Source organism: Lacticaseibacillus suibinensis (assembly GCF_003946175.1).
Classification (GTDB): domain Bacteria; phylum Bacillota; class Bacilli; order Lactobacillales; family Lactobacillaceae; genus Lacticaseibacillus; species Lacticaseibacillus suibinensis.
On record NZ_RHOK01000013.1, the window covers coordinates 1 to 57671 of the forward strand.

The following is a 57671-nucleotide window of genomic DNA, read 5'->3' on the forward strand; positions in this document are numbered from 1 at the left end:
AGCACCGGTATCACCGGTGAGGTCTTGGATCATGTCGTCAACATCGATGTCGCCATCGCCGTCGGCGTCAGTACCGCCATTATCCTTCCAAGCTTCGAATGCTGATTGACCAGCTGCGCCGGTATCACCCTTCGCACCTGTGTCACCCTTAAGATTTTGGATCATGTCGTCAACGTCGATGTCACCATCGTCGTCGGCATCAGTACCGCCATTATCCTTCCAAGCTTCGAATGCCGATTGACCAGCTGCGCCAGTATCACCCTTCGCACCTGTGTCACCCTTAAGATTTTGGATCATGTCGTCAACATCGATGTCGCCATCGCCGTCGGCGTCAGTACCGCCATTATCCTTCCAAGCTTCGAATGCTGATTGACCAGCTGCGCCGGTATCACCCTTCGCACCTGTGTCACCCTTCGCACCTGTGTCACCCTTAAGATTTTGGATCATGTCGTCAACATCGATGTCGCCATCGCCGTCGGCGTCAGTACCGCCATTATCCTTCCAAGCTTCGAATGCTGACTGTCCAGCTGCGCCGGTATCACCCTTCGCACCTGTGTCACCCTTAGCACCGGTATCACCGGTGAGGTCTTGGATCATGTCGTCAACATCGATGTTGCCATCGCCGTCGGCGTCAGTACCGCCATTATCCTTCCAAGCTTCGAATGCTGATTGACCAGCTGCGCCGGTATCACCCTTCGCACCTGTGTCACCAACAGCACCCGTTGCACCAGTATCACCCTTGGCCCCTTTAGGCAAAGTTATCTTCTCACCATTAGAAAGATTCAGAACGATATTGCCGTCAGCATCAGTGGCGTAGTCCGTTATGCCAACACCATTTTGGCCATCCTTACCATCGTTAATGGTGTAGTCTTGACCGTCAATAGTCAGCGTATAACCTGTGACTTTACCGTCTTTGGTAATCGGCTCAACGGCAATCATTGAGTCAGCACCGTGGTGAACCGTAATTTCCTTACCATCTGAGAATTCGATCACCGTATTGCCATCACCATCAAGTCGCTGGCCTGTAATTGTAAGTGGTGTGGCAGCATCCCCAGATGCACCTTTGTCACCAACAGGACCTTTATCACCTTGTGGACCTTTTTCGCCGACCGCGCCAGTTGCACCAGCCTCACCGGTTGCGCCTTTGTCACCAGCTTTGGGTTTAGCAACGTACATGACCCAGATATCTTGACCGGTCGTATTAAAGGCAGCATCAGCTTTGCTGTCATCAGGTAGGAAGTTAATTTGGCCGCCGTTCATATCGGCCGTTGCGTAATAGTACAGGACACTGGTATCAAGAGTACCGCCAGCATCCGGTAGGTTCAATCCTTCACCGCTCAACTGATCAGGAATGTCATAATCGTTCGAGTAATCATAGCCTTCTTCACCAGAAACATTCTCAGGCGCTCTTAGTTCTACACCATTAACATCCTGGTAAACATAATGAACCACCCCGGTGCCGGTTTCGGGCGCAACTACTGTGTAGGTTGCAGTAATTGTGGCAGAATCATCCTGAGCGCTATCAGAACTTGAGAACAATGTGGCGGATTGATTAGCTGAAATGCCCTCAGTACCTATCGCGCTCCCGTCAATAACGGTCGGATTAACTGTATAGCCAGATATTACTTCCGGCGTAACGGTCTTAAACGCTGTGTCCTGAGTCCAAGCACCATATTCAACCACGGTATCTGACGGATCGTTTTCATCCGTGGTGTAAGTGCGACTGAAGGTCAGTTCTTGCTTATCAAGTTGCTGAGTTTCACCATCCTTGATCGCATCAACAATGATGGTCAATGTCTTGTGCGTTTCATCGTAGTGCTTAGCAGTTGGATCGTCTGGTGCTGGATGAACAACTAACTTCGGATCCTTGGTATAGGTAACCGTAACGTTCGCTGTCTGGTCCGCATCGCCGTCTGCGGCCTGCATCAAGGCTACCAGAGCATCAACGTTTGAACCATCATCCGTCGACGTTTTGCTCGCGACAATCTGCTTGTCGGCAGTATAGCCATCATAAGTGGTTGGGGTGTATTCGCTATACGTGTTCGCGACTGTCCAATCGCCGTAAGCCGTCGCTTCATTGCTGTCGCTGTTATCGTCTTTTTGATATTCGCGGGTCAAAGTGACAGTCTGAGTGTTCTGAATCGTCTTATTGCCGTCTTTGACCTCGGTGACCGTGACAGTCAAGGTTTTGTGGGTGGCGTCGTAATGCGGGTCTGTGGTTGCTGTCGGCGGCTGGTGCCACTGCAAGTTCGGTGTATCCGCAGTGTAGTTAACATTACGAGTCACGACAAAAGCGGTAAACCCATTCTTACCAACAAAACCACCACCGACGCCACTCACGTTGCCTACTGTTTTAGCCACCCCTTGCAAATCCGGGGATTTGATATCCTGGTTTGTTGTATCATCAATAACAGCCTTTGCCCCAGCAACGACCGGCACGTATTGTGGAGCGTTTGTGATGCCACTCAGCAAAATGGTATCGTCACTACCGGGGGTCCCTGACGGATTGGTTGTCCAAGGCGTGTAGTGAATGGTGCCACTATCATCGATGGTCGCAGTGCGGTAAATCGAAGTACCTTCAATCTCTTTATCCGTTGGTAAACCAGAAACGTCACCAGTGTAGTGAATATGCGTGCCAACTGTGGCAATCAGATAACGAGAAGTGACCCCAATCGGATCACCATCATTTTGGTTTCCTGGCTCAGTCGGCGTATAAATGTGTGGCCCATTTGCTTTGTACACAATTTTGAGACTCTGTGTATCGCCTGTTTGGATGATATAGCTGCTGGCAGTCGGGTCAGTCTCGACGGTGTAGCCATCAACGGTTTTATTCAACCCAGCAAAATCAAGCGTATCACCCGTCACGCCTGTGTAGTCAACACTGCTTTGCCCATCGGTGTTCTGAAGACTAGAGCCTGCTTCATCAACGAAGGATACTGTTACTTTCCATTCTTTGGCGAAAGTAATCTTAACAACGGGCATCCCCTCGGCAAACTTCAATGGGGCAATTGTGCCATCACCGGCAAGTTGATAACCAGTGACCGTCTTGTTAATACCAGCAGCGGTCCAGTCCACATCGGTATCGGGTTGGCCGCTTAACGTGTAGACAGACTTACCATCCGTGTTCGTCACGGCTTTGCCATCAGTATCAACCAAGTTGACCGTCAAAGTCACATCAGGAATCTTTTCGAAGACGATTTTAACTAGGTTACTATCGCTATCGGTTACCGTATAGGCAGTAGATGTGCCATCGTTTTTCAGGCGGTAGCCAGGTAGCTCTTTATTGATATTGGCCTTGGCAAAATCGGCTGAGGTGAGGACGTCTCCCACGGCGGCATCAATCTGGTAGGTGGTGGTGTAACCATCAAGGCTGATGACCGTACCATTGTCATCAACAAGTTCGACCAGAACCCCGGCCTTCTTCTTGTACGCAATATCAACAGTCGTATTGTCCGCCACAATCGTCGTTGCGGTAGTGGTACCATCAGTCACCAATTCATACCCGGCGATATCCTTATCGATACCAAGCTTGGAGAAGTCAACAGCTTCCCCGATTGGGCCCGTGTACGAATAGGTGTTCTTCTTGCTACCCGCTTCAACCAACTTGCCATTTTGATCAACCAAATTAACAGTGACCGTGCCCGTAGGAATCTTGTCGTAAACCACATCGAAAACTTGATCATCCGAGGAGGTTACTGTGTAATACTGCGTTTTTGATTTGGAAGCCTCCTGCATCGTATAACCTGGCACATTAAAGTTCCAGTACTTTGCGGGAGCGATGGCAGATCCGGCAGTGTACCCTGTACTGGTACCAAAAGTTGATTTACCCTCAGTATTTTTGACGGGGTTACCGTCTGGATCAACCAAATTAAAGGTCACATTGTGCTTCTTCTGAGTATAAGAGATATCGACAGACTGCGGAGAATCCCCATACGTCAGTGCTGCACTTGTGCCGTCATCAGTAAGCGTCCAATCGTCAACAGTCTTATCAATTTGACTAAAATCAACAGAAGCACCAAGAGTACCGGTCAGAGTGACTGATTTCTTAACTTGTTTGGTTGGATCCGATGCGCTAATAAAATTAACCGTAATCGGAGCGCCTTGCGTTTTCTTCCCTTGATAAGTGATGGTGAGTTCGGAAATACCATGATCTTTGAACTCATTCGGGGAATCAAGTCCTAGGTCAGCCAATGATGTGGTCAAGTCCGCAAAGTTAGTCGCCTTGGCAAACGTGCTCTGAAGTACGGATTGCGTGGTCGAATCTAGATTGGTCGTGGTTTTTGCTGGACTGAATTCATAGTTAGCTGGCGCGCTCAGTGGGGTAAAGTCGATATTCCCATCTAGCGGTAAATCAATGCTTTGGGCGGAATCGGGAATTTCGTTGCCGTCATCATCCAGGTACTTGTAATTAACGGTGAACGTTTCTGCAACCGGCGCAGTATCACCGGTATCACCGGTATCGCCCGTGCTTCCTGTACTCCCCGTGTCGCCTGGATTAAGTACTACGCCATCATCGTTTGAAATCTGAATATCCTTCAACAAAGTGGGATTTGGTGACAGTGGCTGAACATAAATCCCCACATAACCACCGGATTCACCGAATAGCTGCTCCACAATGTCAGCCGGAAAGGTGTATTTAAAGCCACCGGCACCAGCCACGGTCGTGCTTGAGAACCAGCCCAGCAGCGGGACACCACCGGTCTCAGAACGATCACCAAAATCGAGCTGTACTGGATCCGACTCAGCGCCAGTAGTCGTGTTAACTAAGGTCACGCGTTCCAGATAGACCTCTTTTGGTAGGCCGTCCACGGTGACGGAAACAGGCTGATCAACAGCAATATGCCCACTGCCGTCATCAATCCCAGAGACAGTAATCGTTGCATGGACTTCCGTGCCACGAATGTTGACATATGCGTCTGAAGGCCTTGTTTCGCTAATTGTATCTCCGGCTGCCGCCCTCGTAACCTGAAGGCCAGAAGTACTTAGAATGCTGGGACCAATAATTGAGCCACCACCAATAACAGTACCGGCAAACATGGTGAATGCAAAACGCCAAAATTTTCCGGCCTTATACATTTTATAATCTTTTACGACTGGGTCATACGGTTTAAGTAGCGGACCCGATTTTGGTCTTGATTTCATCGTACTCCTCCTTATATCATGCCAAAGCATTGTACCCATATAAGATTAGCAGGGTTAACAACCCTACGTTGAGACGAGTATAGCATTCGTAAAAGCAACGTAAAAGTCAATTAACAAAAAGTTTTTTTGTTTTTTTGGGATTGGGTTTCGTGAAAATCATTGATATGACAAATTTCTATGTACACAAGAGCTAAGGTTGGAATAATTTAAAAATTTGTAGGAACAAAATATTTGTTGAAATATGATAGACCATGTTAACGATTGGTTAAGTCTCAGCACAGGAATACTAACCTAGTCAGCAGACGGCCTTGGTGATGGTTCTGGAGTGAAAACCACCCGTAAAACGGGTGGTTTTCACTGGGGCTATAACCCCCCGCTACTAGCTGCATCTCAAGGCGCTGGCCTCATTCACCGCGTTCAAGGCCTACTGCGATTGCCGCTTTAACTGCCTCTGGAAGAGGCTCGTGTCCCAATCTGACTACTTTGTTAGCTGCTTGATTGCTTCTAAACGGTTCCTCATATTCACAGACGCTCACCTTATCGATTGCGATATCGCTCTGCTCTTGACTCGAATGTGCTTGGCAACGGCGTCGCCGGTAAGCCCCACCATACTGACACAGTAACCTTCTGCCCAAAAGTGGCGATTGCCAAACTTAGATTTCAGATTCGCGTGTTTATCAAACATCGCCAGCACACTCTTACCTTTGAAATAGCCCATGTATGCGAACACGCTAAGCTTCGGCGGCATCTACCGGTTATTTTGGCCAATCCATTCAGAATATGGTTTAGGGAGTTTAAACATTCTTATCGGTCACTGCTCGTGCTGTTGGCTAAGTTGCCAGTAGCACCTGATCTCAGAAATTATTTGTTCATTATTTAACTATAATCCGTTCGTAAGCGCTTTCTTTTGTGCTATACTTTGTGTGAACATTTTAACAAAGTCTGAAGGAGGAACCATCAATGGACAACCAGACCCAACTTGTTACTGCCATGCAAACCCTCGCTGAGGCCCTCGAACATCGCGTCCCAGCGGCTGCAACAACTAAGCTCATCAGCGAAACCGCAACCAGCCTCGCCCAATGCAATGGGGTGGCTTTTACCGGCACCTTCCAGCAATTTCTCAATCGAGTGCCGGTCACGAAATTCTCGGATGGTTTATCCTTCACCCCTGAAGAACACCGCCTCTGGCAACAAGTGGAAGCACACAAGCAGCTCGGCAATAATCTTTGGGCCGCCCGCGTTTAGCGCACACAAAATCAGGCATGACCATCGTGGTCATGCCTGATTTTTATCTAGGGGCCACCATGGTGAGCTGAATGCGCTCGCGTTGCAGATCCACCGATTCAATCCACACCTCGACGACATCCCCCACTGCAACCACTGTTTTGGGATCACTGACAAAATGGCTCGCCATTTTGGACACATGCACCAGACCATCGTGCTTGACCCCAATGTCCACAAAGGCCCCGAAGTCCACCACGTTGCGAACGGTCCCTTGCAGCTGCATCCCTGGCTTCAAATCTTCTATCGTGAGCACATCCTGCCGTAGCAGCGGCGCGGCTAGGCTGTCTCGCAAATCACGTCCCGGATGCTGCAGGCTGCTGATGATGTCTTCAATGGTTTCGGCGCCCACGCCAGCGGCCAAAAATGGCGCGGGGTCGACTTCAAGGACTTGTGCCACTTCATCAGTCCCCACTGCTTTGGACGTCAGGCCAGCGACTTTCAGTAATTGCTTGGCCACCGGATAACTTTCCGGATGGATATCGGTATTGTCCAACGGCTGTTTACCCCCGATGATTCGCAGGAACCCCACCGCCTGCTCATAGGCTTTCGGGCCGAGGCGCGGCACCTTCCTAAGTTCCGTACGACTTTCATAGCGGCCATGTTCATCGCGGTAAGCCACAATGTTTTGAGCGATGGTTTGTGATAACCCCGAAATCCGCGCCAACAGCTGATAGCTAGCGGTATTGAGATTAACGCCCACCCGATTGACGGCCCGCTCGACCACGGCATCGACCTCATTGGCCAACGCCTTGGCCGGCAAATCATGTTGGTACTGACCGACGCCGACTGAGGCGGGATCGATTTTTACCAGCTCCGCCAAGGGGTCTTGCAGGCGGCGGGCAATGCTGATGGCGCTACGTTGCTCCACGTGCAGGTCGGGGAATTCATCCCGGGCTTCCTGGCTGGCTGAATATACCGACGCCCCGGCTTCATTGACGATAACATAATAAATTGGCCATGCCACCTGTTTGATCGTTTCCGCGACAAAAGCCTCTGACTCGCGGCTGGCGGTACCATTCCCAATCGCAATCATGGTCACATGGTACTGTTCAAGCAGCGCCACGAACTCACCGGCAGCCGCCCCCCGCTTAGCTTCAGGTGCGGGCTTGTGAGGATAAATCACTGCTTTCGCAAGGAATTTACCATTTTCATCCACAACGGCGAGCTTACAGCCGGTGCGGTACGCCGGATCAAAACCCAGCACCACCTTGCCGCGAATTGGGGCCTGCATCAACAGGTTGTACAGATTTTGGCCAAAGACCTTGATGGACCGTTCCTCGGCGACCACTGTCAGTTCCCCGCGGGATTCGCGCTCAATGGCCGGGCCGATGAAGCGCTTATAGGCATCTTGGTAGGCGGATTCAATGGCCGCCGTGGCCTCGGTGACAGGCTGTTCGCCAAGCAATTTGAAGTGCAAATAGTGCATGATGGCTTCAGTATCCACTTGCACTTTCACCGTCAAGATTTTCTCTTTTTCACCGCGGTTAAGCGCTAAGGTGCGAGTCGCGGTCATTTTGGTGATGCTTTCGCTGAAGTCGTAGTACTGCCGGTATACGCCTTTCTCATCGAGGGCGGCGGCTTTGGGTTTCAGCGCCGCCGTGATGTTACCAGTGCGCGTGGTGTAACCGCGGATCCAACTGCGCAAATCAGCGCGGTCACTGAAGGTTTCCGCCAAGATTTCATGCGCGCCAGCTAAAGCTTCGGCCGCTGTTGGCACTTCGGCAGTGACGTACTTTTCGGCCGCAGTGGTGATACTGGTGTGCGGAAATTGCAACACCCAATCGGCCAGCGGCTGCAGGCCTTGGACTTTGGCGATGGCGGCTTTGGTTTGGCGCTTTTGCTTGTAAGGCAAATAAAGGTCTTCCACCTCTTGCAGTTTGGTGGCGGCATTGATTTTTTGCGCCAAGGCCGAGGTCAGTTGCCCCTGCTCCGTGATGCTTTTGATTACTGCAGCTTTGCGGTCCTGCAGCGCCGTGACTTGCTGATAGGCGGTTTCAATGGCCTGAATTTGCACTTCATCAAGGCTTCCGGTCATTTCCTTGCGGTACCGCGCGATGAATGGGACGGTGTTGCCATCCTGCATCAAGGTCAGCACGGTACTGATTTGATGCACACTAATATCGGTTAGACTTTGATGCACGAGTTGTATGGTTTGAGCTTCCAAGCGCTTTCTCCTGCTTTCTTCATTTGGTGATGATAGGTCTTATTTTAATCGAGATGCGGCCGCTTGGCCAACTTGCCACCAAATCAGTCGGCATGGCCCAGGCTCGATACTAGGCTTAATCTGTAATCCCTAAAATCAGTTTGATTTCTTCAGTACTCAAACCGGCCGTTTGCTCGACGCCGCCAAGGACTTGATCGACGAGGTCGCGCTTTTTAGCCTGAAGTTTGATGATCTGCTCCTCAATCGTGCCTTTGGTGATTAGCCGGTACACATCCACCGCGTGCTTTTGGCCAATGCGGTGGGCGCGGCCGGTGGCTTGATCCTCAACCGCAGGATTCCACCAGAGGTCGACCAGAATCACCACGCTGGCGCCGATCAGATTTAGGCCTGTGCCCCCCGCTTTCAACGAAATCAGAAACAGGGACTTCTCACCGGCGTTGAACGCATCGACCATTTGCAGACGGTCCTTCGGCTTAGTGTCGCCGGCCAGCCGGAAATAGTCTTGGTGCTGGGCATCTAGGCGTTGCTGAATTTGGGCCAACATCTGAGTGAACTGGGAGAAAACCAGCACCTGTTTGCCGCCATCAAGGGCCTCATGAATCAAATCATCAAGCTGATCGAGTTTGCCCGAGCCGCCGCGATAATCGTCCAGGTACAGCGCGGGCGTATCACAAATTTGTCGCAGCCGGGTTAAACCGGCGAGAATGGCAAGCTTGTTTTTGACCAAGCCACTGGGAGACAGGCCTTTGACCTTCACCTGCATTTGCTGAAGCTGGGCCAGGTACACGGTCTTTTGAGCCTTCGTCATTTCGTTATGCAAGTTGAACTCGCTTTTGGCCGGGAGGTCCTTCAACACCTTGGCTTTTTCACGCCGCAGGATAAAGGGACTAACGCGCAACGCGATTTCTGCCGGAGTCAGCTGATTAAAGGCGCGCCTGCTTGGCAGCAGACCAGGCATTACCAAGGCGAAAATGGCCCAGAGCTCTTCCGGTCGGTTTTCGATCGGCGTTCCAGACAGCGCAAAGGTATTCTTAGGTTGCAACTGCCGCAGTGCTTGGTTGGTTTTGGCACTGCTGTTTTTGACGTTCTGGGCCTCATCCAGCACCAGATACCCTAAATCTAGCGCCGCATAGGTTTCTGCGTCACGCAAGGCACTGCTATAACTGGTGATCAAAAGATCCGCCCCCGCCGCAATCACAGCCTCCCGCTCGGCCTTGCTGCCGTCCACCACGACGGCTTGCAAGGCTGGAGTGAACTTCTCACACTCGGCGCGCCAGTTATACAGCAACGACGCCGGTGCCACCACCAAATCAGGCTGGCCTGGTTGATGGCGGGCCGCCAAGAACGTCAACAGCTGCAGGGTTTTGCCGAGGCCCATTTCATCGGCCAAAATTCCGCCGAAGCCGTGCGCATCCAGCATTTCTAACCACTGCACCCCTGCCACTTGGTAAGGCCGCAGGTGAACATTGACCGAGGCCGGCACGTTCACAGGATACTGTTCTGGCTGCCTCAAATCAGCGGCAATCTGGTTAAATTGCGCATCAAAAGTGGCTTGATCACCCAGACTGGCTTGCACCACCAAGGCCTGGGCGGCAGAGACCTGCATTTGGCCGTACTTCAAGGTGCCATGGCGCAGTTGTGTTAACGCCTTCGAGAGATGGCGCAGTTGCTCGTCCACCATGACAATGCCACCATCACCGCGCTGCACGTATGGTTTGGTGCCATCCAGTTGAGCCAGCACCTGGTCAATCGCCGCTGGGGCAATGCCGTCAAAGCTAAATGCGACTGTTAACAGGCCGCCGGCTTCGCTGACTGCCACCTGCGGATTCAGGTCAGCGCCGGTTTGCTGTAACGCCGATAGTGCCGGGTCAATGGTTACCACGCCGTTTTGCTTGAGGTTCGGCAATTCGGCAGTAAAAAAGTGATACAGCGTCTCGCCATCACTAAAGTTCTGATGCCACGCCCCATTGGCCGGCCAAAAACCAAGGTTGCGCAGATAATCTTGGGCCTGGGCTTCTTGGGTCGGATTACGTTCAATGCCACCCACTGGCGCATTTTCGGCAAGCAGTTGGTCGCCATACGCATACTGCAAGGTCAGATCAAGCTGCTGATCATGCCGCGTCAGGTTGAAGTGCGCCACCATTTGCGGAACCTTAATCGTATCGGCTTGAACTTGGCCCACTTGCCCGAAAAAGTGCATGAATTCCTGGAGGGCGGCCATTTCATCAGCGCGAAAATGCAACAACGGCCCCTTGCCAGTGTGCTGGTCAATCGCCCAACTCAACTGGTTGAGAAGCTGATCCAGGTTCCCGGTTTGCGCTGGGGTGAGCTGAAAGGCATGATTAGCCGCCATAATCAGGCGTTCTGCCGGTATTAGAATACTGAAGGGCTGGTTGACCGCAACCGCAAAACCCGTTCGATCACGCGTAACCTTCAGCTTGAGGGGACTTTGGCTAACATCGTATGGCGCAACGTTGAACGACCGATAAACCTCACCGTCATCAAAGGGTTCAAAACGAAACGCTGCGAGTTGATTAAACACCGGCGTCAGCGCCGTCACCTGGCCGACATTCAGCATGGCCAATTTGCGCGGGGCATTCGTTGAATAATACAAATGGTCAGTTTCCACTGGTGCCGTCACACTCAAGGCATCCAACACGGCTTGTTCTGGTGCGTCAAATGCAGTGTGACTTAAACTTAACTGCGCCTTCCCGCCAGTTTGAAAGGTGGCTTCTTCATTGTAGGCGCGCAAAAAGCCCTGCATATCGCCCACCACATACCACCGACCGCTGGCCTCCCCAACGCGCAAGGTCACGAAAAACCGCGGCTCGTCCAAATACGCTTCGCGGCGGTACTGGCCGATGAACAAGGTCACTTCGAGTTTCAGCGGTCCAGACCCAGCGGCGTTCAACCCATGAAAATATTGCACCGGCGGTAGCGCCAAATGTGCCACCAATTGGGCCCCACTGGAGGCCGGGGCCTGGTGGTGTGACCGCATGGCGACGCTAGTCGGGGCATCCGCTTGCTTCATGGTCAGAATCACGGCGGCAATGTGTTTACAGTAATCATGGTCAAAAAAGTACGGGCAGTCACACCAATCATCGGCCTCATCCGCCGCCACCACCACGTTGTAGGCTTCGGTGCCATACACCGTCGCCTGTACGAACCCGACGCTTTCATCCACCTGGTTGATTTCAACCTGACCGGCCCTCACCATTTTCCGTCCCCGGGTCCACATGACACTGGGCATTCGCCGTTCCAAATTCATCTTTTCACCTCAAGGTCTAACCACTAACAGTAAGTCTACCCTAGTCCCTTTGCCGCAAAAACACCAGGCGGTCAGCACTGGACAAGGTCGGCGCATACCGATAATGCGGGTCGTCAAACTGCTGCAACGCTTCAACTGTCTGCACCTGATGCTCGGCGGCAAAGCGCACCATCGCCCCGCGCGCCTGCTTTGCCAACGTCGCGCGCGTTTTGACCTGACCGGCGGCCAAATGACCAAAGACGATGTCAATCATCTGATCTTGGGGTTTCAGGTATGGGGTAATGGCTTTGGCATATTCTTGCGAGGCCAGATTAATCACCGGGCCTTGCCAGTTCAAGGCCTGATACAAACGCTGGCCCCAGAACTGATAGAGGTTTGGAGCCGCACCGACTGCAAACCGACTGCCCATTTCCAAGCGGTACGGCACTATCGCATCAAACGGCCGCAGCACCCCGTAAAACCCTGAAAGAATGCGCAAGTTCGCCGCCAAGTAATCGAGGCCCGGGGCCGTCAGCAGATCCGGCGCCATGCTTTGATACTGCAAACCGACATAGCTCATCACCGCCGGCGTAACTTGCTGGCGCAAATCCAGCTGCTGCAGCCAGGCATAGTTGGCTTGCGCTAGACGGTCACTACACTGCCATATCGCCTTAGCTTCCGCATATGAAAGCTGGCGCATGGCGGCCAGCAGTTGCTTGGTTTGCGGCAGAAACTGCGGCCAGGCCGTCGAAGCAAAGTCATCTGGGGCGACTTGCATTTTTTTGGTAGGTGAAATGATGAATTGCATGAAAACTATCCTTTCTTCAGGGCAAGGCGACGCGTGCATCGGCGGCGCACTGTGGTACACTGAAAGCGCATTCCTAAACTAGCCTTAAAGGAGCTGACTATGAATAATTACTTAGCCGCCAGCGAGCGGTATGACACCATGCAGTACCGCCGCGTGGGCAACAGTGGTTTGAAACTATCCGCTTTGTCGCTGGGCCTCTGGCACAATTTTGGTAGCGTCGATCCCTTAGCCAACCAGCGCCAGCTTTTGCGCCATGCCTTTGACCTAGGCATCACCTGTTTTGATTTGGCCAATAACTACGGCCCAGAACCGGGCAGCGCGGAAACGAATTTCGGTCGGTTGTATCAAGCCGATTTTAAGCCTTACCGCGATGAGCTGATCATCACCTCCAAGGCCGGCTACACCATGTGGCCTGGCCCGTATGGGGATTGGGGCTCACGCAAATATATCATCGCCAGCTGCGACCAAAGCTTGCGCCGCACTCAGCTCGATTACTTCGATATTTTCTATTCCCACCGTTTCGATCCGGAAACGCCGCTTGAGGAAACGGCCTTGGCGCTGGATCAATTGGTCAAAAGCGGCAAGGCGTTGTACATTGGCCTTTCCAACTACGGCCCTGAAGCCACTGCCAAGATGACGACCATTTTCAAGGATTTGAAAACCCCATACATCATTAATCAAGACCGCTACAACCTGTTCAGTCAAGAAAAGGCCAAGGCGCTGTTCCCGACTTTGGCCGAAACCCATAAAGGCGCGGTGGTCTTCAGCCCGCTGGCGCAAGGCATGCTGACAGGCCGCTACCTCAATGGCATTCCCGCCGACTCGCGCGCAGCGCGCAAGGACAGTCCTTTCCTGAACGTCGAAAAAGTGGAAGCGCAGCTCGCCCAGATCAAGGCCCTCAACGGCATCGCCGAAAAACGCGGCCAAACGCTCGCTGAAATGGCGCTAGCTTGGGACTTGCGGCAACCCGTTGTGGCGTCGGTCATCATCGGCGCGAGCCGCATTAGTCAATTGGATGATAACGTCAAGGCGTTGGACAATCTCACCTTCACCGCCGACGAAGAAGCCGCCATTGATCAAGTCCTAGCCTAAACTTTAAACCGTCGCTACTGCGGCGGTTTTTGATTCCACTAGGCGAAGGCCGCGAAAATCGGTAAAATGAAGCTTAAGGACCACATTCTCTAGATTGAAGCAGGTGAGGCTATGAAGCTCATTTTAGCTATTTTACTCCTCCTCTACGCAGGTGCAACGCTGACCGCCGTATTCGTCAATGGCCGGCAAGTATTAGCCAAGCACACCTTGACGATTGGCGGCGCCGCGAGTCTGCTCTTGGGGCTATGGTGGCCGATCTTTGTGCCGCTGGGCCTCCTTGCGCTTTTGGTCGCAGCCGTAATGAATGGCTTACGCATGTACGGCGAAATTCATTTTTCGCATTTGGCGGTGCGGCTAGGCTACTCGCTGGTGGTGATGCTGCTTTGGTGGTACGTCTGGGGTTAACTGGAATCAAAAGACGCGGCTGGGCCGCGTCTTTTGTTTTGAACGATTAATTCATTCTTTGCTTCAACGCGGTAATAAACGCTGCGGCATCCCCAGTGAAAGTGTAATCCGACTGGGCGAAAATTGGCGCCTGCGCATCGCGATTAACCGATACCACCAGTTTGGCTTGCGTCATCCCCACAATGAACTGCGTCGCGCCGGACACCCCAAGATTGAGGAGAAAATCAGGCGCAATGGTCGTGCCGCTTTGGCCAATTTGTTGCTCCACGGTGAAGTCAGGCAAATCTGTCAGCGGCCGTGACACCCCAACGCTGGCGCCAAGGCGGCTGGCAATTTCACGCGCATTGGCGATATCAGCCGGCGTCGCTGCCCCGCGGCCCAGGGCCAGCACTTTGTTAGCACTGGCGATGCCCGTAGCGTGCGACACCCGCACAGTTTCATCAACCACTCGCCCCTGGGGGCCGGTGGTTTGGGCCACCTCAACTGGCGTGATTGCTGGCATGGCTCCGGCTACTTTTTCGGCGGCAAACGTGTTTGGCCGCACTGACGCCATTTGCGGGCGCCGGTCTGGGCAGGTGATTTCACACATCACATTGTCGCCATAAGAAGGTTTCACTTGCACTAATAAATCGTCTTCATAGAAAAAGTCCAAGCAGTCGGCGGTCAGACCCGTTTGCAGCGCTGCCTGCACCCGCGGCGCAATCGAGCGGCCCAGTGGCGTGGCGCCAAACAGTACCGCGTTAGGCTGATACTCTCTTGCCAGCGTGGTTAAAGCCCCTGCCATCACCTCATCACTGGCCTGAGCATAAGCGACATTTTGACCCAACAAGATTTCATCGGGGCCATACTCACTGATGGCTTGCTCAAACTGCTGGTCCGGCGCTTCCAGTAAAACCACCACCACCTTTTTGCCCTTCGCGATGGCTTTGGCCTTCGTGATCAGCTGAAAAGTGACGGGATTAATCCGGGCGGGTTCACGCTCGGCCACGATCCAAATTGCTTCTGTCATGTTCTTGCCTCCCTTAAATCAGGCCATGCTGCTGCATGATCACCAGCAACTGATCAACGGCTGCCGCTGGTTCGCTTGGCAACGCCGTTTGCGCACGGGTCTTGGCTTCAGGGGCGTACACCTTGCGCACCACCGTTGGCGAGCCTTTTTGGCCGAGCTTTTCGGGATCCAAATCCAAGTCCGTGTCCCGCCAAATCGTGACCTGCTTTTCAAAACTCTGCTGAATGTGCAGCGGCGTTTCGTAGCGCGGCGTATTGGCCTCTGCCCGCACCGTGATCACCGCTGGTAAGGGCAGTTCAACGGTTTGGGTCAGACTATCAAGATCGCGCACCACGGTCAGTTGGTTGCCGTTAGCGGTCAGCTGGGTGGCATAGGTCGCCTGAGGCTGGTTCAAGTTAACGGCCATGATCGGCCCAACCTGACCGGTGTCGGCATCCACCGCCTGCCGGCCGAGCAGCGTCAAGTCGACATTGCCGATTTGGCGGACCGCCTGCGCCAACACATAACCCGTCGACAAGGTGTCGGCCCCAGCGAAGGCGCGGCTGCTCAACAGATAGGCACTGTCGGCCCCCATCGCCAAGCCATCGCGTAAAATTTCAGCAGTGGAATCCGGACCCATGCTGAGTAGCGCCACTTCGCCGCCCACGGCATCGCGCAAGCGTAGCGCGGCCTCAATGGCGTTTTTGTCGAAGGGGTTGATCCGCCCACTCATACCACCACGCATCAAGTTGTGGGTGACAGGATCAAATTTAACATTATTGCTTTCTGGCACTTGCTTGATACAAACTACTATTTTCATCAGCGCGCCTCCCTACTTGGCCAGTTCTGCCGCCGCGATTGCAGCGCGCATCTTTTCGACGGTGCCTTCAGCGATTTCCAGCGCCCGGGCATCAGCAATTAGATGCGCCAGCGGATAGTCCCGGCTGTAGCCATAACCGCCGAAGACTTGCAAAGCGTCATCACACGCTGCGACCGCCGTGCGCGAACCGTAGGCTTTAGCCATCGTCGCTTCTTCGCTATAAGGCTGACCCGCCGCATGCAAGGCGGCGGCGTTCTGATACAGCAGGCGCGTGGTTTCGCGACCCATCGCAATATCCGCCAGCTTGCGTTGAATACTACCAAGCTCGCCGATTGGAGTGCTACCGGCTTTGCGCTCTTTGGCATAGCTGGTGGCTAGCCCGAGGGCGTGATCCATGATGCCCGTGAGCACTGCCCCCATCAAAATACGGGCATCGTCATGGGCTGAATCGCCAATTTCGCCGCCTTGGCCCACCTTGCCCAGGAGGTAATCGTCGCTGACCCGCACGTCATTCATGAAGATTTCACCCACTGGCGTGCCGCGCAGTCCAATGAAGTTTTCCCGCTTTCCAAAGGCAAAGCCTGGCATATCCTGGTCCACCACGAACACTGACAATTCTTGCGGACCGGTTTTGGCCAAGACACAGTACACTTCAGCTAAGCCGCCGTTGGTGATCATAATCTTGTTGCCGTTAAGGACCCAATCGCTGCCTTGCCGCACCGCCGTGGTCCGAATGCTCATGGGGTTGGAGCCACCGGTCGGTTCAGTCATGCCGAAGCCAAAAATCCGCTGGCCGGCCGTTGGGAAATACTTGGCCTGAAGCGCTGGGGTCCCGTACTTCAGCATTTGATAAACCGTTTTGTAGTGACCTTCGAGCGTCGCTGCCATGCTGGCATTGCCTTCTGCCACGCGGCGCACCACTTCAGCGGTCACTTCCGGACCAAAACCGGCCCCACCGAATTCATGCGGGAGCATCACACTCAAAAAACCGGTCGCCACGACTTGCTCGAACAAGCCGTCGGGATAACGGCCGGCATGATCGATTTGCAAGTCCAACGGGGCGATTTCGTTGGCGGTAAATTCACTTGTCATCCGCAGCAACATTTGCTCCTGCGGGGTCCATTGTTTTGCCATCGCTGACTTCACCTTCTTTTATTTGATAAATCGCTTACAAGAACTATTGTACACCTCTGCACATGGCTTGCCTATCCTGTTATATTTATTTCTTATAAACTGTATTAATATCCGTGGCCGATAAAACTGCTTAATCCTGAATTTTTCGCCATTCTTCGCGGAGAATGCCATATTTCACCGAATCGTAATATTGTCCCTGCCAAAAGCAAACCTGCCGAATCCGGCCTTCTTCTTTCATCCCCACGGCGGCGCCGAGCCGCAGCATCCGCTCATTGCCTGACCAAGTGGTAAAACCCAGATGCGGTAAGTCTGTGATGGCAAACAAGTGGGTCAGCCATAGCCGCAGTGCTTGGCGGCCAAGGTGCTGGCCCCATAATCCTTCCCGGTAGATGACTAGCCCCACTTCGAGCCACCGCTTCAAATCACCGTCTTCATAATAAGCAGAAATGGCTCCGACCAGCTCACCATCGCTGACGATTACTTGCCTTAGAGGATTGGCCACCCACCGCCTCGCCGCTAAAAATTCCGCTAAAGTCGGCGCGACATCATGGAAATATGGTCCGTTCCATTTGGTCCATTCCGCGTTTGGGTTACTGTAAGCCAGTTGCCACAGTGTCGTTTGTTCGTCTGCCCGCAACGGGCGGATTGTGACGGTCATGTCATCCCCTCCTTGAATTTAGTGTACCGGAAAGCGCCACAAAAACAATGGCGCTGCCGAGAAGGCAACGCCATTGCGCCAGAAACCTAAATTAAGCAAGACTGTCGCCGCTTAGTGTTCACGCCGGCGCAAGCCTAAGCTGCTTAGCCCAGCCAGCAGCGCCCCCAAGCCCACCAAAGCAGGATTAATGGCCTCACCGGTTTTTGGTAAGGCGCGCTGGCCATGGCGCTGGCCATTATGGTGAGCACTGACGGTTGGTTTCCCAGGTTGATTCTTGGCCGTCACGATTGAAGGCTTGCCAGTCTCAGTGCTTGGTTTTGGCATTGGTTCCCCACTAGGTTGACTCTCGTCACTAGGCGTTGCGGTCGCCTTAACTTCAAGTTTAGACAACCCTAGTTCGGCCAAAACCCCAGCCTTGGCTGCCGGCGCCAGGGTCAGGCGAATGCCAGCAACTTCATCAAAGTTAATGGCCAGGCGGGTAATCAGCTGCTTGCCATCGGTCGTGCCGATGGTCTGCCAAGTGTCACCAACTTTAACGGCGACGGTGCCAGGTACTTGCCCAACCACCACAAACGAGTGCATACCAGTCAGTGGCGTGGTGAAGTTCTGCTCGATGACGCCACCTTGCGTTGGATCAGTCAGTTGCGGCGTGAAAGTCGTTTCGGTCGTGCCGTCAAAGACATTTTGCACAGCCTGGCCGGTGGCACTTTCGACATTGTCTAGGGCCAGGCCGGTGCCACTATAGGCAGAGAATTCACGAATCTGAAGCCAGCTATCGGTCGGTGCATCGGCGACAACGAACAGATACTGTGCTTCGACTGGGCGGCTCAGGTCTAACTGATACAAGCCGGTCGCGGTGACATGGCCGATCACCACTTTGTCACTACCATCTGCTTTCGTACCAGCATAAACGATGGCCGAGGTGAATAGGTCACCAGAGGTTGCCGCGTCTGACGTCCCTTGATGCAAAATCACGCGCTGAACCGACTCGACCTGTCCCAGATTTAAGGTTAAGGTGTCGCCTTTCGCCACATTGCGGGAACTCCAGAACTTGGTGCTTGCGTCGCCATCAGTCATGTTTGCCGCACTGTTACCTTCATACTGCGAAATGTTGGTGCTGGCTGTGCCAGTCAATTGGGTGGCCTCACTCTTAATCGGCGTGAGTTGTAACCATTGGTCAAGCGCCTGGTAGGCGGCACTCAATGCCACCTTGAATTGACCATCGCCCACGGTTGGGGTAATGACTGGATTCGGCTTGCCAGTGCGGCTGTTCGGTACCGCCTTAGCTTGCGCTGCCGTGACTTCAGCAGCCATGGTTTGATAACTTACGCCAATTTTTGCCTCAGAAGCCTCGGCCTTTTGCGTTTCATCCATGATGGTGATACCAGCCAATGTCGCTTTTGCCCAATGTGAGGCGGCATTGATCCAAGGCAAAGCATCGTCATAAAAGCCTGATACTGCAATTGTTTTCAGCGTCGTTGGCGCGTTGACGAGCAGTTCCAGATGTTGCTGCAAGGCTGCCAGGGCTTTTTGATAAGCCGGCGTCCCGAACTTGGTATTTTGATAGTCAGCGAATAACCCCGCCAGGATTGGGGCCTGTACCCGCTGGTCTGCCGGCGCATAGTTCCAATCTTGATTCAAATCAACGAAAGCTTGCAGCGCCGCGAGCTTCGCCGGGTCAGTACCAGCGATTTCCTTCAGCACATGATACAGGGACTGCTGAGGGTCATACTGGCCAGCATTCCACATGTAATCCGAAAAGCTGCCAATGCCAATCCAAGAGGCATACGGTTCAATCATCGGGTTAGCGGTAAAGCCGTCAGTCACCTGATACAAATCGTCCGCCCGGCCGCTCACAGGATTCAGATACAACCGGTCTTGGTTCGAGTCGTTGACAGGGAAATTATCCCAAATGAACATGTGCTCAGTGTTATAAGTTCCCTTCGCCTTGGTGATCGAGTCGGCACTCAAGGTCCCAGAAAAGACGCCTTCGCCGGTCCACTGCATGCGAATGTTCGAATCCAGTGATTGGCCTTGTGCTTCCTTGAACGGGTCACGCGCCGAGCCATTGTAGTTGGTTGGCACTAGCCACAAGTCAGGCAATTGGTTGACCTGGATATACTCACGCTCTAACCGGTTCAGGTAATATGACTGCGCATCAGCTAACGTCGACCATTGATTATACGGGTAGTTCGGCGTGGCATGGGCCGGAAACTTGGCTTGGTCTGCCGGTGTCACACTCAGCGGAATATCATCCAGCGCAATGTAGAACTGAGTCACCCCAATGCTGCGCAGCTGATTGAACTTGGCCACCGTCGCTTCATAATCGGCCTGACTGGAATAGGTGATGTCATTGCCTGGTGACAACGTATAAACAAAGCTGACGTGGTTGCGGTTGGCTTCATCCACTAATGACTTGATCGTTGCCAGCGCATCATCAGGATACAAGTCGCGCCAGTTCTTCCGCAGATAGTTATCGTCTTTGGGTGAGTAAATGTAAGTGTTCATGCGGTGTTCACCCATGAAGGCAAACAACTCTTTGCGGGCCTGATCGGACCATGGCTGGCCATAAAAGCCTTCGATGACCCCACGAATACTCATTTGCGGTGACTCATACACATCAACGTGACTCAGATCTTGCTTGGCCTGGGTCCGGTTAATCAGGTCATTCAAAGCGTAAAAGAGACCTGTTGCGTCTGTCCCTTGCACCGCCAGCACCGTTTGCTTGCCGATCGTACCGGCTTTAAGCAAGTAACCATTCGCATTCAGGGTGGTCACTGCCGCGCCATGCAGGTCAGCCACGGCCTTCGTGGTGGTGATATCGGTGGCTAAGCCATAATGAATCTGATCAAAACTGACCCCGGCTTTGGCCAATGCGGCAGTTGCTTGATCCGTCAAAGCCTTAGTGGCGGCGTCAACTGTCTCATCAGTGGTTACTGTGACACTGGTCTTGGCCGCTGGTGCGGCTGGCGCCTGTGCCATCGCCCGCTTAGTCGCAGCTGCGGGTGCCGTGGCCACTTCGGCTGTTTGTTCAGTCGCAGCAGGCTGCTTGGCCTGCGTTTCGGCGACGGTGTCATTTGCTGGCGCCGGGGCCTCTGCCGGTGTGACGGCAGGCGCCTGCGCGTCTGTTGCGGCCGGGACAGTCTCGGTCTCGCTAGCAGGCGCGACCTCAGTGTCAACCTCGGCACCAGATGCCGGCTTGTCCGCTGCAGCGACCGCTGTGGTGGCCGTGTCTGTTGCGGCCTGCACAGTTTGGCTGCTGATGCCCCCACCAGCAATGACCAAACCCCAAACCGTAATGCCGGCAACGACCCAGGCCTTGCCAGACTTATACATCTTAAAGTGCTTCTTCTCCATCTTTATCTCCTCCAATGTTGAAACCCATACCGGGTCTGTCAGATGGTCGGCGCATGTGCACCACAAGGAATATAACACCGATTTCGCTAAAAATGTAAGCGCTTTGCTTATTTCTTCGTTTGATTATCACGGTACTTTAATCGCATTTGAGGCGAGTCGCTTCACTTTCTTTTCCTGACCTGGGTTTATATAATGCAGGTGTTCTAGTCTAATTCTAATTTGGAGGCGATTATGATGACCAGTTATCCCCGCCGCGAGCCGGCGACTGACGCTCTATTAACCCCTGAAAATGCCGCTTTATTGGTGATTGATTATCAACCGACCCAGGTGGCTTCGATTCAATCGATGCCGCATCCCCAGTTAATCCGCAGCGTCAGCATGACTATCCAACTGGCGCAGCTGTATCACGTACCGATCATTCTCAGTACCGTTAACGTCAAATCTGGGCGCAATCAAGACACGCTGAAGGTATTGCGTGACCTCATGCCGGCGCAACCAAGTTATGACCGTACCAGTATCAATGCATGGGAGGATCAAGCCTTCCATGAAGCCGTGGCGAGAACGGGGCACAAAAAGCTGGTGATGTGCGCCTTATGGACCGAAGCCTGTTTAACGTTCCCGGCGCTGGATGCCTTGCGCGAAGGCTACCAGGTGTATCCTGTCGTCGATGCGGTCGGTGGGACGTCAACTTTGGCCCACGAAACCGCCTTGCGCCGCATTGAACAAGCCGGCGCCAACTTGATCACCAACGCCCAGCTCGCTTGCGAATGGCAGCGGGATTGGAACCGGACCGAGTTTGTCCCGGGCTTTGTTGACTTACTGACCGCCAATGACGACTTCTTTATCAACGTCTGAAATGTGTTCTACTGAACAAATGCAATGAGCGCTTGACTTTCTTTTCGGTTGCCTTAAACTAGCAGAATATTATGCCGAAAGGATCGATTGAATGCGCCCCATTATTGCTTTTACTGCTGACACGTTAACTGAACCGATGACCGCTGTGAATGACCAATTCGCCGATATGGCCCCGCGCCCGTTGAAAAACGCGGTGCTGGCAGCTGGCGGCGCGCCGCTCATCCTGCCCTTCCCTGATGATACTCACCTAGCAGCAGAAATGGCTGCGGCATACGTTGCTACCTTCGACGCCTTGCTACTCCCAGGGGGGCCTGATGTCGATCCCACTTTTTACGGCGAAGAACCCCGGCCGGAAATCGGTCGCACCGTATACCCGAAAGACTGCTTCGAGCTGGCGCTGATCAAAGCGACCCTCGCTGCGCATAAGCCAATTATGGCCATTTGCCGCGGCATGCAAATTCTCAATGTCGCCATGGGTGGCACCTTGTATCAGGATTTGCCCAGTCAAGACCCGCACGCCAGTCTACGCCACGCGCAAGCCGCCGCTGGTCAATACCCCACGCATCATGTGATCATGAAGGCCGATAGTGGTCTGGTGGGCATGATTGGCCAGCGCGCTTATGTCAACTCACGCCATCATGAAGCCGTGAAGGACGTGGCGCCTGGCCTCAAAGTGGCCGCGACCGCTCCAGATGGTGTCATTGAAGCCTTGGAAGACCCTACGCACGCCCAAATTTTGGCTGTGCAGTGGCATCCAGAAAATCTGTGGGAAGCTGACCCGGCGCAGCTCGCGCCGTTCAAGCAATTGATTGAACGCGCGCAAGCAGGCCACCTAGCGGCAACGACCGCCGTTTCCGCGTAAGGCAAGCATCAGCCACTTGTGGTATGCTTCGGCCAGAAAGAAGGCTTAACCATGCACGAAATTCCTGAAACCGTGGCCCAGGCCGAAGCCCTAGTCCAAAAGGCGCAGGCGAACGGCCAGCCCACTACCCTGGACGTCGTGATTGCCGGCGGGCTGCAAAACTGGATTCAAGAGCTGCTTGATGAAGGCAGCGAAGGTGGCTATCTCACCGCGAAGCTCTCCGCAACCGGCTTGACCATCACCGATATCACCGGTCAGACCCTTTACCAGGCGCAGACCCCCACCACCCTTGAGCTGGTGCCAGCATTCAAAACGGATGCCCACCACACCCTGCTGGCGATTCAAACCACCATCCGCGCGTTATACGCCCGCGGCAAGCTATAAAAAAGCAGTGATTGCACGCGCAATCACTGCTTTTTTGCTGCATTGGCTTTGAGTAGGACTTGAAAGTAAGGCGCCAGCCGCACCACCCGCGTCTGAATATCCGCCCATAACTCTTCCGGGTCGGCAAACAGCGGATCGCCGCGCAGATAGGTTTTGCCGACCAGAAACTCCGCTTTGGCTTGCGTTTGATACCGGCGCGCCAGCAAGTCGAAGTTGTTCAAATCCAGCGGCAACACCGCCTTTTTGGTGTGATCCGCCGCCAGCTCACTATCAGTCGACAACCGGCTCGCAAAGGTGCGAAGCGTATCAAACGGCACCTTTACCCCTGCTTGTTTGGCTTCTTGTAGCACTGCCACCCACACGAATAGCCGGTCATCCCACAACCCTACCTCTAAATGTGGGGTCATTTTGTAACCGCGGGTGCTCGGTGCCAAAGCCAGCCAGGTATTCGGCGGCGGATTCTTATGCCGGCGTAAATGCTTGGCCACATGCAGGGTTAACGCCGGCAAACCGGCATCAGCCAGCGTGGTTTGCAGCGAAGCCCCGACTTGTTCAAACTTCGGGTCCAACTGACTGCGAAGCAGCGCCAGCCGGCCGGTCAAGGTCGGCACATCAAATACCGTAAAGTCTTGATCCGTAAACATCGCTTTCGCCTCCCTATGCTATAATCTTGGGTAAACCCGGTTGCAATCGCAACCAAGGAGGACCTGACATGGCTGACGATGATCTTCAGCAACATCTTAATAATAGCATTTACGGACCGCCGCAGACCAACCCAGATGAGCGCCGTCAGTACTTAGGCTCGCTGCGGGAACGGGTCTTTTTGCGGATCCGCAATCAGGACATCGAACTGCCTCGCGCCTTGACCGCCATGCAGACCGCCCTCACGGCGCAGCAAGGCAGTGATTACAAACTCCTCATTAATGGCAAAATGGGGCCCGAGCTCACAGCGCCTTACATGACCGCTGCCAGCAAAGCCAACATCCAGTTCACCATGGTTAACGACGGCACGGCCAACCTGCGTCCTGAAGGCAGCGGCGTGTTACTGGTGGCGCGCCAGGCCATCAATCAACCCGACATTGACCTGCCTGCGCCTGAAACACCAGCGCCGAAGCCGGAAAAAAAAGGATGGTTCCACTTTTTCAGTTAAGGCCTTAGCGCTACCTTCCAGTGGCGCTTTTTCTATGGCCTTCACGGCGTTGGTCACGGGTTCGCCATGGGCAACGCGGACTGACACTGGTACACTGATATCGAAAGGAGCGATTGCCGTGCAACAGCCACTCGCTTACCGCATGCGGCCACAAAATCTAGATGAAATCGTGGGGCAAGCCCATTTGGTTGGCGAAGGCCAGATTATTCGCCGGATGGTGCTGGCCAAACGTCTTAGCTCCATGATTTTGTATGGCCCGCCTGGCACCGGTAAAACCAGTATCGCCAGCGCCATTGCCGGTAGCACCAAGTATGCCTTTCGCATGCTCAATGCTGCCACTGACACCAAAAAAGACCTCCAAATTGTCGCTGAAGAAGCCAAAATGAGTGGCACCGTGATTTTGCTGCTCGATGAAATCCATCGATTGGACAAAACCAAGCAGGATTTCCTCCTGCCCACGCTGGAGTCAGGCCGCATTATTTTGATTGGGGCCACCACAGAGAACCCCTACCTCAGCATTCAACCTGCGATTCGCAGCCGCACCCAAATTTTTCAGGTGCACCCGTTAACCCCGGCTGACATTGGCATTGCCGTCGATCGCGCCTTAGCGGACAAACAGCGCGGCTTAGGCGACTACCCGGTTGAGCTGACCCCAGAGGCCCGCGAGTATCTCACCTCGGCGACCAATGGGGATCTGCGCAGTGCGTTGAATGCTTTAGAGCTGGCGACCCTATCGACGCCAGCAACTGAAGGCACCATCAACCTCACCGCCGCCGTGATGCACCAGTCGCTCCAGCAGCGCGCCTTGGACGGTGATGCCGATGGCGACGCGCACTATGACTTGATCTCAGCCTTTCAAAAATCCATTCGCGGCTCAGATGTTGATGCTGCCCTGCATTATTTGGCCCGCCTGATTGTGATCGGTGATTTGCCTAGCATTTTACGCCGCCTGCTGGTGATTGCCTATGAAGATGTCGGTTTGGCCAATCCGCAAACCGCTAATCGCACCCTAACGGCGATTCAGGCCGCCGAACGCTTGGGCCTGCCAGAAGGCCGGATTCCGCTGGCCAATGCGGTGATCGACTTGTGCCTGGCCCCGAAAAGTAACACGGCGATCAGCGCCATTGATGCCGCCATCGCCGATGTCGAAGCCGGCAAGGCCGGGCCAATTCCGGCTGACCTCAAAGATGCACACTATTCCGGAGCCAAAGCGCTGGGCCACGGCGTTGGCTACAAGCTGCCCCACAATTACCCGGGCGGCTGGGTCAAGCAAACCTACATGCCGCAAAACCTGGCCCATACCCATTACTACGAGCCGAAAACCACCGGCAAATACGAGCAAGCCCTCGCCCAGCAGCTGGCTAAACTCCGCAAGCTCCAGCAGGGCTAGCGCAAGCGCTGCCAATGGCGATCAGCCGCGGTTTGTGTGCACCAGCCAAGGCGCAAAATCTTGCAAGTTTACGCTAAAGGTGCTAAAGTAAAACCATGGAAGTTACCTAAGGTGTACGCGCTTCCCACCAATTAGTTGACCGAACAGTCTCGATACCTTGGGACCAGAAGTGGCGGTTGCCGTGTGATTCTTTCACTGAATCGCTAACGTGATCGTCGTCCGGGCCCACTTGCTTAATCGCGGGTTTCAACAATTCGGGAAGAGAACGGCACCACTTAGTCTTTCACAAAAGTCTCCGGACTTTGGCCGACAACAAATGTCGGTCTTTTTTTATGCCCGGCGAGTTTACACTTCAAGTGCACCACAAATTGAACACAATAAAACCCATGACGGGTACAATGTTTAACGACCAAGAAAAACATAAAGGAGTACTCGTCATGAGCTATCATCATCTTACCCTAGAAGAGCGCGAATGTATCCTTGTTTTGCACTCTCATCAACTTAGCAACCGTAACATTGCATTACGTTTGAATCGTAACCCCAGTACGATTTCGCGTGAGTTACATCGTCTTTCAGGCGAATACAGTGCATGTGCGGCCGAGGACGATTATCATGCCTGCAGGTCTCGCTCACATAAGCCAAGTATCTTGTCTCGAAAGCCTGATCTGCGGGAAATAATTGTAGATTTGATTCTCAACCATCATTGGTCGCCAGAGCAAATCGCAGTTCGTTTAAAGATGGAGAAAGTGGCCGATGTAAGCTACAACACAATTTACCGAGACATAGAGCGAGATAATTTGGGCTTGCCATTTACCTCTCATGGAGACACGGGAATTCGGCGGCAATTACGCCGCAAAGGCCACAGACAACACCCTAAGGGTGTTCGCAGACATGCGGCTCCGCAAGTGACCTACATACCCATTAGTGAACGTCCAAATTTCATTAATCGTCGACTACGTATCGGCGATTGGGAGCTGGACACTGTGCTGGGTAAGGTGGGTGAGGAAGTACTTGTGACCCTTGTGGAACGTAAAACACGTTTTTCTCTGATTGGTAAGGCTAAACATAAAGATCCAGAATCTGTGAACAAGGTTGTCGTGAAACTCCTTCGTTCCATTCCAAAGGAATTCGTACACTCCATTACACCGGATCATGGAGTTGAATTTCTGCACCTATCAGAAGTTGCGGCTGAATTGGCGATTACTGTGTACTGGCCAAAGCCTTATTCTCCGCAACAACGTGGCACAAACGAGAATACAAACGGGTTAATCCGCGATTACTTTCCTCGAAATCAATTCATTAAAATTCATACCGACGATGAGGTTCATCAGTGTCAGGTGGATTTGAACCTCAGGCCCAGAAAGGTTTTGGGATTTCAAAGCCCGTCAGAAGTGCTGTTTGATAAAGTGTTGCACTTGGTTTGACAATTCGCCCCACAGCCCAGATTCTACTTCATGCTCTGTAGCTTGCTGCCAATACTTCAGGTACTGACGGGCCTGTTTGCCATCGCGGTTCAATAGATACAAACGAAAATGGACTGGGAAATCTTTCGGCTGCCATTGTTCCAGATAGGTATACTGATGAGTCATCCCCAAGCGCTGCATCACCGCCCCACTTTTGGGATTGTTAACGTCATGGGTCGCGGTCAAAAAAGGATAGTCACGCACCGGCAGTGCCGCAATCAGTGCCGCGGCGGCTTCGGTCATATAGCCATGGCCCCAACTTGAACGTTGCAGCCCATAACCAAGATCATGGGCTTCACTGGCCTCAGCATGCACATAACCAATCACGTGGTCGGTGATGCGCACACAAATGGCCAGCGCCTCACCGTCGGGCTGATCAAGGTACTGCTCGTGTAATAACTTCAGCCGTCCCGCCTCGTTCTGCGGCATGAGCCAAGGCAAAAAGGGGTTCACCTCGGGATCTTGTTGAATGGCCATAAACGCCGGTAAATCCGCTGCCGTAAAAGGGCGTAGCGTCAGGCGCTGCGTTTGAATAATCATGTCCTCACCTCCTTATCATCAGGTTTATCCTACCCGAATAGGGCGCCGTGACCAAAGCTTGATTCAAAACCGGCAAGCAAAAATTGAATCCGCCTCACCTATTCGTTAAAATGAAAGCAACTTGTATGCGAAAGGATAGCCTCATGATACGAATTATCTTCGTGGTTTATGCCCTTGTGCTCCTCATTCTCACCATTTACACCAATCAACACCGCCGGGACTTTATGGGCCTCACCATCTCAGAAAAGCACCAACAGGAATTGGCCCGCTTCAGTGTGGTCTTTGCCATCAGCACCCTGCTGGCCGTGGCCGCGGCAGTGTGGCCGCAGATGTGGCTACAACTGGCGGCGCTGCTGGTGGGGGCGCTGGCGGCGGGGCTGCTCGGTCTGCGCGTGGCCAAATACGCGGGCGAAGCCTGAAAACATGTACTTTCATGGCTGATTCGGCTACAATTAAGTCAGAGAGGTGATGGCGATGTTACAACAATACAAGCACATTCTAGTGGCAATTGATGGCTCATACGAATCTGAGCTTGCATTCCAGAAAGCAGTCGCAGTGGCCAAGCGTAATGACGGTGAATTATTCCTGATTCACATTGTCGACACGCGGGCCTTCAACAACGTCTCAAGTTTTGATTCGGCAATGGTGCAACAAGTCGCAGATACCGCCAAGGAAACGATGAATGGTTACATCGAACAGGCCCACAAGGCCGGTTTGGAAAAAGTCAGCTACTCCATCGAATATGGCGCCCCGAAGACGATTATCGCCCGCGATGTCCCGAAGCAAAAAGATATTGATTTGATTATGATTGGCGCCACCGGGCTCAACGCGGTGGAGCGCTTGTTGATTGGGAGCGTCACCGAATACGTGACGCGCAATGCCCGCTGCGACGTGCTCGTGGTGCGTACCGACCTGAACAACAAGCCGGCTTTGGCTTCCACCAAGAAGCCGAAAGAGAAACCAGCTGAATAAAGTTGATCAACGCCCAAGTGATTGGGCGTTTTTTGATGGGATGAAACCAAAAAGCAAGCGGTCGCGCGTACTTAGCGCGAACCGCTTGCTTAGTTTGAAGCCGTGAAGGTATAGTCGTTGGCCAACGACTTAAAATCCTCGCCGCAAGTCGCCTGAAACGCGGCAAAGCTGCTGTTTTTCGTCAGCTTGTTCATGCCATCGGTGATATCGGGTAAGCTTTTCAGCACCACCCCGGTCCCGTCGGCGAATAAGAAATACCGCGATAGCCGGGCATAGCCGCGCTCGGCTTTGGGGTCTGGGATATCGAAGACGTAGCCGATCTGGGCGGTGCCGACATTGCCAGTTTTGAAGACTTTGACCAACGTCGGGGCGCTAGCTTCACTGTAGGCATCGAAATCGTCGATCAGATTGCCATACAGCTGCAAACTCGCTTGCACATAGGTATCGCCAGTTTTGCCATCAAAGTCAGCCACTCGTAACTCGATGCCATTGTCCTCGTTGGTCGGTGTCACCACATGATCACGCGCCGACTCCTCAACGGTAAAGCTACTCGGCACCGTCAGTTGAAATCCAGTAGAAAAACTAACGGTGTGCCCGGTCACCTTCGCCACCAGATTGCGTGATGAATCAATGGCCACCGTCCGTTTTAATCCCGCCGCTTTCAAGGCGTAGTTGTCGATGTACTTGGTGGCCTCATTCGTGGTTGAGGAAGACATCATCTTGCGCTGCTCGCTCATGCGGCTTTGCATCATCATTTGCGGCCAGTAGCGAAAGGCCAGCGGCGTTAATGCCACCAGCACTACAATCAGGACTTGGGCGCGATTCAGCTGGCGTTTACGCTTCGGGCGTTGCTTAACAAATAACCGGTCGTATTCGGCGTACCACACCGGTTTGTGCGCTTTGCGTTTAGCCATGGGCAGTCACCTCCGCCGCGTCAGTCGACACCACTCGGGCATAATCCGCCGCGATGGCTGCGGCCTGGTGCTGAATGCCACTGGCCATTTCGGTAATGGCTGCATTCACGCTGGCGGTGCCAACTTCGGCTTGCTACGCCGTGAGATATTGGTCGCATGATTCAATCAAAGCCGGGAGCATTTTGTACAGGAAATCCGCATGTTCGGTCAGCGCATGCGGATGCGCCATCAATTCGCGAAACAGCTCTTGCGCCGCATGCAGGCCGCCAGTAGCCTGCATGATTTTGGCTAGCGCCTCGGAGCTGCGGCTTTGGGTGCCGAGCTTCAAGATTTGCATTTTCAGCGTGCTCATCGTGTCGCGGAATAGCTGGAGCTCATCGGCGCTGAGATGATGCTGGGCCCGGTAGGCGGCAATGGCCTGCGATTGGGTCACCACCGCAGTGGCTTGCTGAGTCGGCATTAGTGTCATCACCAGCTTGGCCACCTGGGAAATCACCCAGGTGAGCAGCCACGCCCACACCAAGCCACTATTGACGGTGCCCGAGGCATTGGCATACATCAGCCACCAGGTCCCATAGGTGAACAGCGTCTGGGCAATGGCGAGCCCGGGGATAAACCCGGCATCGCGATAACGACGCGCCGTGATGGCGGCTGTGGGAATGAGTAAAAAGGCCCGCACAGTCAGCTGCGGCAGGATGCGATTGCCAATAATCAAGAAAGTCAAAATCTCAAACAGCCATAAGAATGGCAGCAGCCACCAGTATTCACTACGGGTGCTCCGGCCGTCAAAGTTCAGGGCATTCGTCAGATAAGCGCGCAAGGCGTAGAATTTGCTCACACCGTAATCGGGATTGTGGGGATCGATCATATGTATTTCCTCCAGTCGTAAATCAATTATCGCAGATATAAGTTGTGGTTTTTGGTCAGTTTTAGATAAGGCGACTTATAATTTCCCGCTTAGCTTCGCATGAGGCAACGCAAAAAGCCCTTCGCGCTTAGGTGAAGGGCTTTGGACTGGCAAATTAGGCGGAAGCGGCCTCGGCCTGCAGCTGGGTCACCAGCTCGCCGCTGGCGGTGACTTGCGCCAAGGCCAAGGCGACTTGGTAAGCCCTGCTCGCTTGGGCATCCCCGAGCTGCTTATAGGTGCGGGCTTGCAGCGTGTACAGCTCGGCCAGCAAGAACAGGCTGTCGTTTTTGACCGCTAAATCAATGCCGAGTTGCAGGTACTTCAGCACCTCATCATAGGCTTTCAGTTCAAAATATATGCGCGCACTATGCCAATAAATGGTCAATTCGACCTCCAGATACCGGCCCTCATTCAGCGGCATCTGTTTGAGCAGTTGATCGGCCTGCTGCAGGTATACGCTGGCGCGGTCGGTGGTCCCTTTTTCGGCATAGGCAATGCCTAACCCCAGCGTGGCCATAATCGCCGCCAGGTCTTGATGGGTCTGGCCTTGTTGATTCAGCACCCGTCCAAAATAATAAATCGCCTCATCCTGAGCATGATTCACAAACAACTCCACCATGCCGCGATAATAGTAGTACCGTTTCTGATCACCCTCGCTAGTCAATTTCGCCACGTTGACTTTAGCTAAGCCCGGCGCGGCGGCGACGTAATCGCCATGCCGCACTTGCTTGCCCACCTGTGCCAACGCTTTTTGCGTGCGATCTTGATTCTCCACCACAATATCATCGAGGCCGATGCCCAGGCGATTAGTCAGGCGAATCAGGATATTCATACTTGGGACTTTGTTACGTTTTTCAATCAAACTGATTGTGGCTTGCGTGCAAATATCTTTGGCCAGTTCCGCCTGCGATAGTCCTTTGAGCTTGCGGAAATACCGGACGCGATCCCCCATGATGCGTAAGGCCGGCTGCGTTTTACTCATTTCTTCACTCCCTTTAGAAACCAACGAAAAGCCGAACACCTTTCAGGTTTTCAATACGCAAATTATACCCGCAAATATTCATTTTGACTACTTTTTCTTATTCATTTTAGTGCTAACATACTAATATAACGGTTAGGATTATTAGAAATGGGTATGATTTAAATTGTATTTATTTTAGAATATAAAAATATCCGCCATATAATAGGCTGTGGCGACTTACGTAAATGATTATTGACAGCTTTTAGTCAATTCTTTTAATCAAGCTTGTTATTAATAGAGATCGATAATCTTTTGCAGATAATCGACCACGACCTTGGGCAGATCTCCGCGCATCAGCAAGGCTTCCAGCAATCGACTGCGGTTGTACCAGGCGTTCCAAAACTTGATGTTCTCTTGCGGGCGCACGTCATGCAGGCGCGTCTGCCAGGCCGTCAGGCACATCACCAAGGAATCGGCATAGAACTGATGCTTCACTGCCAGATTAACCAAATAAGCGGCGATGCGTTGATCCTCACCGTACACCAGCGGCACGGTCATGCGCTGCCAGCCAGCCAAAATTGACGCCATCAGGAAAATCTTTTCCCCACGCGCCAGGCCGGTCACCTGCGTCAGCTCATCAGCTAAATTGCCGATATGCGTGTAGGCATGGGCCCAGCCGCCGCCATCCACATAGCCGCGGCCGTCGCGCTCCAGCAGCACGTAGACACACAATCGCTGCAAAAGGCCGCTATATTGTTTGCTGGACAAGGCGTGGTAGCGATTTTGGTCGGCGTACACAAGCCCTGATAGCAACATCACGGCGAAACTGCGCTGAAAAACGGCATCGTTTTGCGGCTCCATGATATGGGCGAAAAGGATATCGGGTTGTTGCAGCGTGTTAAACAGCCAGCTCACCTGAGCGGTAGTGAAGGCATCCATCTGAAACAAATCAGACAGCAGGAAAAAGGCGCCTTTGTCGCGCACTGCGGGACTGCGACTGGCGAGATGTGCAACCAGAAACGTCAGCTCATCATCGCTCACACTAGGCGTGGCGGTTTTCTTCACCCGCTGGCGAATCGTATGCATTTTGGCCAGCGCCGCTAAATCATCGTCGGGCAAAGCCACTGGCGTTGCTGGCTCCACCGCCACCGAAGCCATCAAGTGATCCAGCGCAGCTGGCAGCTGCTGAAACAGCTGGCCAGCCAGTAATTGTTCGCGTAAAGCGCGGACGGCTTGCGCCACGCTTTGAAGTTGAGTCGCCAAGAATAATCTCCTTTTCTAAAGCAAAATCGGCCGCGCAATTTTTTGCTTAGGATCCGCCAAGACCCAGCCGAAATCATCGGCGCGCGGCGTTTTTTTCACGCGCAGGCCAGGCTGGGCCATAATGGTAAACGGGATCTCATGTGCCAGCGCCTGCTTCATGTACTGATCGATCAAGGGCTGCGGCATCAGGCCGTTCAGATAAACGCGATACTGGGGATAGCGCGTCAGCACCTGCTCCAGTAGCTGGGACATCGCTTCGGTGTGCAGCTGGCGAATGGTCACTGCCATGGCCACCCGGTCGCGAAAATTACCCAGAAAAGCGCGTTTTTCGTCAGGTTTCAAGCTGGGAATGCCCAGCGCTCGGGCTTTGATAAAAGCATTCAAATCTTCCGTCATCGTTGCCCCTTTCTAGCCGACCGACCCGTCCATTTCCATCCCAATGAGGCGATTGAGTTCGACGGCATATTCCATTGGCAATTCCTTGGTGAAGGGTTCAACAAACCCCATGATGATCATTTCCGTGGCTTTAGCTTCGGGTATGCCACGGCTTTCCAGATAATAAAGCTGCTCTTCCGAAACCTTGGACACTTTGGCTTCATGCTCCATCGACACAGTGGAATTCTTGATTTCGGTGAAAGGAATGGTGTCTGAAGACGACTGCTCATCCATTAAGATGGTATCACATTCCACATGACAAAAGGCGTTATCCGCTTTTGGCGTGAAGCGCACCGTGCCGCGATAGTCCACGGCTCCGCCATCTTTGGCAATCGACTTGGAGACAATGTTGGAGGACGTATTCGGTGCGTTATGAATCATCCGGGCCCCGTTGTCTTGATCGACCCCGGACCCCGCCACCGCCACGCTAAGCATGGTGCCCCGGGCCCCTTCGCCATCGAGGTAAACGGAAGGATACTTCATCGTCGTTTTCGAGCCTAAATTACCGTCAACCCATTCCATGGTGGCGTTTTTCAGTGCCTGAGCCCGTTTGGTTTCAAGCGAATAAACATTCTTGGACCAGTTTTGAATGGTCGTATAGCGGCAGTAGGCATCATCTTGAACGAACACTTCCACCACCGCCGCATGCAGCGAGTCACTGGAGTAATTCGGGGCCGTGCAGCCTTCTACATAGTTGATGTGGCCACCCGGCGCCACAATGATTAAGGTGCGTTCGAACTGACCGGTATTTTCCGCGTTGATGCGGAAGTAAGCCTGAATCGGCACATCCGTCTGGACGCCGGCCGGCACATAGATGAAGCTGCCGCCAGACCAAACGGCTGAGTTCAAGGCCGCAAACTTGTTATCGCTGGGATGGACCAGCGTGCCGAAGTACTGGCGCACTAAATCAGGATATTCCTTCAAGGCACTGTCCATGTCCATAAAAATAATGCCGAGTTTGTCGAACTCTTTTTTCATATTATGGTACACCACTTCGGATTCATACTGCGCGGAGGCGCCCGCGAGATACTTACGCTCCGCTTGCGGCACGCCCAAGCGGTCGAAGGTTTTCTTGATGGTGTCAGGGACATCATCCCAATCCCGGTAAGTTTTGTCGGTGGCTTTCTGGAAATAAAGCATTTCTTCCAGGTTCAGGTCAGACAAATCGGGACCAAAATCAGGCATCGGCAGCTTCTGGTAAGTCCGGTAAGCCGCCAGGCGATAGTCGAGCATCCACTGGGGCTCATGTTTTTCTGCCGAAATTGCCCGCACGGTGGCTTCCGTCACCCCCCGCCCAGTGGAGAACACTGGGTTGACCGGGTCCTTGAAATCACCGGGATTTTCCGTCGGCAAAAAGTCGACGGTTTCCGCCACCGTTTCGTTGTTCTTCGTATTTTTGGTTTCAGTCATGGTTGTCCTCCGCATCTGGCAGCCCCAGTGCTTGGGCCGCCGCTTTCCAAGCCAAGGTGGCGCATTTGATGCGCGCCGGGAATTGGTGCACCCCTTTGAGCACCGCCGCATCCCCGAGCGCCGCTTCCGCCGGACTGTGACCGTCAATCACTAGCTCGGAAAAGTCACTCACCAGCTGCATCACTTGCGCCGGTGTTTGGCCGATAATGCGGTCGGTCATTAAACTGCCTGAAGCCTGCGAAATCGTGCAGCCACTGCCAGCAAAGGCAGCAGCAGTGATTTTGCCCCCTTGCACTTGCAACTGCAAGGTCAGCACATCGCCGCAGCTGGGATTACGTACAGTGACGGCATAATCAGGCGCTGCCAGCGTGCCGTGATGGCGCGGGTGGCTCGCTTCGTCCAGAATGACTTGGCGATAAAGTTGATCCAATCTAGTCATTGCCAAGGAAAAACCCCCTTGCTTCCTGCACTGCCGCCGCTAACTGCGCCCCGTCCGCCGCTGTGTTGTACGCGCCAAAACTGGCGCGCACCGTTGCCGGCACGCCTAAGCGCGCCATCAGCGGCTGGGCGCAGTGATGCCCGGCCCGCACCGCAATGTGCTGTTCATCGAGGAACGTGGCTAGATCATGCGGATGCACCCCGGTCAAATTAAAGCTGACGATGCCAATGCTGGCGTCACTGCCATACAGTACCACGCCAGGAATAGCGGCCAAGGCCTGGCGCAGGGCTAGGACTTGACTGTGCTCCTGCTGGGCGATGGCGGCCGGGTCCTGCGCCATGAGCCAGGTAATCGCAGCCCCGAGGCCGTACACCCCAGCAATATTCGGGGTGCCCGCTTCAAACTTCAGCGGGCCCTCAGCCCATGTTGCACTTTGGTCCAGCACTTCATCGATCATTTCTCCGCCGAACTGAATCGGTGGCATCTGTTCGAGCAGCGCTTCGCGACCGTAAAGTACGCCGATGCCAGTCGGGCCATACATTTTGTGTCCGGAAAAAGCATAGACATCGGCACCAAGGGCCTGCACATCAACGCTGAGATGGGCTACCGCCTGCGCGCCATCGACAATCAAGTAGCCGCCCACCGCGTGAATAGCCTGCGCCAATGGGGCCAGCGCCACTTCTCCGCCGCCTACATTCGTCACTTGCGCCAGCGCTAGTAACTTGGTGCGCGGCGTGATGAGTTGCGCCACCGCCGCGACATCGGTATCCCCAGTCGCGGTCACCGGCGCCACCACCAGTTTGGCTTGCAGGCGGTGGGCCAGCTGCTGCCAAGGCAGGAAGTTGCTATGGTGTTCGGCACCGGAAATAAGAATTTCATCCCCAGGCTTCACCACTTGCGGCCCAAAGCTGCTAGCCACCAGATTCAGGCCATCGGTGGTGCTACGGGTATAGACGATTTCGCTGGGCTTGGCCGCATGAATAAAGCTGGCCACCTGCGCCCGCACCGCCTCGTATTGTTCCGTAGTTTCATACGCTAATTCGTACAAGCCGCGATGGACATTGGCATTGGCGTTAACATAGTAGTCTTGTAGCGCCGTCAGGACGGCTTGCGGCTTTTGACTGGTTGCGGCACTATCCAGATAAACCAGGTCTGGATGAGCAGCAAAAAAAGGAAATTGTTCACGCATCTGCCATCACCAAGGTTTCATCAATTTGTTTGAACAGGGCCTGCTTCAGTGCCGGGTCTGTAATTTCCAGCAGTCCACCTTCCAAGAAACCGCGTATCACGAGTCGCTTGGCCAGCGATTCTGGCAAGCCGCGGCTCATGAGATAATACAACTGGGTCCGGTCCACTCGCGTCACCGACGCCGCGTGGCCTGCTGTCACATCGTTTTCATCGATCAGCAAAATCGGATTGGCATCGCCGCGGGCCTTGCTGCCTAGCATCAGCACCCGATTTTCCTGCTGATTATCGCTGCCGCGTGCGCCTTTGATGATGTGGCCAATCCCATTAAAAATCAAATGCGCTTTGCCGACAATCACCCCACGCTGGTTGATATGTCCTTGCGTTTGCCGGCCGTTGTTGGTCATCGCGGTAGTGTACCCCACGTTCTGACTACCACTGGCCAGCACGCCGACATTGATGGTAGCCTGGCTGCCAGTGCCATTCAGATTCACCGTCAGTAAGCTGGCGCCACTGTTTTGCGCAAAACCAGCCACTGTCCAGTTGAGCTTGGCATGCTCGGCCAATTCAGCCGTCCGCTGCACAATCGCAGTTCGGGCGGTGAACGCGTCATAGGTCAGCCAATCAACCTCAGCGTTGGGCGCCAGTTCAAGCAAAATCCCCACGCCCAGCTGCAGGCCACTGGTCGCCCAACGGTCTTGCAGGCGCACATGGGCGCCGGCGCCGACATGCAAAATCACCAGCGCACTGCCGGTTTTGGGCCCTGCGACCTGCACCGGCGCCTCAGCGTGATAACCCGCCGGAATGAACACCTCAGTCACCTCCGGCGCGCCTAGCCACGCATCCACCGCCGACCGCACCGGCCAAGCGGCAGGCGTTTGACTCACAGTCACTGCTGAGTCGGCCTGCACTGTGGCGTGGTCAAAGGCATCCGGTGCCTGTTTCAAATAACGCGCCAAGGGGATCTTCGGCGTGTTCGGCAAGGTTAGCTCAGTCATTGCCCTCACCTGCCTTGAGGTGTTCGTAGCCGGTTTCTTCCAGCTGGTGGGCCAGCTCTGGTCCGCCGGTTTCAATAATTTGGCCATCCTTCATGACATGCACGACATCCGGGGTGATGTAATCCAGCAGCCGTTCGTAGTGGGTGATGATCAGGGACGCGAAGTCAGCGCCGCGCATTTGGTTGACGCCATTGGCCACAATGCGCAAGGCATCAATATCAAGGCCGGAATCAATTTCATCCAACAGCGCCCAGTGCGGCTTAATCATCATCAGCTGCAGGATTTCGTTGCGCTTTTTTTCACCACCAGAAAAGCCCTGGTTCAAATAGCGGTCCGCCATATCCTCTGGCATCTTCAGCACCGCCATCGTCTCATCTAACTGCTTGAGGTAAGCCATAATCGGGATGGGATTGTCTTCCGGCCGTCGGGCATTGATGGCCGCGCGAATGAACTCCGCATTCGTCACCCCATTGATTTCCGCTGGGTACTGCATGCCCAAAAAAAGCCCCAGCCGCGCTCGCTCGTCCACCGGCAGGTCAACAATGCTTTGCCCGTCAATCAGGATATCGCCTTGGGTCACCAAATACCGCGGATTGCCCATCAGTGTTTCCGCCAACGTGGATTTACCATTCCCATTGGGGCCCATCAACGCGTGAATTTCACCACTGTTAATAGTGAGATTAACCCCGCGCAAAATTTCCGGATGCTCTGGTTCTGCTTTGACTTTGACGTGTAAATCACGAATCTCTAGTGTGCTCAACGGTTTACCCCCAAGAATACTAATTGTCTTTATTGTACGGCAGTTTGACCAACGAAAAAAGGCGCGGCTCACCGGCTGTAAATTGCCCGCAGCCCAGCCAAATCGGCCGGACTCAGCTTGGAGACATTGCGATCAGTCGGAAACATCACCGAATCCGGCGCAGTGCTGTGGGCTAGCCCCAAGGCATGCCCGAGTTCATGCACCGCTGTGGCCACGTTCAAGCGCGAACGATAAGCCAAGTTTAAGCGGGCACTGGCATGGTTAACGGTGGCCTGCTTGGCCCCGGTCCAGCGGGTGATTTGCGGCCCGCCTAAGCCTAGAATCACCGCTTCACCATTCGTCTGCACCTTTTGGTAGCTGCTCAAGGTCAGGTGGTTGGTAAACTGCCCAGTGCTCCCCGGTGTCAGCTTGACGATGTCGGTTTGGTTATAGATGTTGAGGGCGGCGGTAAAAAGCTGCTGGACGGTGCGGTCGGTATGCGGCGCAAACGAATAAGTGTAGCGCGCCGCCAATTTTCCGGTCGGCACAATGGCTTCTTTCGCGGTAGCCGCGGTGCTCGCCGTGCTGGCTGAAGTGGTTGAGGACTGGTGAGGTGCCGCCTTCTCCGCACTCGGGGCCACCTGGCGCTTCACCCAACTGACCGCCGCACTCACCCCGTCTGCCACCCGCGTGTGCACCGCCGCTGGTAAACTGAAGTACAAGAAGGCACAACAAAGCAGCACAATCCACCCCCGGTGCTTCCGCATGTCACCACCTCCCTGCTTGTCGTTCCATTCTAACGAAGAATACCACCTCGGTAAAGCTGGATGCAAAAGAGGATGTGAGCAAGTCACATCCTCTGCAATGGTGCGATGGCGTTAAAGTGCTGGTAATCGGCTACCTGCTTGGCTAAGCGCGACCTTGCTCCGTAGCCTGTAGTTGCACTGCGCGAGGCCAACGCCCGAGCCAATAGCTACACACCAGACCTCACCAGCTAAAAACGCTGGCAAGGCCTGGTGCTAGGCTATTGGTCAGGCTAAGTACGGCCTTGCTCCGTAGCCTTAGTGATGCAGTCGTTTCGCGAATAAATCCCCGATAAACTGAATCAGGAACACCAGGATCAAGATGAAGATCATGGCCACCCAGGTGACGTCGTTTTGGAAGCGTTGGTAACCTACCGCAATGGCCAAGTTACCTAAGCCACCGCCGCCAACTGCGCCGGCCATGGCAGTGAGACCAATGACACTGATGATGGTCAAGACACCGACACGAATCAGTTCGCTCAGGCCTTCGCGCAGGTAAACGCGAAAGACAATGGCGGCTGGGGACAGGCCCATGGCTTCAGCCGCCTCAATCACCCCAGGGTCAATCGTCAGCAAGGCGTTTTGGACCTGCCGCGCAAAGAATGGCGTGGTGCCCAGCACCAGTGGCACCAAAGCGGCGGTCGGGCCGATGCCGGTGCCCACAATCAGGCGCGTAAAAGGATTCAGCACCGCCAGCAAAATAATGAAGGGAATGGCCCGGAAGATGTTGACGATTTTGTCCAAAATCCAGTACACCGGACGGTTCGCCAGTAAGCCATGATCATCGGTCAGCACCAAGAAAATGCCAATTAAAATGCCGAGGACACCAGCGATCAACGCCGTGAAGAAGGTCATGTACAGCGTTTGACCAATGGATTGGGTCACCCCACCATCACCGGTCCAAATCGGAATCACGTTAGGGAAGAGTTTTTCGATAATGTTCATGCTTGCTCTCCTTCCTGATCGGCGCTCAGATGCTGAACGGTGACGTCACTTTGCTGCAAATAATCAAAGGCCCGGTCAAGGTCCGTCTGCGTCCCACTCAGCACCACCAACAGATTACCAAAAGGGGTGCCTTGCAGGATTTGGATATCCCCAAACAAGATGTTGGCGGTCACGTTGTACGTCTTAAACAAGGTCGCCACCAGCGGCTGATCGGTCGAGGCGCCGACATAAGTCAGGCGCACCAGTTGATCTGGCGCCTGCAAGTCGCGCACTGCCGGCTGTTTGCGCACTGCCGCAATGGCACTTTCGATTTGAATGGTGGTGTCGATGAAGTCCTTGGTTAGCTGTTCATGCGGCTGGGCAAAAATCTGCAGCAACGTGCCGCGTTCAATGATGCGGCCTTCATCCATCACGGCGACCTTGTTACAGATCTGCCTGACGGCTTCCATTTCGTGGGTAATGAGCACAATGGTCAACCCCAACTTCTGGTTCAAATGTACCAGCAAGTCGAGAATGGAAGAGGTGGTTTTGGGATCCAGCGCGGAAGTCGCTTCGTCTGAAATCAGAATTTCTGGATCTGAGGCTAACGCCCGAGCAATCCCCACGCGCTGCTTTTGGCCCCCAGACAGTTCATTCGGATAAGCCGTCGCCCGATCAGCCAGCCCTACCAACTCCAGCAGGTCGCTGACTTTCTGGTTGATTTCACTTTTCTTGATCTTGCGCCACACTTTTTGGCCATCGGCCGTCGTTTCGGTGACGTTCGTGCCTTTCAGCGGAAAGGCCACGTTGTCGGCAATGGTGCGTGAATTCATCAAGTTGAAATGCTGAAAAATCATGCCGATGCGCCGACGCTCCTGTCGTAGCTTGGCGGCATCCAGCTTCAGCATATCTTGCCCCAGCACCGACACCGTGCCACTGGTTGGTCGCTGCAACAAATTAATGGTACGCACCAACGTTGACTTCCCAGCGCCTGAATACCCGACAATCCCGTAGATATCACCGCGTTCAACCGTCAAATCGACATGATCGACGGCGTGCACGCTGCGAGTTTTCTCTTTGAATTCGACATCCACTTGCTTCAATGTGATTAACGGCTCTGCCATACTTTACCTCATTTCTCGACGAACGCGTTGCAACTGGTTACCAAGCAGGAATAACGGCGCCTTTGTAGTACTTCTTCAGCAACTTAGCAGTGCGCTGCGTTTCATATGCTTTAACAATCTTCTGGTAAGTCTTGTTCTTCTTATCAGCTGCGGACTTAGCAGCGATAATGTTGATCCAAGGCTTGGACTTGGCACTGAGCTTTTCCACCGAAATGGCATCGGCAGGCTTGAGGTTTGCGGCAACGGCGATATCGTTGTTGACGATGGCCGCATCCACATCATTCAAGCTACGCGCGGTTTGCGCGGAGTCCAGTTCCGTAATCTTCAGGTCCAACTTGTTTTCGGTGATATCGTGAATCGTTGGGGTGGCGACGTCCTTGACTTTGATAATACCGTTAGCAGCCAACAGGTCCAGGGCTCGGCCTTCGTTGGAGACATCATTTGGCACAGACACGGTGTCGCCCTTCTTCAGGTCTTTCAGCGACTTGATCTTGTTGGAGAAGGCACGCATTGGCCCGATGTAGGTGTTACCAATTGCGGTCAGCTTTTCGTTGTGCTTCTTGTTCCAAGTGTTCAAAAAGTCGTTGTGCTGGAAGGAATTCAACTGAATATCGCCATCTTGCAAGGCTTGGTTCGGCGTGTTGTATTCGGTGAATTGAACCAGTTTGATTTTGACGTCTTCTTTGGCGAGGCGTTTTTGAATGTCCTTCCAAATTTCAACGTCGGTACTCATGATCCCGACTTTGACCGTCTTTGGGGTTTGAGTCGTTGACTTGTTGCTGCCACATGCAGCTAAAGCGAGCACTGGTAAGGCCAAGGCCGCCGTTAAGGCCAGTTTCTTGAACAATTTCATTTTCTATTCCTCCAATTTTTTGAGCGAAACAAAAAGTCCGCTTCTAACAGCTTGTTAGAAGCGGACTAACCGCGGTACCATTCTAATTCACTAGTCAAAAAGACTAGCCTCACTAACGGGCTATCACCCGCGTGCAAGATAATGGTTGCCACCCATTGCCGCCTTGCCAGTGCACTGGTTCGGGACACCGATCCGTGAGCCATTCTCGGCCTCGCGCGCTACCCTGCTCTCAGCAGTTGCAGGTTTTCTGTACAGTCTAGCGTGGCTTCTCTCTCACATCGTTCGTTTGCTCTTTAGAATAACTAGAGTTTACTGAGTTCGCCTGGCAGTGTCAACCTTAAAATTAAAAATATCTGAGAAACATTTTCATGCTTGCCGTGACTCGGCCAGCTAAGTGCGCCGAATCAACGTCTCAATCTGATCGGCCGCTGCCGCAAAAGCGTCGGCGCGCGCTGCGCCTTGCACCTGCGCAAGGTCAGCCAGCGGCCAGTGCAAAGCACGCGTTGTTGCCGGCAGCACCGGACAGTGATCCCTAGCATCCCCGCGTAGCGTGACCAACACATCACTGCGGTTTAATCGATTGGCTTGGCCTGCGCGTGAGCCCAGTCGATGCCGCGTTTGGCCAACGTCTGGACCGTCCTGGGATCCACAGGGGTCGGCTGCACGCCGGCGCTTTGCACGCGCCAGCCGGGCAGCAACTGTTGGGTGAGCGCCTCGGCCAGTTGGCTCCGGCACGCATTGCCTGTACATCAAAAGTATACCTGCATGGCAAGCCCTCCATGGGGTTAAGCCTTTAGCGTCACAACCCAGTTGGCGCTATGCGCCGCTTCGTTGAGCAGGCTTGGATCATCCACGGCCGCTTCATTGACCGCGACCACGGTGCCACTCACCGGTGCGTCCAGATCGAGCACCGTTTTCTCCGCTTCAACGTTCATAAAGGCGTGACCAGCGGTAAGTCGTGTGCCGATTTTCGGTAACTCCACAAATTTAATTTTGCCCATTGTCTGCTGAGCGTCAGCGGTTAAGCCCAACGTAATCGTGTCATGTTGCTTTTCTTGCCAAAAATTTTCTGTCATGACCCATTCTCCTTGCTTAACGATCGAATTCCTCTCCCTCTTGGCTAAACATGTAACTCTGATGGTGATAGCGCATGGAGAGGATCATACCCACAGACAACATATCCGCCAGTAGGAACGAGCCCCCTTGCGAGATAAAAGGCAGTGGAATCCCAGTTAAAGGTAGCAGACCGATATTCATCCCGATGTTTTCAAAAATATGGAACACAAACATCATGATGACCCCAGTGGAAATGTAGGCATAAAATTCGTTTTGAGTATCGAAGGTGACCCGAATCATTTGGTAAATCAACAGGAAGTACAGCAGAATCACCGCCGCACAGCCGATAAACCCAAACGCTTCGCCAATCGTGGAAAACGCCATATCGGATTCCCGCACCGGCACCGTGACTTTCAAATTGTTGAAGCCGCGCCCGTACATTTGCCCGGAACCAATCGCCTTCATGGATTGCCATAACTGATAGGAACTGGTGCTCGTCGCCCCACTGGGATCAAGCCAGGAGTCGATACGCTTGAACTGATATGCTGCAAAGCCCAAGTGTTCCAAAATCCGCCGGCCCCAAGGTTGCACCACCAAGACGATAGCCGTTGACCCGATGGCCCCGGCGCCGATGCCAATTGGGGCGATGATTTTCCAGGTAATGCCGGATACCAGCACCACCCCGGCAAAAATCGCCAGGAACACCAGCATGGTCCCGAAGTCATTTTGCAGCTTTAACAGCACTAGCACTGGCAGCGTCCAAAGCAACATTTCGCCAATCAGCCGCCAATCATTGGCCGTGCTGTGCTGATACTTGGTATTGTGGTTGGTCACCACCCGGCCCAGCATCAAGATATATGCCGGTTTCATCACCTCCGAAGGTTGGAAGGTGAACGAGCCAAACCCTAACCAGCTCTTGGCGCCAGTATGATCAAACACTGCTCGATCATAAGCCACTAGCACCAAAATCAGCAGAAAAATCCCGAGTCCGTACAAAATCGGCGCCACGCGCCACAGCTGCTCGGCATCGAATTGCATCACGAAAAAAATACCAATGCCGCCAATCACGTACCACACAGCCTGCATAATCAAGGCCCGCGTGGTACTGGTCGAGGACGTATCATGCGAAACGGCCATGTAAATCGCTGCCATCCCAATCAACGCCAGCAGCATCACCGACAGGATAATCCCGTAGTCGATGCGGTCTTCACTTTTGCGGCGGGTTGAAACTGCCTTTGCCATGCCGTCACTCCTTTCCCTGCCTCACGTCTCAGCCGAAACCGGCAGAAAGCGGGCTGAGTCTACTGGCCCAACCCGCTGACGTGGTCCTGCTCACTAGGCGCGATGCAGGTGGTATTCACTCAATAGATAATTCTCGGCATCGGCCAAATTCTTGAACCGGTTGCCTTGCATGCTACCCGCCACGAAGCCTTGAAAATGTTTGCCATCCGCTTCCGGCTCAATGTAGCCAATTTCGACTTTACCCACCGTCAGCACTGAAACCGTGTGGCCGTTACGGGTCACTTCTTCCTGTTTGACGGTGATTTTTTGCTCTTTTGCCATGAAAACTCCTTTGTTTTAACGGTGAAAATCAAACTGCGCACTTTCCGACAGATTCTTCTGCGGATCCGGATTGCGCCGCACGGTGAAGAAATCCGGCACCGGATCCAAGCCGCCGCGGATAAAAGGATTGCAGCGAATAATCCGGGCAATGCCCATGATCAGCCCTTTAATCACGCCGTGTTTGGCTAGGGCCTGAATCATGTACGTCGAGCAGGTCGGATAATACCGACAGCTCGCCGGTAGCAAAGGAGAAATAAAGCGCTGATAAAATTTCACTAGCGCCATCGCCAGCTTGCGCATCACTTTCACCTCTACTTCAGAAAGTCAAAAATATGCTGCCAGGTACTGGGGGCAAACACCATGAATGGACTACCACCATTGATGGCATAGCCCACCATCGCGCCAATCACCAACGCCAGCACAATGAGCAAAAAGCCGATCAATAGTTTTCGCAAAACGCTTTTAGCATAAGCTGAACGCATGATCGACCTCCTCATCAATATTGCTTGTGATGCGCAATATTATCCAGCAACACGCCCGTGCCAAGGGCCACCGCGTCAAGCGGATCGTCAGCCAGCAGCACCGGTACCCGCAGCTCGTTGGCGAAAAGATGGTTGATGCCATTCAGCAACGCCCCACCCCCGGTCAGCATGACGCCGCGATCGATGATGTCGGCAGACAGCTCAGGCGGCGTCTTCTCCAGCACTTCCTTGGCGGCGGCCACGATTTGAATCATCGTGTCATGCAAGGCTTCTTGGACTTCGACTGAGGTGACTTCAACCTCACGCGGCAAACCGGTGGCGATATCGCGGCCGCGGACTTCCATCTTCTTTTCGGGATCAGCTTCGTACACCGCCCCGATTTGAATTTTCAGCTGTTCAGCGGTATGTTCCCCAATCAGCAGCTTGTGCTTGTTCTTGACATACGCCGCAATCGCGGCGTCCATCTTATCGCCGGCGAGTCGCAAGCTGCGACTAGTGACGATTTCGCCCATCGACAGTACGGCCACGTCTGAGGTCCCGCCACCGATATCGATAACCATGTTGCCCTGAGGCTGGAAGATATCTAGCCCGGCGCCGACTGCAGCGACTTTAGGCTCGAATTCTAGATAGACCTTACCACCGCCGGATTTCTCGGCCGCCTGAATAATGGCCTTTTGTTCAATCGAGGTGATGTTGGTTGGGGCACAGATCAAAATGTTCGGCTTGGACATGAAGCCCTTGACATTCAGCTTGTTGATGAAGTACTCCAGCATCGCTTCGGTGATATCAAAGTCGGCAATCACACCGTCTTTCAGCGGCCGAATCGACTTGATGTTGCCTGGCGTGCGGCCAACCATTTTATAGGCTTCTGTCCCCACCGCCAAAACCTTGCCAGTATGCGTATCAATGGCGACAACGGAAGGTTCATTCAGCACAATGCCTTTGCCCTTCACATTGATCAGAACGTTCGCCGTTCCCAGATCGATCCCAATATCTTTTGCCATGAATTTCTCTCCTCATTTCAGTCCTAATTGATGATTATACCACAGGCGGGGCGCCGCCGAACCGGCCCTAAGGCGGACTAGCGAATCAGGTACTGCAAGCTACCAGCCGCGGTAATCAGCGACAGGAAAAATTCGCTGACGTTGTAGCCAATGGCAATGGCCAAAAAGATCATCAGCAGTTGGCTTTCCCGCTCGTGGCCGGCTTTGAGCAATTTATCAAACCGCAGCGCAAAAAGCAGCCGAAAGGTGATCATGATAAATACAAAATGTGATACCAGCGTCAAGGCGCCGGTAATGCCCAAATCAGTCGCCATAGTGGCCTCCGTTTCCGTATGCAGTCTAAATTATACCGATTTTTTCAATCGAGTGCGACTGTGTTTACTGAAATTAATAGTTTTCTAACCACGCTGGCTGCACGCGGCCTGCTGTGCGGCCGGCCGGAGCCAAAGGTCGGTCTCCGACCTAGTTTAGAAGCCGCAGTCGCTACGCTCCGGTGCGTCTTCTAAACTGCCGCGATGAGGACTGGTCAGCCTGCCAAGTGCGCAGTCTGACCAGTCCTCATCGTCTCACTGCTGGCCTCACGCCCCAAGCGCCGTCCCCACCACCGAAACACACTGGATAACAGTAAAAACACAACCCGGCCACATCGCAATGAGAACTAATCAACACTAGCAAAAATATTCAAGCCAAAGAATGTGCCCTTCAACGAAACTCCAGATAAACTTTTCGAAGCGAGTATTTCTGAACTACTCATCGCAAAGTAACCGGCGAAGATGCCAAAACACCTTAAAAAACGTCAATCCGCATTTATATTCTGGCACCCCTTTTGTTATGAAGCGGGTTGCGGTGGTGACGGGCGGAGCCTGGCGGGGGTCTGGCCGTGAAACGATTAGCGACAGGCAGACCGGCGCGGTTTTTGGGCAGGGCTGCCCAGAGCTAATCGCGGCAAAGTCGAAGACAGCAACGAGCGAAGCGAGGCTGGCTTCATCTTTGGGTCCGAGACCGGTTTTCGGCTCGGACCGGCCGCACAGCCAGCACCCCCGCCAAGCGGAGCCCACCAACGCCGCAACCTGCGGCCCGGTCCATCAAAACCCAAGAACACAAAAACAGCACCGCTAAGCGCGATGCTGAATTGATTGGTCTGATTAACCGCCCAGGCCGCTCTTGCGGACGTGGATTCGGTTGATGGCGCGCTGCAGGGCCACTTGGGCACGTTGCAGTTCGTCTTGATCCCGATGGCTCTTGGCATCCTCGATGCGGCGTTCGGCGCGCTTGCGCGCAGCTTCCGCCCGCGTCAAATCGATATCGCGAGCCCGTTCGGCAGAGTCGGCGACAATCGAACAAACATTGTTCGACATCTCCATGAAGCCACCATTCACGGCAATCATGTTTTCATGGCCGGGGCTGTCAACGCGGCGAACGCGCACTTCCCCGATCACAAGTGGTGCAACAACGGGTTCATGGTTGGCCATGATCCCCATATCGCCAGTGGTGGTTTTCACCACCACGAGGCTGGCATGGTGATCATAAACCAAACCATCCGGTGTCACGATGTTAACAGTCAGGACATTTTGTTCTGCCACGATAACCCCTCCCTTCTGCGTCGTTAATTAGCCGCTGCCTGGGTTGGTTGGTCATCGCTAGCCGCATCATCGGCTGGGGCAAAGCCCATCTTCTTGGCTTTTTCCGCCACTTCTTCAATCCGCCCAACGGCCCGGAAAGCATCTTCTGGATACTCATCCATCTTACCATCGAGAATCATCTTGAAGCCCTTGACGGTTTCTTCAACTGGCACATAAGAACCAGGTTGGCCGGTAAAACGTTCCGCCACGTTGAAGTTTTGCGACAAGAAGAACTGGATCCGCCGTGCGCGGGCAACGGTGATCTTTTCGTCGTCAGACAGTTCATCCATCCCTAAGATGGAGATAATGTCTTGAAGTTCACGGTACCGCTGGAGCACTTGCTGCACGCGAGTGGCAACTTCGTAGTGTTCTTTACCAACAATTTCTGGCGTTAAGGCGCTGGAAGAAGATTCCAGAGGATCAACCGCCGGGTAAATCCCTTGCTGGGTCAGACTACGTTCCAGGTTAGTGGTCGCGTCCAAGTGCGCAAAGGTCGTCGCCGGCGCTGGGTCGGTATAGTCATCGGCAGGCACGTAAACGGCCTGAATCGAGGTAACTGACCCCTTCTTGGTCGAGGTAATCCGTTCCTGCAACTGGCCCATTTCCGTAGCCAGCGTTGGCTGATACCCAACGGCTGACGGAATCCGGCCCAGCAGCGCAGAAACTTCAGACCCGGCCTGAGTGAACCGGAAGATATTGTCGATAAAGAGCAGCACGTCTTGACCTTCGACATCACGGAAGTATTCCGCAATCGTCAGCCCGGTCAAGGCCACCCGCATCCGGGCACCAGGCGGCTCGTTCATCTGACCAAACACCATGGCGGTATTCTTCAGCACGCCGCTTTCCTTCATTTCGAAGTAAAGGTCGTTACCTTCACGGGTTCGTTCGCCGACCCCGGTGAAGACTGAAATACCGCCGTGCTCTTCGGCAATGTTGTGAATCAATTCCTGGATCAAAACGGTTTTGCCGACCCCGGCACCACCGAACAACCCAACTTTCCCCCCACGTAAGTAAGGTTCAAGCAGGTCGATCACTTTGATCCCTGTTTCAAGGATTTCTGAACTGGTATTCAGGTCCTCGAATTTTGGCGCATCCCGATGGATGCTGTCGCGCCGGTGGTCTGGGCCAAATTCTTCACCGTCGTCGATTGGATCACCCAAAACGTTGAACACACGACCCAATGTATCCTTACCGACAGGCACCGAGATTGAACCGCCAGTATCTTTGACGGTCATGCCTCGTTGTAAGCCATCGGTCGAATCCATCGCGATCGTCCGCAGCACGCCATCGCCAAGTTCAACGGTGACTTCAAGGACCAAATCCTTGCCTTCATCGCGCTTAACGATTAATGCGTTGTTGATTTCAGGTAGATCTGCGTCGAGCGCAAACTCGACATCGACAACAGGGCCGATCACTTGCACGATTTTACCAGTCGCATTACTCAATGAAATCGTCCTCCCTGTTGATTACTACTCAAGTGCATTGGCCCCACCGACGATTTCGGTGATTTCCGTGGTAATGGCCGACTGCCGTGCCCGGTTGTAAGTCGTCGATAACTTGGAAATCAAATCGTTGGCATTGTCTGTGGCACTCTTCATGGCAGTGGTTGAAGCGGCATGCTCAGCAGTTTTGGCATCCATGATGGCGCCAAAAATCAAGCTTTCCGCGTACTGAGGCAAAATCGCTTCCAGCACTGCGTCCGGATCAGGTTCCGTGATATATTCGATCGGCGTGTCTGCGACTTCACTGGCATCAAGGTCAGAGATAGGCAGCATTTTTTCAGCGCGGAACGCTGATGTCAATGAGTTGACATGGTGGTTGTAGCACACATACAGCTCATCGAACACTTCGTTATCGAACATCGTCACCGCGGTTTTCACGATTTCTCGCACCTCGTTAAAGGTCGGGACATCCGACACACCGCGATATTCATAAGCCAGATTAACGCCGCGATTTTTGAAGAAATCAGCGCCGACCCCGCCGACTGCCATCACAACGTAATCCGCGTCGTTTTGGTGGTCTTGGGTGATCATTTGCATCATGGCCTTCAAAATTGTGCTGTTGTAGGCACCCACCAAGCCGCGGTCAGAGGTAATGACCAGATAACCGGTTTTCTTGACGGGACGTTGTTGCAACAATGATGCCACTTCAAGGTGTTGCTTGCTGGCATCAGCATTGGTCAACTCTTCAGTTTCCTGACGTTCCAGCTCCAGCAGCTGGGCGGCGGCCAAGTGCGTCACGATTTGACGCACCCGATCGGCGTACAGTTGGTATTGTCCGGAACGCTTTTCAATCTGGCTCAATTTGGCGCCGGAGACCATTTGCATGGCCTGCGTGATCTGACCCGTTTTCTTGGTCGAGTTGATCTGGCGCTTGATATCCATCAATGATTCAGCCATGCGGCACCTCCTTATTTAGCGGCGCTGCCGGTGAACCCATCAGCAAAACCTTTGATGAGTGCATCGAGCTTATCAGTGTCTGGCAGTTGGCCAGTCTCACGAATCGTCTTCAGCAAGTCGGCGCCATTGCTTTCCGCATAGTCGAACAGGCCTTGCTGGAAGGATTCGATGTCATCCACCGCAATCGCATCCAAGAACCCATGGGTCAAAGCGTAAAGAATGAGGACCTGCTTTTCAACGGCCAGTGGCTTATGCACCGGCTGCTTCAAGACTTCGACGGTCCGGCGGCCGCGATTCAGCTTGGCCTGCGTGGCCGCATCCAAATCAGAACCGAATTGCGTGAAGGCTTCCAGTTCCCGGAATGACGCCAGGTCCAACCGCAGCGTGCCGGCCACTTTCTTCATGGCCTTGATCTGCGCGTCCCCACCGACTCGAGAAACCGAAGCCCCAGCATCGATCGCTGGGCGGGTCCCGGAATAGAACAGGTCGCTTTGCAGGAAGATCTGACCATCCGTGATGGAAATCACGTTGGTCGGGATGTAAGCGGAGATATCCCCAGCTTGGGTTTCGATGATCGGCAAGGCCGTCATGGAACCGCCGCCCAGCTTGTCTGAGAGCTTGGCCGCCCGTTCCAACAAACGGGAGTGGGTGTAGAAAATATCCCCAGGATAAGCTTCACGCCCTGGCGCGCGCCGCAGCAGCAAGGACAATTCACGATAAGCGGTGGCTTGTTTGGACAGATCATCATAAATGATCAGAACATGCTTGCCATTGTACATGAACTCTTCGCCCATCGCTGCGCCGGCATAAGGGGCGATGTACAGCATTGGGGCTGGTTCAGAAGGACCCGCCGTCAAAACGATGGTGTAATCCATCGCGCCGTACTTCTTCAAGGTTTCAACTTGCGTGCGCACGGTTGATTCCTTTTGGCCAATCGCCACGTAGACACAGATCATATCTTGGTCTTTTTGGTTGATGATGGTATCAATCGCAATCGAGGTTTTCCCAGTTTTACGATCCCCAATGATCAACTCACGCTGGCCTCGGCCAATCGGGACCAAAGCGTCAACTGCTTTGAGCCCGGTTTGTAGGGGTTCAGTGACCGACTGACGTTGCATGACGCCAGGCGCTTTGACTTCGATTGGCCGCGTGTTCGTGGTTTCAATCGGGCCATTACCATCAACGGGTTGCCCTAAGGCATTGACAACGCGACCGATCATATTTTCGCCGACCGGCACTTCCATGATGCGACCGGTCCGCTTGACGGTGTCGCCTTCACGAATGTCATCGAAGGCCCCAAGAATAATGATACCAACATCATTACTTTCGAGGTTTTGGGCCATCCCGTATGAGCCATTGCTGAACTGCAGCAATTCGCTCGCCATTGCATTTTTAAGACCGGTCGCGCGGGCGATTCCGTCACCAACGTAGGTCACGGTACCGACTTCATCAACGTTCAGGTCATCTTTGTAATTCTCAAGTTGCTTCTTGATCAGAGAACTAATTTCCTCTGTCTTGGTGCTCATCCGGTTCACCTCGTTTCGCTAATTACTAAGCAGCGTTGCCCGCAGTTGCGCCAGCCGCGTGGCGACGGTGCCGTCAATGACAACATCATCAGCCACCACTTTAACGCCGCCAACGATACTTTGATCGATGACCGGCGTTACTTCAACGGCTTGCGCGTTTAACTTCGTGGCAATGGCTTGTTTAATCGCCTGAAGCTGCGAATCTGACATTGCCACAGCAGTCGTCACGACCGCTTTCACAATGCCATTGGCAGCATCGTAGCGGGCTTCAAAATCATCGAAGACCGCTGCGAGGCCGCCTAGTCGGCCATTGGCTTGCACAATTCCCACCAGCTGCGAAACCAAATCGGACCGTGATTGCAGCAAAATGCTAAGCAATTGATCCTTGTCGGCGGCAGTGAGATTTTTGCTGGTCAAAGCCGAAAGCAGTTCAGGGGTTTGTTTCAGTACTGCCTGCAGCTCATTGACTTCTTCATGCACCGCTTGGAGTTGGTTTTGTTCTTGGGCAACCTCGAACAACGCCTTCCCGTAGCGTGGTGCGGCATCGCGATCAGTGACTGCCATTGGCGTCACCTAACTCACTGATGTATTGATCAATCAATGTTTGCTGTGCGGCTGGGTCGAGTTCCTTAGCAATCAGCTTTTCAGCGATGGCCAAAGATAAGGAAGCAACGTCTTTTTGGGCCGCATTCAAGGCGTCTTGCCGCTGTTGGGCAATATCCTTGTCTGCGTTGGCCTTCAACTTTGTGACCTCTGCCTGCGCATTAGCCACGAGCTGCTGACGCTGTGCTTCGCCATTTTCCTTCGCCTGTGAGACGATTTTAACGGCGTCTTCCTTGGAACTCTTCAGTTCTGCTTCACGCTGGGCCGCCATCTTCTGGGCGTCCTGGCGCGTTTGGTCAGCATAATCCAGATCGCTATCGATCTTATCCTGACGTTCAGCCATGATCTTGGTCACTGGCTTCCAAGCAAAAGTCCCAACCAGTACTAATAAAACAGCGAAAGCGGCGAGTAGAAAGAGCGTATCACCAAAAGTTGCCATGTGAATCATTCCCCTTTCTTAATTTGCCGCTGGGCGAATTACTTCAAAACAAGCATGAACGCAACAACGATAGCCATGATCGGCACGGCTTCGATCAGCCCAACACCGATAAACATAGTGGAACGCAGGTTGCCGGTTGCTTCTGGCTGACGAGCCATCCCTTCAAGGGCCTTGGAAATAACCTTACCGTTACCATATGAAGCCGCGAAAGCAGCGATGCCTGCGGCGATAGATGCAGCGAGATATTGCATGATTTATCCTCCTAATGATTAATCAGAAATAACCTTTTCAGACGTGTAGACCGTTGATAAGGTAACAAAAATGTACGCTTGAATCGTACCAATGAAGACTGAGAACCCTTGCCAAATCACTTCGATCGCGAAGCCACCAATGAAGGATACCCCACCGAGCAGCCCGTGCCCCGAAAAGGCGAGCTGGCGAATCAGTAGCAGTAACACTTCACCGGCGTAAATGTTCCCGTAAAGTCGTAATGCTAAGGTGACAAAGTTAGTGATGTTTTCAATCAAGTTGATGGGGAGCAGAAAAGCGACAGGTGACACGTACTCATGCAGATAACCTTTGGCGCCGTTAAAGACGACCCCAAAGAAATGTGAAAGCACCAGCACCAGCATCGCCAAACTTAACGTGATGATGGGATCGGCAGTACTTGACCGCACCCAGGTTTTACCCCCAACATCAAGTTGAAGGAACAACCCGAGCTGGTTGTTCACCCAAACGAACAGGAACAACACAAAGGCAAACAGACCAAAACGATTGCCTTCCTTCCCTGGCATCGCTTGTTTGACGATGCCATTGGTGAAGTCAATCAAATATTCGAGCACGTTCTGCCGACCATTCGGACGCAGCGTTGGCTTGCGAGCAAGCCAGAACACCAACGCAAAAATCAGAATGCAAGAGATCAAAATCGCCAAATCGTTCGCCAAGTTAAACCGCAGACCCATAAAACTAACCACGGGATAGCTTTCGTTCACAGAATTCACCTCCTTAAGTCGGCTGCGCCCACGCACGCCTATGTACGGGCGTTAATCGCGGGGCATGCACATGCGCAAGCGCAGTCAAAATTGCGGATTTCCGGATACTCATCCTTCAAAACACACTCAATACTCTATCACCTTTTGCATGAAAAAACAAAGCACGCCGGTTGATTTTCATCACTTTTTGCAAACCCTTTTCATTACGATTTTCACACAGAAAGCGGCTTCATGGTTAAACTTGGCCAACCTGGTTGAAAATGTCAGCCAAGTTGAAAACAAGGCAACCGCTTCAAACACTGTTTTTCTGTAAACGTCCGTAACGGTCTGAACAAAAATCTGGGTCGGCGCTAACTGTCATGGGCAGCGGTGGTAGTGGCTACCTGCATCATAGCCGAACAAAGCGCCCTGGCACAAGCCAAGACGCTTTGGGGGCAGTGTGATTAAAGTCACATTGTCTGGGTATTTGTTTTGAACGGCAAAGATGATGCGCAGACCTGCGCAGCTTTAGTTGCGCTCCCCGGGGGCAACGGATGAGTGTCTAGCTACACTCATCACCTCGAAGCCAAAGTGCGGCTTCAATGCGTTGAGCTAGGCTAGTCGTCCGGCAAAATGCGGTCGCCCTCCGCAGCCTGTTTAGTTGCGCTCCGGTCGGCAACGCGCGAGCGATTAGCTACGCTCATAGCCTCACCGGCAAAAGGCGCCGGTAAGGCTATGAGCTAGGCTACTCGTCGCGCTAAGCCCGCCGACCTCCGCAGCGTTACTTTGTCCCGAACAGCCGGTCGCCGGCGTCGCCGAGACCTGGGACGATGTAACCATTTTCGTTCAGATGATCATCCAAGGCTGCCGCATAAATGTCGACATCTGGGTTTTCCTGTTGAACCACTTTGACGCCTTCTGGAGCGGCCACGAGGACCACGAGCCGAATCGAGGTGGCGCCGCGCTTCTTCAGCGCCTCAATGGCCATGTTAGCAGAGCCGCCAGTGGCCAGCATAGGATCGACAATCACCATGTCGCGCTGATCGATATCCGCTGGCATTTTGACGAAGTATTCATGTGGCTTCAAGGTTTTTTCGTCGCGGTACATCCCGACGTGGCCGACCTTTGCCGCTGGAATCAGACGTAAAACGCCGTCAACCATGCCTAAGCCTGCGCGCAGAATTGGCACGACAACCAGCTTTTTGCCGGCCAGTTCTTTTTGAACTGTCTTGCCCATTGGCGTTTCGATTTCAACATCACGCAATGGTAGGTCCCGCGTGATTTCATAAACCATCAACTCGGCGATTTCGTTGGCAATTTCCCGGAACTCTTTAGTCCCGGCATTCTTGTCTCGAATCAAGGTTAACTTGTGCTGAATCAGTGGGTGGTTCAAAACCGTAAATTTGCCCATGCAGAAAGGTCCTCCTTTAAATGTGGCGCAAGCTTACAAAAATCGCGACTACGAAGGCAGTCGCGATTACAGCATTGTTTTACTTGCTATCCGGCATCATGCCGTAACCTTTCCTATGATAAAGGATGACGCCCGGTCAGTGCAAGAGCAGATTGGCGAATCTCATCAAGTTTTTCTTGATCATCGCGGTGAGTCAAAGCGGCGGTGATCAGATGTGCGACTTCCTTGCAATCTTCTTCGTTGAAACCGCGGGTCGTAATCGCCGCGGTCCCTACGCGTAGACCGGAAGTCTTGAACGGCCCGTTTTGCTCGCCAGGAATCTGGTTCTTGTTGGCGGTAATCATGACTGAATCCAGAAGATCTTGAACATCGCGGCCAGTCAAGCCGTAGCCAGTGACATCCAGCAGCACCATGTGGTTGTCAGAACCGCCGGAAATCATCTTCAGTTTCGGGTCTTCCGCGAATCCCTCACACATCGCCTGCATATTCTTGACGATTTGAGCCGCATAGTTCTTGAAGTCCGGTTGCATCGCTTCGCCCAGCGCCACGGCCTTAGCCGCAATCACATGATCCAGTGGGCCCCCTTGAATACCTGGGAACAAGGCGGAGTTGATGGCCTTACCGTATTCTTTCTTAGCCAAAATCATGCCGCCACGCGGGCCGCGCAGCGTCTTATGCGTCGTCGTGGTAACCACATCGGCATATGGCACTGGATTCATGTGCACCCCGCCAGCAACCAAGCCGGCAATGTGGGCCATGTCGACCATCAAAAAGGCCCCCACGTGATCAGCAATGTCACGGAACTGCTTGAAGTCGATGGCGCGGCTGTATGCACTGGCCCCGGCGACAATCAGCTTCGGATGCACAGCCTCAGCCTGTTCCAAAATCTTGGCATAATCCAGCAACCCGGTTTCTGGATCAAGGCCGTAGTGATAGAAATGATACGTTTGGCCAGAGAAGCTCACGGGACTACCATGCGTCAAGTGGCCGCCATCGGTCAGATCCATTGCCAACACCTTGTCCCCGTCTTTGAGGAAAGCGCGGTAAGTGGCCATGTTAGCCTGCGAGCCTGAGTGCGGCTGCACATTGGCAAACTCGGCGCCGAACAATTCCTTTGCCCGGTCAATGGCAATCTGCTCAATTTCATCGATGAACTGATTACCACCATAATAGCGGTGCTTAGGGTAGCCCTCTGAGTATTTGTTGGTCAAAACGCTGCCTTGTGCGGCCCGCACCGCCGGACTGACGATGTTCTCTGAGGCAATTAATTCGATATTGTGCTGTTGCCGTTTCTCTTCATTCTCGATTGCAGTGAACACTGCAGGGTCATACGCTTTAAAGTCCATGTGCCTACCTCCGTGAGTTGCCACAACTCAGCATTTTTTCAGAAAATAAACGCAAAAGCCAGTTTTGCCCGAAACCAACAAAAAAAGAGCTGCCAGTTTCACAGCTCTTATTATAACAATCAAATCACTGAGTGTCGCGGTCAAAGTGGGCATTCCCGGCCGACTTGTTCAGGCGATTCATGTAAGCCGCCCCCAACCCGGTGGGTGAAAATGCCTCCGCTAAAATCAATTTAACCGTGGGATGCAAGTCAAACCAGCGCAGCCCCGCAAACAGATTATGGGTGGCGGAAGTTAAATCCTCGCCTAGCGAATAAGTCGGCACTGCCGCTGGCACCTGGGTCAGCAGCTCATCGGTGGCCAGCACGCCATAAGGGGCCGGTTGCTTAGCCGCCCACTGCAGCGCCAGTGGCCAATCTGCCGGATGATCCACAATCACCACTTGGGCATTGGGGGCGTAATGCTTATACTTCATCCCCGGTGCTTTCGGCGTTTCATTAGCGCCCACCTTGTGCTGATCCGTTTGCACCGGCCCAATGATGGGTTCCAATTGGGCCGCAGTGATTTCACCGGGCCGCAAAATCGCCGGTGGGTTGGCGGTCATATCAATCACCGTCGACTCCACCCCGACCTGCGTGGGGCCATCGTCCAAGACGCCAGCAATGGCGCCGTCAAAATCATGCAGCACATGCGCCGGCCGCGTGCCACTAGGTTTACCAGACAAATTCGCGGAAGGCCCGACAATCGGCCGCCCCGCCAGCGTAATCATTTCGCGGGTCAAGGCGTTGGCTGGCATTCGAAAGGCCGCGGTTTGCAAGCCGCCAGTGACAATCATCGAGAGCTTCCCAGGAATAATGGGCAAGATAATGGTCAGCGGGCCTGGCCAAAAGGCTGCCATCAGCTGCTTCGCCGCCGTCGTAATGGTAGCGAACTCGGCCACCATTGCTGGGTTGGCGACGGTGACAATCAAGGGATTGTCGGCCGGCCGGTGTTTGGCCTGAAAGACTTTTTCGGCAGCAGTCGGATCCGTGGCATCAGCCCCCAGTCCATAAACCGTTTCGGTGGGAAAGGCCACCACTTCGCCAGCCTTGATCAACGCCGCCGCGTCAGCGATTTCGTCCTTGCTAAATACTTTGGTTTCCATGATAAGCTTCCTTCATTAAATAACTAACTTCACCATCCGTGGCTTCCCGGCCAGATCGCGGCGGAACGTCACTTGGGCCTGCGGCAATACCCGAGCGAACAACGCGGCCAAGGCCGGCTGCTGCTGGTAGCCAAATTCTAAGTACACACTGCCTTTGGGCTTAAGGTGATTGGCCACCTCAGCCACAAACCGCTCAAACAGCGCCAGGCCATCATCTGCGGCGAACAGTGCCAACGCCGGTTCAAAGGCCAGGGTGCTGGCATCCATCACCGAGGTTTCACGCCGGCTGATGTATGGCAGATTGGCAATGATAAAGTCATACCGCGCAGGCAGTGCCGCAAATAAATCGCTTTGGACCAAGGTCGCTTGGCGCTTGAGGCTGGCCGCATTGCGCTTGGCCACGGCCAGCGCCGCGGCGGAAACATCGCTGAGGGTCAT

Annotated in this window: 58 protein-coding genes and 1 pseudogene (1 of these 59 running past the window's edge); 12 read left to right on the forward strand and 47 right to left on the reverse strand. The window is 53.6% G+C overall.

The genetic code is table 11. The features are described 5' to 3' along the window. Both EKM90_RS07660 and EKM90_RS13235 read right to left on the reverse strand, forming a co-directional pair. A partial coding sequence (locus tag EKM90_RS07660; protein ID WP_164507910.1) for a collagen-like protein occupies nt 1-5142 on the reverse strand: 5142 nt, incomplete at its 3' end. A 600-nt stretch (nt 5143-5742) separates the two neighbouring features. Continuing rightward, nucleotides 5743-5890: pseudogene (locus EKM90_RS13235) on the reverse strand (transposase); the annotation flags it as partial. A 212-nt stretch (nt 5891-6102) separates the two neighbouring features. Between EKM90_RS13235 and EKM90_RS07670 the strand changes: the two are divergent. Continuing rightward, nucleotides 6103-6387, forward strand: coding sequence for a hypothetical protein (locus EKM90_RS07670; protein WP_125581336.1), 285 nt, complete (start codon nt 6103-6105; stop codon nt 6385-6387). Nucleotides 6388-6430: 43 nt separating this feature from the next. Here the strand turns inward: EKM90_RS07670 and EKM90_RS07675 are convergent, their stop codons facing one another. The 3 genes from EKM90_RS07675 to yaaA form a co-directional block, all read right to left on the reverse strand. Then, nucleotides 6431-8590, reverse strand: a complete 2160-nt coding sequence (locus tag EKM90_RS07675; protein WP_225422781.1) for a Tex family protein — start codon at nt 8588-8590, stop codon at nt 6431-6433. 115 nt (nt 8591-8705) lie between these two features. Further along, the gene (locus EKM90_RS07680; protein ID WP_225422782.1) at nt 8706-11858 is read right to left on the reverse strand and encodes a DEAD/DEAH box helicase; all 3153 of its coding nucleotides are present in this window, start codon (nt 11856-11858) and stop codon (nt 8706-8708) included. Nucleotides 11859-11898: 40 nt separating this feature from the next. Continuing rightward, nucleotides 11899-12645, reverse strand: coding sequence for a peroxide stress protein YaaA (gene yaaA / locus EKM90_RS07685; RefSeq protein WP_125581338.1), 747 nt, complete (start codon nt 12643-12645; stop codon nt 11899-11901). Between the two features lie 99 nt (nt 12646-12744). Between yaaA and EKM90_RS07690 the strand changes: the two genes are divergently transcribed. Next, a complete protein-coding gene (locus EKM90_RS07690; RefSeq protein WP_125581340.1) occupies nt 12745-13737 on the forward strand; it encodes an aldo/keto reductase in 993 nt (330 codons plus the stop codon). Between the two features lie 111 nt (nt 13738-13848). After that, complete coding sequence (locus tag EKM90_RS07695) at nt 13849-14142, forward strand: hypothetical protein (RefSeq protein ID WP_125581342.1); 294 nt, start codon at nt 13849-13851, stop codon at nt 14140-14142. Nucleotides 14143-14188: 46 nt separating this feature from the next. Here EKM90_RS07695 and EKM90_RS07700 read toward each other — a convergent pair whose 3' ends face one another. The 5 genes from EKM90_RS07700 to EKM90_RS07720 all read right to left on the reverse strand — a co-directional run bounded on the left by EKM90_RS07700 (nt 14189) and on the right by EKM90_RS07720 (nt 21099). Next, on the reverse strand, nt 14189-15151 hold the full coding sequence (locus EKM90_RS07700; protein WP_125581343.1) for an electron transfer flavoprotein subunit alpha/FixB family protein: 963 nt from the start codon (nt 15149-15151) through the stop codon (nt 14189-14191). Nucleotides 15152-15164: 13 nt separating this feature from the next. Beyond that, the gene (locus tag EKM90_RS07705) at nt 15165-15950 is read right to left on the reverse strand and encodes an electron transfer flavoprotein subunit beta/FixA family protein (protein ID WP_125581345.1); all 786 of its coding nucleotides are present in this window, start codon (nt 15948-15950) and stop codon (nt 15165-15167) included. A gap of 12 nt (nt 15951-15962) precedes the next feature. After that, nucleotides 15963-17084, reverse strand: a complete 1122-nt coding sequence (locus EKM90_RS07710; RefSeq protein ID WP_125581347.1) for an acyl-CoA dehydrogenase family protein — start codon at nt 17082-17084, stop codon at nt 15963-15965. A 130-nt stretch (nt 17085-17214) separates the two neighbouring features. After that, a complete protein-coding gene (locus tag EKM90_RS07715) occupies nt 17215-17742 on the reverse strand; it encodes a GNAT family N-acetyltransferase (RefSeq protein WP_125581349.1) in 528 nt (175 codons plus the stop codon). A 111-nt stretch (nt 17743-17853) separates the two neighbouring features. Further along, nucleotides 17854-21099 (reverse strand): beta-N-acetylglucosaminidase domain-containing protein, encoded by a 3246-nt coding sequence (locus EKM90_RS07720; RefSeq protein WP_125581351.1) that lies wholly within the window; start codon nt 21097-21099, stop codon nt 17854-17856. 234 nt (nt 21100-21333) lie between these two features. Here EKM90_RS07720 and EKM90_RS07725 point away from each other — a divergent pair, with 234 nt between their 5' ends. The 3 genes from EKM90_RS07725 (at nt 21334) to EKM90_RS07735 (ending at nt 23200) form a co-directional block, all read left to right on the forward strand. After that, the gene (locus tag EKM90_RS07725; RefSeq protein ID WP_125581353.1) at nt 21334-21954 is read left to right on the forward strand and encodes a hydrolase; all 621 of its coding nucleotides are present in this window, start codon (nt 21334-21336) and stop codon (nt 21952-21954) included. Between the two features lie 91 nt (nt 21955-22045). Further along, nucleotides 22046-22816, forward strand: a complete 771-nt coding sequence (locus tag EKM90_RS07730; RefSeq protein WP_125581355.1) for a gamma-glutamyl-gamma-aminobutyrate hydrolase family protein — start codon at nt 22046-22048, stop codon at nt 22814-22816. A 51-nt stretch (nt 22817-22867) separates the two neighbouring features. Continuing rightward, nucleotides 22868-23200, forward strand: a complete 333-nt coding sequence (locus EKM90_RS07735; protein WP_125581357.1) for a hypothetical protein — start codon at nt 22868-22870, stop codon at nt 23198-23200. 23 nt (nt 23201-23223) lie between these two features. Here the strand turns inward: EKM90_RS07735 and EKM90_RS07740 are convergent, their stop codons facing one another. Then, entirely contained in the window at nt 23224-23844 is a 621-nt protein-coding gene (locus tag EKM90_RS07740) for a DUF1054 family protein (protein ID WP_125581359.1), read from the reverse strand. 68 nt (nt 23845-23912) lie between these two features. On the opposite strand from EKM90_RS07740, the gene EKM90_RS07745 reads away from it, so the two are divergent. From EKM90_RS07745 to EKM90_RS07755, 3 genes are all read left to right on the forward strand, one after another. Next, the gene (locus tag EKM90_RS07745) at nt 23913-24350 is read left to right on the forward strand and encodes a YueI family protein (protein ID WP_125581361.1); all 438 of its coding nucleotides are present in this window, start codon (nt 23913-23915) and stop codon (nt 24348-24350) included. Nucleotides 24351-24468: 118 nt separating this feature from the next. Further along, nucleotides 24469-25740: a replication-associated recombination protein A gene (locus EKM90_RS07750; protein WP_125581363.1), complete on the forward strand. Its 1272-nt coding sequence runs from the start codon at nt 24469-24471 to the stop codon at nt 25738-25740. 437 nt (nt 25741-26177) lie between these two features. After that, the gene (locus EKM90_RS07755) at nt 26178-27164 is read left to right on the forward strand and encodes an IS30 family transposase (RefSeq protein ID WP_191987470.1); all 987 of its coding nucleotides are present in this window, start codon (nt 26178-26180) and stop codon (nt 27162-27164) included. Here EKM90_RS07755 and EKM90_RS07760 read toward each other — a convergent pair. Then, on the reverse strand, nt 27126-27743 hold the full coding sequence (locus EKM90_RS07760; RefSeq protein WP_125581367.1) for a GNAT family N-acetyltransferase: 618 nt from the start codon (nt 27741-27743) through the stop codon (nt 27126-27128). The two genes, EKM90_RS07755 and EKM90_RS07760, sit on opposite strands and share 39 nt — an antisense overlap. Nucleotides 27744-27886: 143 nt before the next feature. On the opposite strand from EKM90_RS07760, the gene EKM90_RS07765 reads away from it, so the two are divergent. Both EKM90_RS07765 and EKM90_RS07770 read left to right on the forward strand, forming a co-directional pair. Next, the gene (locus tag EKM90_RS07765; protein ID WP_125581369.1) at nt 27887-28162 is read left to right on the forward strand and encodes a hypothetical protein; all 276 of its coding nucleotides are present in this window, start codon (nt 27887-27889) and stop codon (nt 28160-28162) included. 55 nt (nt 28163-28217) lie between these two features. Continuing rightward, the gene (locus tag EKM90_RS07770; protein ID WP_125581371.1) at nt 28218-28715 is read left to right on the forward strand and encodes a universal stress protein; all 498 of its coding nucleotides are present in this window, start codon (nt 28218-28220) and stop codon (nt 28713-28715) included. Between the two features lie 89 nt (nt 28716-28804). Here the strand turns inward: EKM90_RS07770 and EKM90_RS07775 are convergent, their stop codons facing one another. From EKM90_RS07775 to atpB, 31 genes are all read right to left on the reverse strand, one after another. Beyond that, nucleotides 28805-29629 (reverse strand): hypothetical protein, encoded by an 825-nt coding sequence (locus tag EKM90_RS07775; RefSeq protein ID WP_125581373.1) that lies wholly within the window; start codon nt 29627-29629, stop codon nt 28805-28807. Nucleotides 29630-29762: 133 nt separating this feature from the next. Further along, entirely contained in the window at nt 29763-30497 is a 735-nt protein-coding gene (locus EKM90_RS07780; RefSeq protein WP_125581375.1) for a 5-bromo-4-chloroindolyl phosphate hydrolysis family protein, read from the reverse strand. 154 nt (nt 30498-30651) lie between these two features. Beyond that, complete coding sequence (locus EKM90_RS07785) at nt 30652-31518, reverse strand: helix-turn-helix domain-containing protein (RefSeq protein ID WP_125581377.1); 867 nt, start codon at nt 31516-31518, stop codon at nt 30652-30654. A gap of 270 nt (nt 31519-31788) precedes the next feature. Further along, nucleotides 31789-32760, reverse strand: a complete 972-nt coding sequence (locus tag EKM90_RS07790) for a DUF2785 domain-containing protein (RefSeq protein WP_125581379.1) — start codon at nt 32758-32760, stop codon at nt 31789-31791. Between the two features lie 15 nt (nt 32761-32775). Continuing rightward, nucleotides 32776-33156 (reverse strand): DUF1694 domain-containing protein, encoded by a 381-nt coding sequence (locus EKM90_RS07795; RefSeq protein WP_125581381.1) that lies wholly within the window; start codon nt 33154-33156, stop codon nt 32776-32778. Between the two features lie 12 nt (nt 33157-33168). Further along, nucleotides 33169-34605: a Fe-S cluster assembly protein SufB gene (sufB, locus tag EKM90_RS07800; RefSeq protein ID WP_125581383.1), complete on the reverse strand. Its 1437-nt coding sequence runs from the start codon at nt 34603-34605 to the stop codon at nt 33169-33171. Beyond that, a complete protein-coding gene (sufU, locus tag EKM90_RS07805) occupies nt 34598-35050 on the reverse strand; it encodes a Fe-S cluster assembly sulfur transfer protein SufU (protein ID WP_125581385.1) in 453 nt (150 codons plus the stop codon). The genes sufB and sufU overlap by 8 nt, the downstream gene beginning before the upstream one ends. Further along, a complete protein-coding gene (locus tag EKM90_RS07810; protein ID WP_125581387.1) occupies nt 35037-36233 on the reverse strand; it encodes an aminotransferase class V-fold PLP-dependent enzyme in 1197 nt (398 codons plus the stop codon). The genes sufU and EKM90_RS07810 overlap by 14 nt, the downstream gene beginning before the upstream one ends. Continuing rightward, complete coding sequence (locus EKM90_RS07815) at nt 36226-37227, reverse strand: SufD family Fe-S cluster assembly protein (RefSeq protein ID WP_164507911.1); 1002 nt, start codon at nt 37225-37227, stop codon at nt 36226-36228. Before EKM90_RS07815 ends, EKM90_RS07810 begins: the two co-directional genes overlap by 8 nt. Further along, nucleotides 37220-37987: a Fe-S cluster assembly ATPase SufC gene (gene sufC, locus EKM90_RS07820; RefSeq protein WP_125581391.1), complete on the reverse strand. Its 768-nt coding sequence runs from the start codon at nt 37985-37987 to the stop codon at nt 37220-37222. The genes EKM90_RS07815 and sufC overlap by 8 nt, the downstream gene beginning before the upstream one ends. Nucleotides 37988-38055: 68 nt before the next feature. Then, entirely contained in the window at nt 38056-38733 is a 678-nt protein-coding gene (locus EKM90_RS07825; protein ID WP_125581393.1) for a matrixin family metalloprotease, read from the reverse strand. A gap of 294 nt (nt 38734-39027) precedes the next feature. Then, complete coding sequence (locus EKM90_RS07830) at nt 39028-39714, reverse strand: methionine ABC transporter permease (RefSeq protein WP_125581395.1); 687 nt, start codon at nt 39712-39714, stop codon at nt 39028-39030. Next, entirely contained in the window at nt 39711-40817 is a 1107-nt protein-coding gene (locus tag EKM90_RS07835; RefSeq protein ID WP_164507912.1) for a methionine ABC transporter ATP-binding protein, read from the reverse strand. The genes EKM90_RS07830 and EKM90_RS07835 overlap by 4 nt, the downstream gene beginning before the upstream one ends. A 37-nt stretch (nt 40818-40854) precedes the next feature. Beyond that, the gene (locus tag EKM90_RS07840) at nt 40855-41670 is read right to left on the reverse strand and encodes a MetQ/NlpA family ABC transporter substrate-binding protein (RefSeq protein ID WP_125581397.1); all 816 of its coding nucleotides are present in this window, start codon (nt 41668-41670) and stop codon (nt 40855-40857) included. Nucleotides 41671-42060: 390 nt separating this feature from the next. After that, entirely contained in the window at nt 42061-42228 is a 168-nt protein-coding gene (locus tag EKM90_RS12815; RefSeq protein ID WP_164507913.1) for a low molecular weight phosphatase family protein, read from the reverse strand. 14 nt (nt 42229-42242) lie between these two features. Then, nucleotides 42243-42368, reverse strand: coding sequence for a low molecular weight phosphatase family protein (locus tag EKM90_RS07845; protein ID WP_373301044.1), 126 nt, complete (start codon nt 42366-42368; stop codon nt 42243-42245). 87 nt (nt 42369-42455) lie between these two features. After that, nucleotides 42456-42746, reverse strand: a complete 291-nt coding sequence (locus EKM90_RS07850; RefSeq protein WP_125581399.1) for a glycine cleavage system protein H — start codon at nt 42744-42746, stop codon at nt 42456-42458. A 16-nt stretch (nt 42747-42762) separates the two neighbouring features. Beyond that, a complete protein-coding gene (locus EKM90_RS07855; protein WP_125581401.1) occupies nt 42763-43968 on the reverse strand; it encodes an FtsW/RodA/SpoVE family cell cycle protein in 1206 nt (401 codons plus the stop codon). 93 nt (nt 43969-44061) lie between these two features. After that, the gene (locus EKM90_RS07860) at nt 44062-44289 is read right to left on the reverse strand and encodes a DUF2969 family protein (RefSeq protein WP_125581403.1); all 228 of its coding nucleotides are present in this window, start codon (nt 44287-44289) and stop codon (nt 44062-44064) included. Nucleotides 44290-44304: 15 nt separating this feature from the next. Continuing rightward, nucleotides 44305-44589, reverse strand: a complete 285-nt coding sequence (gene yidD, locus EKM90_RS07865; RefSeq protein WP_125581405.1) for a membrane protein insertion efficiency factor YidD — start codon at nt 44587-44589, stop codon at nt 44305-44307. An 11-nt stretch (nt 44590-44600) separates the two neighbouring features. Then, the gene (locus EKM90_RS07870; protein WP_125581407.1) at nt 44601-44771 is read right to left on the reverse strand and encodes a DNA-directed RNA polymerase subunit beta; all 171 of its coding nucleotides are present in this window, start codon (nt 44769-44771) and stop codon (nt 44601-44603) included. Nucleotides 44772-44785: 14 nt separating this feature from the next. After that, the gene (mreB, locus tag EKM90_RS07875) at nt 44786-45775 is read right to left on the reverse strand and encodes a rod shape-determining protein (RefSeq protein ID WP_125581409.1); all 990 of its coding nucleotides are present in this window, start codon (nt 45773-45775) and stop codon (nt 44786-44788) included. Nucleotides 45776-45852: 77 nt separating this feature from the next. Then, nucleotides 45853-46089, reverse strand: coding sequence for a DUF1146 family protein (locus EKM90_RS07880; RefSeq protein WP_125581411.1), 237 nt, complete (start codon nt 46087-46089; stop codon nt 45853-45855). Nucleotides 46090-46920: 831 nt separating this feature from the next. Then, a complete protein-coding gene (locus tag EKM90_RS07885) occupies nt 46921-47361 on the reverse strand; it encodes a F0F1 ATP synthase subunit epsilon (protein ID WP_373301047.1) in 441 nt (146 codons plus the stop codon). A gap of 20 nt (nt 47362-47381) precedes the next feature. Continuing rightward, nucleotides 47382-48842, reverse strand: coding sequence for a F0F1 ATP synthase subunit beta (atpD, locus tag EKM90_RS07890; protein WP_125581415.1), 1461 nt, complete (start codon nt 48840-48842; stop codon nt 47382-47384). 24 nt (nt 48843-48866) lie between these two features. Then, nucleotides 48867-49796, reverse strand: a complete 930-nt coding sequence (locus EKM90_RS07895; RefSeq protein ID WP_125581417.1) for a F0F1 ATP synthase subunit gamma — start codon at nt 49794-49796, stop codon at nt 48867-48869. A gap of 11 nt (nt 49797-49807) precedes the next feature. Further along, on the reverse strand, nt 49808-51322 hold the full coding sequence (gene atpA / locus EKM90_RS07900; protein ID WP_125581419.1) for a F0F1 ATP synthase subunit alpha: 1515 nt from the start codon (nt 51320-51322) through the stop codon (nt 49808-49810). A gap of 18 nt (nt 51323-51340) precedes the next feature. Continuing rightward, entirely contained in the window at nt 51341-51886 is a 546-nt protein-coding gene (atpH, locus tag EKM90_RS07905) for an ATP synthase F1 subunit delta (protein ID WP_125581421.1), read from the reverse strand. Next, nucleotides 51873-52364 (reverse strand): F0F1 ATP synthase subunit B, encoded by a 492-nt coding sequence (gene atpF, locus EKM90_RS07910; protein WP_125581423.1) that lies wholly within the window; start codon nt 52362-52364, stop codon nt 51873-51875. Before atpF ends, atpH begins: the two co-directional genes overlap by 14 nt. 38 nt (nt 52365-52402) lie before the next feature. Further along, nucleotides 52403-52615 carry a F0F1 ATP synthase subunit C gene (gene atpE / locus EKM90_RS07915; protein WP_125581425.1) on the reverse strand — a complete coding sequence of 71 codons (213 nt, stop codon included), beginning with the start codon at nt 52613-52615 and terminating at the stop codon, nt 52403-52405. A gap of 18 nt (nt 52616-52633) precedes the next feature. Continuing rightward, nucleotides 52634-53356, reverse strand: coding sequence for a F0F1 ATP synthase subunit A (gene atpB, locus EKM90_RS07920; RefSeq protein ID WP_125581427.1), 723 nt, complete (start codon nt 53354-53356; stop codon nt 52634-52636). 70 nt (nt 53357-53426) lie between these two features. On the opposite strand from atpB, the gene EKM90_RS07925 reads away from it, so the two are divergent. After that, the gene (locus tag EKM90_RS07925) at nt 53427-53669 is read left to right on the forward strand and encodes a hypothetical protein (protein WP_125581429.1); all 243 of its coding nucleotides are present in this window, start codon (nt 53427-53429) and stop codon (nt 53667-53669) included. Nucleotides 53670-54116: 447 nt separating this feature from the next. On the opposite strand, the gene upp is transcribed toward EKM90_RS07925, so the two are convergent. The 4 genes from upp to prmC all read right to left on the reverse strand — a co-directional run. After that, nucleotides 54117-54746: a uracil phosphoribosyltransferase gene (upp, locus tag EKM90_RS07930; RefSeq protein ID WP_125581431.1), complete on the reverse strand. Its 630-nt coding sequence runs from the start codon at nt 54744-54746 to the stop codon at nt 54117-54119. Nucleotides 54747-54859: 113 nt separating this feature from the next. Continuing rightward, nucleotides 54860-56092: a serine hydroxymethyltransferase gene (gene glyA, locus EKM90_RS07935; RefSeq protein ID WP_125581433.1), complete on the reverse strand. Its 1233-nt coding sequence runs from the start codon at nt 56090-56092 to the stop codon at nt 54860-54862. A gap of 124 nt (nt 56093-56216) precedes the next feature. Continuing rightward, nucleotides 56217-57233, reverse strand: a complete 1017-nt coding sequence (locus EKM90_RS07940; protein ID WP_125581435.1) for an L-threonylcarbamoyladenylate synthase — start codon at nt 57231-57233, stop codon at nt 56217-56219. Nucleotides 57234-57248: 15 nt separating this feature from the next. Then, on the reverse strand, nt 57249-57671 hold the 3' portion of the coding sequence (gene prmC, locus EKM90_RS07945; protein ID WP_125581437.1) for a peptide chain release factor N(5)-glutamine methyltransferase. 408 nt of this gene lie beyond the right edge of the window; only the last 423 of its 831 coding nucleotides appear in the window; its start codon lies off the right edge, out of view — the gene reads right to left on this strand; it ends in the stop codon at nt 57249-57251.

Coding starts and splice junctions, on each gene's coding strand:
- EKM90_RS07670 (WP_125581336.1), top strand. CDS start 6,103: ATGGACAACCAGACCCAACTTGTTACTGCCATGCAAACCCTCGCTGAG.
- EKM90_RS07680 (WP_225422782.1), bottom strand. CDS start 11,858: ATGAATTTGGAACGGCGAATGCCCAGTGTCATGTGGACCCGGGGACGG.
- yaaA (WP_125581338.1), bottom strand. CDS start 12,645: ATGCAATTCATCATTTCACCTACCAAAAAAATGCAAGTCGCCCCAGAT.
- EKM90_RS07690 (WP_125581340.1), top strand. CDS start 12,745: ATGAATAATTACTTAGCCGCCAGCGAGCGGTATGACACCATGCAGTAC.
- EKM90_RS07695 (WP_125581342.1), top strand. CDS start 13,849: ATGAAGCTCATTTTAGCTATTTTACTCCTCCTCTACGCAGGTGCAACG.
- EKM90_RS07700 (WP_125581343.1), bottom strand. CDS start 15,151: ATGACAGAAGCAATTTGGATCGTGGCCGAGCGTGAACCCGCCCGGATT.
- EKM90_RS07705 (WP_125581345.1), bottom strand. CDS start 15,950: ATGAAAATAGTAGTTTGTATCAAGCAAGTGCCAGAAAGCAATAATGTT.
- EKM90_RS07710 (WP_125581347.1), bottom strand. CDS start 17,084: ATGGCAAAACAATGGACCCCGCAGGAGCAAATGTTGCTGCGGATGACA.
- EKM90_RS07715 (WP_125581349.1), bottom strand. CDS start 17,742: ATGACCGTCACAATCCGCCCGTTGCGGGCAGACGAACAAACGACACTG.
- EKM90_RS07720 (WP_125581351.1), bottom strand. CDS start 21,099: ATGGAGAAGAAGCACTTTAAGATGTATAAGTCTGGCAAGGCCTGGGTC.
- EKM90_RS07725 (WP_125581353.1), top strand. CDS start 21,334: ATGACCAGTTATCCCCGCCGCGAGCCGGCGACTGACGCTCTATTAACC.
- EKM90_RS07730 (WP_125581355.1), top strand. CDS start 22,046: ATGCGCCCCATTATTGCTTTTACTGCTGACACGTTAACTGAACCGATG.
- EKM90_RS07735 (WP_125581357.1), top strand. CDS start 22,868: ATGCACGAAATTCCTGAAACCGTGGCCCAGGCCGAAGCCCTAGTCCAA.
- EKM90_RS07740 (WP_125581359.1), bottom strand. CDS start 23,844: ATGTTTACGGATCAAGACTTTACGGTATTTGATGTGCCGACCTTGACC.
- EKM90_RS07745 (WP_125581361.1), top strand. CDS start 23,913: ATGGCTGACGATGATCTTCAGCAACATCTTAATAATAGCATTTACGGA.
- EKM90_RS07755 (WP_191987470.1), top strand. CDS start 26,178: ATGAGCTATCATCATCTTACCCTAGAAGAGCGCGAATGTATCCTTGTT.
- EKM90_RS07760 (WP_125581367.1), bottom strand. CDS start 27,743: ATGATTATTCAAACGCAGCGCCTGACGCTACGCCCTTTTACGGCAGCG.
- EKM90_RS07765 (WP_125581369.1), top strand. CDS start 27,887: ATGATACGAATTATCTTCGTGGTTTATGCCCTTGTGCTCCTCATTCTC.
- EKM90_RS07770 (WP_125581371.1), top strand. CDS start 28,218: ATGTTACAACAATACAAGCACATTCTAGTGGCAATTGATGGCTCATAC.
- EKM90_RS07775 (WP_125581373.1), bottom strand. CDS start 29,629: ATGGCTAAACGCAAAGCGCACAAACCGGTGTGGTACGCCGAATACGAC.
- EKM90_RS07780 (WP_125581375.1), bottom strand. CDS start 30,497: ATGATCGATCCCCACAATCCCGATTACGGTGTGAGCAAATTCTACGCC.
- EKM90_RS07785 (WP_125581377.1), bottom strand. CDS start 31,518: ATGAGTAAAACGCAGCCGGCCTTACGCATCATGGGGGATCGCGTCCGG.
- EKM90_RS07795 (WP_125581381.1), bottom strand. CDS start 33,156: ATGACGGAAGATTTGAATGCTTTTATCAAAGCCCGAGCGCTGGGCATT.
- sufB (WP_125581383.1), bottom strand. CDS start 34,605: ATGACTGAAACCAAAAATACGAAGAACAACGAAACGGTGGCGGAAACC.
- EKM90_RS07810 (WP_125581387.1), bottom strand. CDS start 36,233: ATGCGTGAACAATTTCCTTTTTTTGCTGCTCATCCAGACCTGGTTTAT.
- EKM90_RS07815 (WP_164507911.1), bottom strand. CDS start 37,227: ATGACTGAGCTAACCTTGCCGAACACGCCGAAGATCCCCTTGGCGCGT.
- EKM90_RS07825 (WP_125581393.1), bottom strand. CDS start 38,733: ATGCGGAAGCACCGGGGGTGGATTGTGCTGCTTTGTTGTGCCTTCTTG.
- EKM90_RS07830 (WP_125581395.1), bottom strand. CDS start 39,714: ATGAACATTATCGAAAAACTCTTCCCTAACGTGATTCCGATTTGGACC.
- EKM90_RS07835 (WP_164507912.1), bottom strand. CDS start 40,817: ATGGCAGAGCCGTTAATCACATTGAAGCAAGTGGATGTCGAATTCAAA.
- EKM90_RS07840 (WP_125581397.1), bottom strand. CDS start 41,670: ATGAAATTGTTCAAGAAACTGGCCTTAACGGCGGCCTTGGCCTTACCA.
- EKM90_RS07850 (WP_125581399.1), bottom strand. CDS start 42,746: ATGACAGAAAATTTTTGGCAAGAAAAGCAACATGACACGATTACGTTG.
- EKM90_RS07855 (WP_125581401.1), bottom strand. CDS start 43,968: ATGGCAAAGGCAGTTTCAACCCGCCGCAAAAGTGAAGACCGCATCGAC.
- EKM90_RS07860 (WP_125581403.1), bottom strand. CDS start 44,289: ATGGCAAAAGAGCAAAAAATCACCGTCAAACAGGAAGAAGTGACCCGT.
- yidD (WP_125581405.1), bottom strand. CDS start 44,589: ATGCGCAAGCTGGCGATGGCGCTAGTGAAATTTTATCAGCGCTTTATT.
- EKM90_RS07870 (WP_125581407.1), bottom strand. CDS start 44,771: ATGCGTTCAGCTTATGCTAAAAGCGTTTTGCGAAAACTATTGATCGGC.
- mreB (WP_125581409.1), bottom strand. CDS start 45,775: ATGGCAAAAGATATTGGGATCGATCTGGGAACGGCGAACGTTCTGATC.
- EKM90_RS07880 (WP_125581411.1), bottom strand. CDS start 46,089: ATGGCGACTGATTTGGGCATTACCGGCGCCTTGACGCTGGTATCACAT.
- EKM90_RS07895 (WP_125581417.1), bottom strand. CDS start 49,796: ATGGCTGAATCATTGATGGATATCAAGCGCCAGATCAACTCGACCAAG.
- atpA (WP_125581419.1), bottom strand. CDS start 51,322: ATGAGCACCAAGACAGAGGAAATTAGTTCTCTGATCAAGAAGCAACTT.
- atpH (WP_125581421.1), bottom strand. CDS start 51,886: ATGGCAGTCACTGATCGCGATGCCGCACCACGCTACGGGAAGGCGTTG.
- atpF (WP_125581423.1), bottom strand. CDS start 52,364: ATGGCAACTTTTGGTGATACGCTCTTTCTACTCGCCGCTTTCGCTGTT.
- atpE (WP_125581425.1), bottom strand. CDS start 52,615: ATGCAATATCTCGCTGCATCTATCGCCGCAGGCATCGCTGCTTTCGCG.
- EKM90_RS07925 (WP_125581429.1), top strand. CDS start 53,427: ATGCGCAAGCGCAGTCAAAATTGCGGATTTCCGGATACTCATCCTTCA.
- upp (WP_125581431.1), bottom strand. CDS start 54,746: ATGGGCAAATTTACGGTTTTGAACCACCCACTGATTCAGCACAAGTTA.
- glyA (WP_125581433.1), bottom strand. CDS start 56,092: ATGGACTTTAAAGCGTATGACCCTGCAGTGTTCACTGCAATCGAGAAT.
- EKM90_RS07940 (WP_125581435.1), bottom strand. CDS start 57,233: ATGGAAACCAAAGTATTTAGCAAGGACGAAATCGCTGACGCGGCGGCG.